The sequence below is a fragment of the Kitasatospora sp. NPDC034023 genome (assembly GCF_055575795.1).
This window is the reverse complement of sequence record NZ_JBVIRY010000007.1, coordinates 205,368-261,328: the sequence shown is the minus strand read 5'-3', so window position 1 is coordinate 261,328 and position 55,961 is coordinate 205,368. Positions and strand designations below refer to the sequence as shown.

The window sequence follows — 55,961 nt, the reverse complement described above, 5'->3', positions numbered from 1 at the left end:
AGAGGTCGATGTGGTCGGTCTGCAGGCGGCGCAGGCTGGCCTCGACGGCCTTGCGGATGGCGAGCGCGGAGAGCTTGCCGCCGTTGGGCCAGTCGCTCATGTCGGCGTAGGCCTTGGTGGCGAGGACGGTGCGCTCGCGGCGCCCACCGCCCTGGGCGAACCAGCGGCCGATGATCTCCTCGGTGCGACCCTTGAGGTTGCCCTCGCTGTCGCGGCCGTAGCTGTTGGCGGTGTCGAAGAAGTTGATGCCGCGGTCGTGGGCGGTGTCCATGAGACGGTGGGCGTCGGCCTCTTCGGTGTGCGGGCCGAAGTTCATGGTGCCGAGGCAGAGGCGGGAGACGGTCAGGCCGGTGCGGCCGAGGTGGGTGTACTCCATGGCGCCCCACCCAAGACCACGCCGACCCCCCTGTCCAGCACATTTCGCGGGCGCGCCGGAACCCCTGGTCACCGCCCGTGCGTGGCGAACTTCCGTACGGCGAGCGGCATGCAGAGCGCGAGCAGCACGGCGCTCCAGAGCAGCGCGGCGAGCGTGGCGTGCTGCGCCGGCCAGGCGGATCCGGGTGCCGAGGGGTTTCCGAAGAGCTCCCGGCAGGCCTGGACGACGGAGCTGATCGGGTTCCAGTCGGCGACGAAGCGCAGCCAGCCGGGCATGCCGACGGTCGGCACGTAGGCGTTGGTGATCATCGCCACCGGGAAGACCACGACGGAGAGTTGGCCGGCCGCCTCCTCCTTGCCGACGGTCAGGCCGAGCAGGGTGCCGACCCACGTCATCACGAACCGGAAGAGCAGCAGCAGTGCGAACGCCCCCGCGGTGTCGGCGAGTCCGTGCCGGGCCCGCCAGCCGGTGGCGAGCCCGACCAGTGCCAGCAGCGCCAGGACGACCGCGCTGACCAGCAGGTCGGCGAGGGTCTGTCCGAGCAGCAGACCGGTACGGGAGACCGGCATGGAGCGCAGCCGGTCGGTGACGCCGCGCCCGACGTCGCGGGCGGCGCCGACCATCGTGGGCATGATGCCGTTGGTGGCGACCATGGCGAACAGCCCGGGCATCAGGAACTCCCGGTAGTCGCCGCCGCCCGGCACCCGCATCGCGCTGCCGAAGACGTACCCGAAGACCACCACCATGATCACCGGGACGCCCAGCGAGGCGGCCAACAGGCCCGGTGAGTGGCGGTAGTTGAGCAGGATGCGGAGCATCGACGTCCAGGTGTCGGAGAGCAGCCGGCCGACGGTGGACGGTCGCGGGGCCGCGTACACGACGGTGGCCATCAGGCGGCCCTCCCGGCCTCGGCGGGCCCTCCGACCTCAGCGGGCTCGGCGGGCGCCCCGGCCTCGGCGGACTCGGCGGGCTCGGCGGGGGCCCCGCCCGACCGGCCGGTCAGCGCCAGGAAGACGTCGTCCAGCGACGGAGTCCGCACCGCGACGTCCTGCGCGACGACCCCAGCCCCGTCCAACTCCCGCACCAGCGAGGGCAACAGGACGGACACGCCGGGGGCCGTCAGCACCGTGACGGTCCGCTCGGCGACGTCCACCTGCGCGTCGCCGCCCGTCATCGCGGACAACACCACGGCGGTGGAGGCGAGCTGACCGGGCGTGGCCAGGGTGACGGAGACCTGACTGCCGATCGCCGCCTTGAGCCGGTCCGGTGGGCCGGTGGCGATGGCGGCGCCGTGGTCGACGACGACGATGTCGTCGGCGAGCCGGTCGGCCTCCTCCAGGTACTGGGTGGTGAGCAGGACGGTGGTGCCGCCGTCCGCCAACTCCTTGACGGTGTCCCAGATTTCCTGGCGGCTGCGCGGGTCGAGCCCGGTGGTCGGCTCGTCCAGGAAGAGTACGGGCGGGCTGGTGACCAGGCTGGCGATGAGGTCGAGGCGCCGGCGCATGCCGCCGGAGTAGGTGCGCACCAGCCGGTCGGCGGCCTCGGCGAGGCCGAAGCGGGTCAGCAGTTCGTCGGCGCGCGCCCGGGCCCGGCGGGCGCCCAGGCGGTGCAGCCGGCCGAGCAGGTGGAGGTTGTCGCGGCCGGTGATGCCCTCGTCGACGGCGGCGTGCTGCCCGGCGAGGCCGATGGAGCGTCGGACGTCCTCGGCGGCGCGGACGACGTCGTGTCCGGCGACCCTGGCGGTGCCGCGGTCGGGGGCGACCAGGGTGGCGAGGACGCGGACGGCGGTGGTCTTGCCGGCGCCGTTGGGGCCGAGGAGGCCACAGACGGTGCCGGCGGGGACGGTGAGGTCGAGGCCGCGCAGGGCCTGGGTGGCGCCGAAGCGTTTCGCCACGCCCGCCATCTCGATGGCGGGCCGGGTGGTGTCGGACATGGCTCTGCCCTTCTCTAAGTACAGCGTACGTAGAAGCGAATGCGGACGCAATCGTACTACGTACGACGTACGTATCTAAGGGGTCGATCCGGAAGCGTCTCTAAGATGGGAGAGCGAGGTGATCTTCCAGTGCCGTCCAGCAAGACCCCCACCGGCTCCGAGAGCCGAAAGAGCCCCGACGCTGCGCAGCAGCCGGGCAGGCCCACACCCCCCGAGGCCCCAGAACTGATCTGGCTGCGCCCCGAGCGCACCGGCCGCGGCCCGCGCCCGGCCCACAGTCGCGACTCGATCGCCGCCGCGGCCATCGGGATCGCCGACGCCGAGGGCCTGGACGCGGTCTCCATGCGCCGGGTCGCGGCGGCGCTCGGCGCGGGCACGATGTCGCTCTACAACTACGTTCCGAAGAAGGAGCACCTGCTCGACCTGATGCTCGACGCGGTCACCGGCGAGTACCGGCTGCCGCCCGCGCCGAGCGGCGACGTCCGGGCCGACCTCGCCGACCTCGCCCACCAGCAGCTCGACATCTCCCGCCGCCACCCCTGGCTGCCCGCGCTGCTGCTGGCCCGTCCCAGCCTCGGCCCCAACGCCCTGCGCTACACCGACCACTTCCTGGCCGTCACCGCCCCCACCGGCCTCGGCGGCGGAGCCCGGATGGAGGCGATGGCACTGTTCAACGGGTTCGTCACCCAGTTCGCGCAGTACGAGCAGACGGCGGCTGCGGGCGCCAAGTGGCAGGCGGAGCTGGTCGGTTACCTCAGCCAGGCGGCGATGAGCGGCGAATTCCCGCACCTGGCGCAGGCATTCGCCACCGCCGGCCCGCCCGCCGACCCGGACAGGGCCTTCGACCGCACGCTGGACCGGGTGATCTCCGCCATCCTGACACCCACCGGCGCCATCTGACGGATCGTCAGTTCGCGAAGGCCTCCCGCGGCAGCACCCCGGCCACCCGCCCGTCCACCAGCACCAGGACGGCCGGGTGGCCACCCCCGCCGGCCTGCCCGGCCTGCCCCACCTGCCCGGTCGGCCCCGCCAGGGCCGCCCGCGCCTCGGCCGGCGACTGCCCGACGCCCACCGTCGGCAGCGCCGACCCGAGCAGCGCGCCCAGCGGATCGCCCGGCTTGGCACCGCCGTCCGCGAGCGCCGCCGCCAGCACCTCCCGCGACACCGAGCCCACCACCTCCGTCGCGCTCACCCCGAACGGGCGCGCCGCCCGCGCCAGCACCGCCGGTGCCACGCCACCCGGCACGGCCCGCAGCGCCTCCACCGCCTCGCCTACGGTCGCGTCGGCGGGGACCGTCACCGGCGGGCCCGCCGCCTCCAGCGCCTCCCGCACCGCCGTCTCCCCCGGCTCCTCCAGGAAGCCCCATTCCCGCATCCACACGTCGCTGTGCACCTTGGACAGGTACGAGCGTCCCGAGTCCGGCAGCAGCACGACCACCAGGTCGTCCGGGCCCAGCCGCCGCGCCACCCGCAGCGCCGCCGCCACCGCCGTGCCCGAGGACGGGCCGGCCAGGATGCCCTCCTCCCGTGCGAGCCGGCGTGCCGTCAGCAGCGATTCGCGGTCCGGGATCCGTTCGAAGGAGTCGACCACCTCCGAGCGGTAGGCCTGCGGCCAGCGGTCCTCGATCGTCTCGGGGTGGAGGAAGTGCCCGATGCTCTCGACGAACCACGGGCTGCCGTCCCCGCCTCCGTACGAGGAGGACTCCGGGTCCGCGCCGACCACGGTCACCGCGCCGCCGGACACCTGCTGCAGGTACCCGCCGGTGCCGGTGACGGTTCCGCCGGTGCCGACGCCCGCGACGAAGTGGGTCACCCGGCCGCCGGTCTGCTCCCAGATCTCGGGACCGGTGGTCCGGACATGGGCATCGGGATTGGCCAGGTTGTCGTACTGGTTGGCGAGCCAGGCCCCGGGAATCTCCGCGGCGAGCCGCTGGACCACGTTGAACAGGTGCCGCGGATCCTCCCGCGGCACGGTGGTCGTGGCGCGCACCACCTCCGCGCCGTACGCCCGCAGGATGTCCGACTTCTCGGGCGCCGACTTCTCCGACACCCCGGCGATCACCCGGTACCCGCGCCGCCGCCCGACGATGGCCAGGCCGATGCCGGTGTTGCCGGAGGTCGCCTCGATGATCGTCCCGCCGGGCTTGAGCAGACCGTCCCGCTCGGCGGCCAGGACCATGGACAGCGCGGCGCGGTCCTTGACGCTGCCGCCGATGTTGAGGAACTCGGCCTTGGCGTAGATCGGCGCCGCGATGCCGGCACCGAGCCGGGCGAGCCGGATCAGCGGCGTCCCGCCGATCGCGTCGAGGACGGATTCGTGCACTGCGGTCATCCTGGGCTCTCCTTCATCCGGTGCGGCGCGTGGGGACGTCCCGACCGAGCCTTCCCACACCCGCGCCCCGCCAGCCATCCCACAGCCACACCGGCACCCGCACCCACACCCAGACCCCGCCGGTCGGCCGGCCGGCCGACCGCGAGTCGACCTCGGTCAGTACCCCTGCGGGTGCTTCGACAGCCACTCGCTGTGCCGCTCCTTCAGCCGGTCGCGCTCCTGCGTCGTGGTCAGGAAGACGTCCGCGCCGCCGTCGTACGGGTGGTAGACCCGCAGGAGTTCGGTGTCCGTGATGATCACACCGGCCACCTCGTCGTCGGCGACCCGTCGCAGCAGCCCGTCGAGGCAGCCGCGCCGCCACGGGCGCTGCTCGACGAAGGCGTGGCGGTGGATCCAGAATTCCGGGTCGGGGTCGTCCGTCTGCTGCCAGCTCCGCCAGTGGGTCGTTCCCGGGCGCGCGGCGGGGGCGGGCGGCTCCGACGTCCACTCCGGCGTGATCACGTACACCTCCGTGCCGGCGAACAGCTCGTCCAGCACGGTGTTGTAGCGCTCCAGCACGATCGCGTACTCGCGCTCGTCGTCGGGGTAGCGCTTGGACTCCGGCAGGCTGTGGAAGCGCACCCAGACGTCCCGCCCCTCCGCGTAGAGCCCGTTCCCTACGGGCTCGCAGCCCGGCCACCGCCGCTGCCAGAGCGCGGTCAACGCCTCCCGGTCCACCGGACCCCCTCCGTCGCTTCTCCTCCGGTTCTGCTCCGGATCGCCCGCGAGTCTGTCACACCCACCCCTCCAGCCCCGGCGTGGTGAAATCCCCTCGTCACGGCCGCCCGGCTCCCGTACCGTGGTCCGGTCGCTGATCTTGAGGGCAGAACGGGGCTCCACACCATGCAGCAGTACCAGGGCTGGGCCGACGAACGCTTCGGCGCCGTCGCGGATGCCTTCGCGCGCAACTTCGCCGAGTTCCCCGAGCTGGGCGCCGCCGTCACGGTGTTCGCCGGCGGCCACAAGGTGGTCGAACTGTGGGGCGGCACGGCCGACGAGCGCACCGGCCGGACCTGGACGCAGGACACCGTGGTGCCGGTCTTCTCGTGCGCCAAGGGCCCGGTGAGCATCTGCGCGCACCTGCTCGCCCAGCAGGGCCGGCTCGACCTGGACGCGCCGATCGCCCGCTACTGGCCCGAGTTCGCGCGGAACGGCAAGCAGTCGATCACCACCCGGATGATCCTCGGCCACCGCGCCGGCCTCCCGGCGCTGGACGCGGTGCTCTCCTTCGAGGAGATCGCCGCCTGGGAGCCGGTGATCCGGGCGATCGAGGCGCAGGAGCCGCTCTGGGAGCCGGGCACGGCCTACGAGTACCACGGCCATGTGTTCGGCTTCGCGGTCGGCGAGCTGATCCGCCGGATCACCGGTCTGACCCCCGGCGCGTTCCTGCGCAAGGAACTCGCCGAGCCGCTCGGCCTGCCGGTCTGGCTCGGCCTGCCCGAGGGCGAACTCCCCCGCCTGGCCCGACTGGTGGAGGCCGAGGGCCGCCGTCCGATGCCCGGCCCGGAGCACCTGCTCACCCGGATCGTGACGATGAACGGCGCCCTGGTCTTCCCCGGCCTGGACGTGCCGCACGGCTGGAACGACCCGGCCCTGCACGCGATCGAGCTGCCCGGCGCGGGCGCCGTCGCCTCCGCCACCGGCCTCGCCGGCCTGTACGCCGCGGCCGTCACCGGCCTGGACGGCGGCGAGCGGCTGCTCTCGCCCGACACGGTCACCGACGCGGTGCGCGAAGTCTCCTCCGGCACGGGCTTCCTGGGCTTCGACATGGGCGCCCGCTGGGGCTCCGGCGTACTGCTCGACTCCCCCGCCTTCCGCAGGCTGCTCGGCGGGCGCAGCTTCGGCAACGACGGCGCCGGCGGCCAGTTCGCCTTCGGTGACGACGAGTTCGGCATCGGCTTCGGCTACGTCGCCAACCGGATGATCGGCCACGGCGACGCCCGGGCGACCCGACTGATCGACGCGGTGCGCGGGTGCCTGGGATGACGGACTTCATGGCTGTCCTCACCGGCCTGGCCACCACCGGCAGCCTCGGCGAGCTGCGCTACGGCGCCTCGCTGCCCGAACTCGCCGCCCACTACGGCGATCCGTGGGACCAGGGCCGGATCCACCGCGAAAGCCGCTGGCCGCGCGCCTACCACTGGGGCGACGTGATGACGGTGTTCTGCCGCTGCCGCCGGCTCCACTCACTGTCCCTGTCGGCCTGGAATGACCAGCTCGAATTCCCCCGGCCGGGTGGCGAGTTGGTGACGCTCGACACCATCGTCACCGAGACCGAGCTGATGGCCGCGCTGACCGCCACCGGCCACACATGGCAGACGGTGACGTACGAGAACCTCACGGACCAGCGGAACCTGATCTTCGAGCCGGTCGAAGACGTCCACGTGGAGCTGGTCCTCAGCAACCGGCCCGACTACGACGAGCCGCCGCTGGAGGAGTTCAGGCTGTACAAGGTGATCCTGTGGGGCTACGAGCACGACGACTGCGCCGAGCCGGACCCCACCCAGCCCGCCGACGGCTGGGGTACGGGCGACCACTGAGCACCGCACGGCCGCACCGGTGGCGGGCCGTCCGGGAGACCCCGACCGGCGACGGGCCGTTCCCACCCCCGTGTGGAACGGCCCGTCGCCGGTCTTCCCCGAGTCCCCCGAGCTCGCGAGCCCCCTGACTGCCCCGAACTCCCCGGTCTCCCCTGCTACTTCAGCAGGAAGTCGTACACCGCCTGCCGCCCGGCCGGGTTCGCCGCCCGGGTCTGCACCGAGTGCGACGCCCCGGGGACGATCACGATCTGCGGGTCGTGCGTCGACGCGGCCTGTTGGTAGAGCCATTCGTACGGCGTGGACAGGTCACGGTCGCCGCCGAGCAGCAGCACCGGCACGTTGGGCAGCCTGCGGTGGGCCGGCGGCGTCGGCGGCACCTGCTCGCGCGGCCAGTCAAGGCAGACCAGCAGGCTGCCGAGCCCGGTCGCGGTCGCCGCGTCGTACGGCCAGGTCTGCTGGGTGGTCAGCTGCTGCCGGGTGCGCTCCAGCGCCGCCGCCCGGCCCTCGACCGGAGTGTCCGAGGTGCCCCACGGGTACCGCCCGTCCGCGCACAGGGTGGCGGCGTGCAGGCCCTGGCTGAGCCATTCGGCGGGGGCGGCGTCGCCCTGGTGGACGGCGTCGATGAAGGCCTGGAGTTTCGCCGGCTGCCCGGCGGCGGCCTCGTGCAGGGACTCCGGCACGCCGCCGTAGTTCGGGTCGACGAACTCGTAGCTGGTGAGGGCGTCCAGGATCTGCGCCCCGTTGCCGTACCGTCGGACGGTCTCGGCGAGGTCGGCGGCCGGGTCGGTGGTGCAGCCGGTGGCCTGGCAGGCGGCCCGCAGCACCCGGGCGGTGGCCGGCAGCGCGATCAGGTCGAGCGGGTCGTAGCCCTGTTGCGGGACCACCGAGTCGAGCACCAGCCGGGCCACGTGCGCCGGCTGGGCGAGGGCGTACCGTTCGGCGACGAAGGTGCCGTAGGAGACACCGTCGATGGTGAGGCGGTGGTCGCCGAGGTCCCGGCGCAGCAGGTCCATGTCGGCGACGGTGTCCGCGGTGCTGTAGAAGCGCGCGTTCGGGCCGAGCGTGGCCGCGCAGTCGGTGACGGACTGCTTGCGGGGCGGGGCGAGGTCGGAGGAGCCCATGTCCTCCTGCAGCCCGGGGCACTGCAGGGCCCGCTCACCGGTGCCGCGCTGGTCGAACATGACCAGGCGGTAGTCCTTGAGGACGGGCTCGATCTTGCTCGCGATCCGTTGGATCAGCGGCACGCCGGGCTGGCCGGGGCCGCCGGTGAGGAACAGCAGGTCACCCTTGGGGGCGTCGGTGTTCCCGGTCATCGCCACGTCGAGCTGGAGGGCGCCGGGGACGGCGCCGCTGTGGTCGAGCGGCACGGTGATGGTCCCGCAGGTGAATTCGGGCGCGCCCTGGCAGGGCGCCTGCCCGGTGATCCCTCCGCCGTGCCGGGCCGGTGCGTCCGGCGCCGCGACGGCAGGAGTGGCCACGGTGGTGCCGGCGACCACCGCGACGGCGCCCAGCAGGGCGGCGATGCGGCCGCGCGTGCTCGTCATGTTCGTCCTTCCGGTCGCGCCGCGTCCGTGCTGACGCGGTCACGGAGTCAGCTTGGGCCCGGGCGACTTCGAACGCGAGCATTCATGCCAGGATTCGACCAGTGTCGAATCGTCGCCTGCCGGAAGCCCGGCAAATCCGGCCGTGTCCGACGGCTCGACAGTCCGACGGCTCGACAGTTTCGACAGTCCGGCGACTCGACAGTTCGACAGTTCGACAGGGGGAAGGACACTGATCCGGCTCACGATCGACTCGACCGGGCTCGCCCGCACCCGTTTCGTGGTCTCGCCACTGCACGAGGCGGTCAACACCCTGATGGCCTCCTCGCTCAACTCCCGTACCGGGCCGTACGCCTGGGTGGGCCGCACCCGCCGGGTGCTGCGCCGGGAGAAGCTGGAGCTGCTGTCGGGGCTGGCCCTGGAACAGGACGGCGGCTACATCCCCGACTTCCTCTCCCCGCACCCCTCCGGGCCGGACCCGACGGTGGCGGAGCAGCTGGAGGCCGTCCGCCGCACCGACCCGAAACGGGTACGGGCGGAGCTGGAGACCGTCCGACACGGGCTGCCGGCCGCCAATCTGGCGGGCCGTCAGGTCCCTGATGTGGTGCTGCGCTCACTGGAGCGCGGCCCGCGCTACTTCGCCGAGCGGGTCGCCGACGAGCTGGGCCGGTACTGGGAGTCGGCCCTCGCGCCGTACTGGCCGGACGCCCGGGGCGTCCTGGACGCCGAGGTCGACCAACGTGGCCGCCACCTGGCCCGGTACGGCACCGGCTCCCTGTTCAACTCCCTCTCGCCGCAGCTCTCCTGGGCCGACGGGCTGATCCTGCTGGAGAGCCGTTTCGACGTGGCCCTGCCGGCCCGGATGGTCCTGCTGATGCCGACCCTGGTGAGCCGGAGGATCCACGTCATGCTGGACCCGGTGGACGGCTGCCACCGGGTGCCGACGCTGATGTACCCGGTCGGCAAGCCGCCGACCGTCCCGCAGACCCCCACCCCGGCGCTGGCGCAGCTGCTCGGACCGACCCGGGCGGACCTGCTGGCCGCGCTGGTCGACCCGATCACCACCGCCGACCTTGCCGCCCGGCACTTCCTGAGCGCGGGCACCGTCTCGTACCACCTGGGCGTGCTGCACCGCTCCGGCCTGGTCAGCCGGGTGCGCAGCGGGCGGGAGGTGCTGTACCGGCGGACGCCGCGCGGGGAGGAGATGCTGGCAACCCGGTAGCCCGCCGCGTTTCAGCCCCCGCCGGACTCAGCCACTGCCGGACTCAGCCCCCGCCGGTTTCAGGCCAGCGCGCGCGGGAGGACCACCCGCACCCACTCCTCCGGCTGCGACAGGTGCGGGGCGTGGCCGGCGCCGGTGTACAGGTGGCGCTCCGCCTTCGGCAGGGCGAGGTCGATCAGGTCCAGCACCTCGCCGAACATCGGCGCGCTGTCGTCGCTCTGCGTGAGCAGCGCCGGTTCGGGGTACCGGGCCAGCCCGGTGAGGTCGAGGTCGAGCGCGTCCGGGTCGCGCAGCTCGTCCAGGTAGGTGGGCGCGTTGCGGATGTACGTGTGCCGGATCGGGGCGGGCAGTTGCTCCCACGCGCCCGGCCCGAAGGCGAGGCTGTCCACGTAGAGTTCGGCGGCCGCGGCCGATTCGGCCTGTTCCAGCAGCTCCCGGACGGCGGCGATCCGGTCGGCGAAGGCGGTGCCGATCGGGCGCAGGTCCGGGTCGGCGAGCAGGATGCCGGTGCCGGGCGGCTCGTGCACGGCGATCCCCCGGAGCAGGTCGGGACGGGCGGCGGCGAGCCGGAGGGTGACCAGCGCGCCGTAGGAGTCGCCGTAGACGAAGGCAGGAGCGAGGCCGAGCCCCTGGATCAGCCCGGCCAGGTCGGCCGCGTCCTCGTACACCGAACCCTGGGTGAGCGGGTCCTCGCTGCGGCTGTGCCCCCGGCGGTCGTAGGAGACGACGGTGGCGGACTCCGCCAGGCCGGGCACCACCCGCGCCCAGGAGTCCCCGTCGCTCCACGAGCCGTGCACCAGGACGACGCCGGGGCCCTCACCGTGGGCCTCGTAGTGCAGCGCCACTCCGTTCACCCTGGTCTCGGCCATCACGAGCCTCCCGATCTCGGCGGTGCTCCCCCACCAGCCTGACACAACCGCCTGGAAGGCTCAGATCCGCCGGTCGCGGCGGATCTCCCCCGCGCCGGGGAGGTCCCCGGACGAAGATCATCCTCACGCGTGATCCCGGCCGCCCCACCACCGTGCCAGGCTCGGCGCATGCACTACGTCGTACGCCGGATCACCGCCGAGGACTGGCGGGAACTCCGCGAGATCACCCTGGAGGCGCTGCGGGACTCCCCCGACGCCTTCAACCTGTCCTACGCCGACACCGCCGCCCACCCCGACGGCTACTGGCAGCACCAGGCCGCCGCCGAGGCCACCACCGGGGAACGCGCCACCTTCACGGTCCGTGACGAAGACGGGAACTGGGTGGGCATCGCCGGGGTCGAACCCGTCCCCGACGTCCCCGACACCATGTGCGTCCGCTCCGTCTACGTCGCCCCGGCCCACCGCGGCGCCGCCGGCCCCGCCGCCGACCTCGTGAACGCGACCGTCCGCCACGCCCGGGACCACACCGACGCACGGTGGCTGACCCTCGGCGTCAACGAGAGCAACGGCCGCGCGCTGGCCTTCTACCGGCGACTCGGCTTCGAGGACACCGGCAAGGTGATCCCCTACGTCCGGAACCCGGCGGAGAAGGTCTTCATCCTGGGCTACCCGCAGTTCCGGGACGACTCCGGTAACCGGCGCGACTGCCGGTAACCAGAACCGCACCCGGTAACCGGAACCACGCCCGGTAACCCGGAACGGCACCCGGTAGCCGGAGCCACGCCCGGTAACCCGGAACCGCACCCGGTAGCCGGAACCACGCCTGTCGGCCGGTCCCGCGTCCCGTCCTCAGTTCATCCCGCGTACCGGCGGCTCGTCCCGCGTCCCGTCCTCCGCCACCACCGTGAACCGCTCGGGCCCCGACACCGACAGGTCGACCGGGTACAGCGACGCCGTGCCGTTCACGTCCAGTTCGGCGCTCTGCCGTCCCGTCGCGGTGTCCACCCGGGCGACCCGGTCGCGCGTCATCGCCCAGACCGACGTCCCGTCCACCGCCAGGCCGGTGACCTGGTCGTCCAGCCCCGCCGTCCAACGCTGCACCCCGTCGGCGAGCGAGTAGGCCACCAGCCGGCCCGTCGCGCTGCGGCTCGGGTGCTTGCCGCCGCTGATGCTGACGTCGCCGGGCTTCTCGCCCGGCACGATGAACAGGTCCCCGACGACCACCCCGCCGAACAGGGGCCGGGCGTCGAACTCGTCGAAGGCGTGCAGCCCTCCGAGCATCACGTCCAGGTCGTACTCGTCCCCCGAGACCGGGATCGACGCCCGCTGCCGCCCGGCCCGGTCGTAGCTGAGCACCGCGTGCGTCCCGCGCTCGCCCTGGGCGTCGACCCACACCGCGAGCGGCTCGACCGACACCACCGCGAGGTTCTTCAGCCCGCCCGACGCCGGCAGCGCGATCCGCGACTGCTCCCGCCCGTCCGGGGCCGCCAGCGACCGCAGGACGGGCGCCGCCGCGCCGCACTGCGCCACGGTCACCACGTCCGCCGTCCCACCCGCGACCTGCAGCGGAGTGCAACCGGCGTCGGCCGTGGCGCGCCACACCGCCCCGCCGTCGGTCAGCCGCACCGCCCGCCAGCCGCCCTTCTCCTGCAGGACGGCCTGCTGCCCGGAGACGGCGACCACGTCCGGTGTCGCCGAGTCCCCGTCCCGGGCGGGCGCGTCCACGGCGGTGGTCCAGCCCTCCTTGCCGTCGGCCAGGTCGAGCGCGGTCACCGCCGCGCACGGCTTGTCGTGCGGCGAGTGGCCGATCAGCCCGACGCCGCCCGGGCCGACGGCGCTCTGCCCGGCACCGCCCGGGCCGGCACCGCCCTGCCCGGCACCGCCCTGCCCGGCACCGCTCTGCCCGATACCGCCCCGGCCGATCCCGCGGCTCATCGCGCACACCGAGTCCTCCCCCGGCGGCGTCCAGCGCCACACGACGGCACCGGTGGCGCTGCGGTACGCGACCACCTGGTCGGGCCGGACCCGCACCACCAGGTCCCCGGTCGTCCAGCTGCCCACCGCGCGGGTGGTGGACGGCCGGTCGAGCGGCGCCGCCCAGGAGTCGTTGAGGCCGTCCCCGGCGAAGCAGACGAAGATCCCGAGGCCCAGCAGCGCCCCGAGGGCGGCGGACGGCAGCCCGTACCGGGGGTGGATCAGCGCCCAGACGAAGCCCGCGCCGCACGGCATCAGCCCGAGGATGCTGATGATGCCCATGTAGGCGAGGCTGTCGCCGCCGAACCCGTTCCCCGGCCCGAACAGCACCGCCAGCCCCATGCTCGCGAACATGGCCCCCAGCACCCCGCCGGAGACCACCATCCAGGTCTCCCTGCCCCAGGCGAACCTGGCACCCCACCCCGCCCGGACCACGCTGTCCTCGGGCCCAACGGCCATGCCGGTCTCTCCCCTGCGACGCCCCTGAGACGCGCCGCCCACCACGACAGGGCGACGATCATCGGATCGTCGCAGAGCCCGTCATGATCCGGAAACAAAGAGCAGGGAAAACCCCGGCCAGGGCGGGCCAATCTTGGCCCGCCATCCTCGACCCGACGTCACCTCACACCCCGCCCCGACGTCACCTCACGCTTTCTCCGGCGCACCCGGTTCCCCGCCCTGTACCCAGTTCCCGTGCAGCCCCAGCGGCACCCGCACCGGCAGGTGGACCCGGGCGACGGGCTCGCCGGTGAAGTCCTGGGCGGCGAGGATCACCAGGTCCGTCGCACCCCGCGCCGGGTCGAAGACGTACGCCATCACATACCCGTCGTCCTCCCCGGTCGGCGACTCAGCGGCGACGAACACCCCCTCCCCCACCGCGCCATCGCGCCCGAACTCGTGGGCCTCGACCGTTCCCCGGCGCAGATCGTGCTTGAGCAGGGCGTTGCTGAAGCCCTCATCCGGACGGTCGTCCGCGGGCCCGGCCGGCGGCGCGTAGAGCTCGACGGCGGCCGCGTAGCCGTAGCGGTAAGGACGCCCGGTGTAGCGGGAGTTGAGGCGCGGGAACTCCTGGACCCGGTCGTCCAGCCGCTCCTCCTTCACCGTCCCCGCCGCCAGGTCGACCGTCCAGCGGTCGAGCGTGGGCCGACTCGCGCCGAGGTTCCGCAGGTCGATGCCCGGCGGATGCCGGACGACGTCGACCACCAGCGAATCGGCCGTCCGCTCGTACGCGTTGAGCGTGTGCCCCACCAGGTGCGGCGCGAGTTCGAACCACCGCACCTCGCCGCCCTCGCGCGGCAGCACGCCGACCCGGGCCGCGCGCCGCTCGTCCCAGGTGAACGGGACGCCGGTCGCCAGGTGCGCCGCGCTGAACACCACCGGAGTGTCGTACAGCACCACGAACCGCTCGGTGAGCGCGAAATCGTGCATGTACGGGTTCCCGGGCACCGGGATCGTGGTGGCGCGCCGGACGGCACCGGCCGCGTCCATCACGATGTGCTGCACCTGGTCCGAGCCGTAGCGGAAGGCGAGCGAGTGCAGTTCGCCGGTGTGCGGGTCGAACACCGAGTGCGCGTTGGCGCTGTACCCCTCCGGTGTCGCACCCAGGCCGCAGGGGCCCACCGTGTCCAGCTCGTAGGTGAGTTCGTACGGGGGGATGCCGCCCTCGGTGAGCGCGAAGGTACGTCCGGCGAGGCCCGCGACCTGCACGTTCGGGGAGATGTCCAGCCGCTCGTCGACGGGTGTGCCGCGCCGCGGTTCGCCGAGCAGGTCGGCGACGGATCCCGAGCGGACCCAGCGGTTGCGGTACCACTCGGCGCGCCCGTCCCGGATCCGGACGCCGTGCACCATACCCGCGCCCAGAGTCCACTGGTGCGCGGCCGGGTCCTCGATGCCCAGCGGATTGGGGCCGTTGCGCAGGTATCGGCCGTCGAGGTGATCCGGGATCCGCCCGGTCACGGGCAGGTCGTAGGCGGTGACCTCCTCGGTCACGGGGGCGAAGTTCCCTGACAGGTAACGGTTCATGGGCGTGCGGCTCATCGTGTCGTCCTCTCGTCGGTCAGCGGATCACCGGTCAGCGCATCGCCGCCAGCGCATCGCCGGTCAGCGGATCGCCGGATCGCCGGTCAGTGGATCGCCGGATCATCGGCCGGCGGATCGCCGGCACCGAACGCCCGCCCCAGCGCAGCCATCAGCGCCTCGTAGCGCGGCCCGGCCTCGGCCGGGGCGAAGTGGCCGGCGAGCTCCAGGCTCACCGCGCCGTGCGTAGCCGCCCAGAAGATCTTGGAGACCTCGTGGGCGCCCCCGGGCCGGAAGACCCCGGCCGCCATGCACGCGTCCACGGCGACCACGGAGGCGCCGAACGCGCCCTCGGCCATGGCCAAGGCCTCGTCACTGGGCCGGAATTCGGGCACCGGCTGCTCGAACATCACCCGGTAGTAGGCGGGTTCGGCGATCGCACGCTCCCGGTAGGCCCGACCGAGTGCGGCCAGGTACGCCAACGGGTCGTCCCCGCGCGGGACTTGCTCCTGCGCGCGGCGCAGCCGTGCGAAGCCCTCGCGATACAGCGCGTCGAGCAGCCCCTCCTTCCCGCCGAACATCGTGTACAGCACCTTGGTCGAGGAGCCGATCTCGGCGGCGATCCGGCGCACGGTCAGCGCGGCGGGGCCTTCGGCGACGAGGAGGGCGATGGCGCGGTCGAGGATCACGGCGCGTACGGCGTCCTGGCCGGCCCGCTGCGCGTCCTGGTAGGGCGTGCTCATGAGCAACAACGTAACCCATCGGAAACAGTGTTACCACCCTTTCACGCCAACCGACTTGCCACTCCTTCCTCGCCCCTCGGCTGCACTGTCACGCTCCACCGCCGAGGGGAGTCACCGATGAGCAACTCCACCTGCCACGCCACCGACCAGACCCGACCCGACCGCATCGAAGCCCGCCACCCCCGGCCGACGCACACCGGCGGACCCGGAGCCGAGCGGCGCCGGAGCGCCCCCCAGCGTCGGCCCGACGATCCACCCGCCGCGTCAACCGCCGCCATCCACACGCAAGTTGCTGCCGTAGAAGGGTCGGCACCGCAGCACCCCCCCGCTCTTCACGTCTTCGCCACCACCCGCGCACAACGCCGCGCCGAGGCTCCCGTGGCCGTGATCGGGCGAGCAACAGCGGCGGTGATCTCCCTCGCGATCCTGCTCGTCCCGGCGGCGGTCACACCCGGCGGCGAACGGCCGCCCGAGGTCGGGGCGGGCTGGTGGGAGGTCTCGGCGAACGCCGCCAATGTCCGGATCGACCACGTCGGCGGCGACACCGTCATCGGACTCGCCCGCTCCGGCGACGTCGTGGAGATCGTGGACACCTGGACCTCACCGCTCGGTGCCCACTGGGCCAAGGTCATGGTCGTGCGCACCCGGATCACCGGCTGGGTCCTGTGGCCCCTGCTCACGCACCGCGACCCGCCACCGGAACCGTAGAATCCACCTGTACACATCAGGAAGGATCTCGCGTGTTCCGAGCGCACCACCCGCGCACCCCAGAACTGACCCCGCGACAGGGGAACGGGCCGGTCAACGGCGTCGCCCTGCTGCTGCCCGGCGGATTCATCCGAAGCCGACTCGGGCCACTGAAGGTCGCCGAGCTGGGTCTACGGGAACTCGCCACCGAACTCACCGACCGCGGCCGCCCGCACGGCCTCGCCGTCCACCTGCTGCGCTACCGCTACAGCGGCTGGAACGGCGACGCCGCCGACACCGCCGTCGACACCCGCTGGGCGCTCGACGAACTCGCCCGACGGTACGAGGGCGCGCCGGTTGTCCTGATCGGCAACTCGCTCGGCGGCCGCGCCGCCTTCCGGTGCGCCGGACACCCCTCCGTCGTCGGCGTCGCCGGGATCGCCCCCTGGCTGCCCAGCGGCGACCCGGTCGACCAACTCGCCGGCCGGCGGGTACTGATCGTCCACGGCACCGGCGACCACAGCGCGGCCAACGCCACCCAGTCCCTGGAGTACGCGCTGCGCGCCCGGCAGGTCGTCCCGGACCTCGCCCGCTACGAGATCCCCGGCGGCAACCACTACCTCCTCCGCGAGACCCGCGACATCAGCGCACTCACCACCGCCTTCACCCTCGCCACCCTGAACGCCGAACCCGCGGCGCTCGCCACCGGCGCCGTCCGCACCCGACTCCCGGCACGGATGTAGCACGCCCGAACTCCCCGGTCAGCGCGGCACCTTGTCCCCACCGACTGGTCCCCACCGACCGGACGTCGACGGCTGACGCCCCCGTCCGCGGCGAGGGCCACCTCAGCTACGACCTCTCCGCGCGGGCCGCCTTCACCTTCCGCTTCCTCGACGCGAGCGAGGCCGAGGAGGACATCCTGGCGGCCACCGAGCGGGCCGAGCAGACGGCGCAGAGCCGGCTGGCCGAGCGCGGCTACGGCTTCAAGAACCTCCGTTCCCAGTCCGAGGACCTCGGCCGCCTGTCCACCCTGCTCACCCGCCTCGGCGGCACCGCCCCCGGCCGACTCGGCTGAGCACCACCACCCCCGACGCCCGGCACCTCCGACACCCGGCACCCACGGTCCCCCGGCACCCATGCCCCGCCGGACCCAGCGCCCGACCCGCGCCCTAGGCTGAGCCCGCACCACCGCACGACCACCCCGCGAAGGGCAGCGCCATGACCCAGACCCCCGTCACCACCCCCGACCTCACCATCGACGGCACCGGTCTGCTCTGCGTCCAGCTCCTGCTCCGCCTGCGCGCCCGGATCGCGCACCTCCCGGCCGGCGCGGTGGTCCACATCCACACCACCGACCCCGCCGCCCCGCTCGACCTGCCCGCCTGGTGCCACCTGACCGGCCACGACTACCTCGGCCCGGTCCCGTACGAGGCCACCGACCGCGAGGTGTACGGGCTGCGCCTCACCTCCGCCCCGGTCCGAACCCGCCCCGACCGCCCCTGGCACCCGGCCCCCACCACCGACTGATTTACCGACCCGGCGCCCGCCCCTCCGCCGGAAGACCCCGCGCGCCCACCCCCACCTGGCAACGGGGCCGAGAACGGCTCACACCCGACTTCCCTCCGCCACCCGGTGTGCCACGATGAGGAATGCCGAACAGCCGAGAACCACAGGGAGGTTGACCATCATGGACCTGACCCTCCACTGCCACTGGCGTGACCAGGACGGCCAGTGGGCACTGACCGTCAGCCACAACGGCCGCGAGTGGGAGCTGTTCGCCGCCGGCCCCTTCGGGTCCGAGTCGCTCCCGTTCGCGAACCCGGACGAGGTCCGCCGGCTCGCCCAGGCCCTGCTGGACCTGCCCGCCGAACCGGAGCCCTACGAGTTCGAGTGGGAGCTCTCCCGGACCGAGGTCGCGCGGACGGGGCGGGAACACACCTGCTTCGCGACCTTCGCCGTCGGGCTCGACCCCAGCGACGACCACCGCCCGTACCTCGCCTTCCAGTCCTACTTCCACTGGGACCAGACGACCGCGCTCGGCATGGAAGTGATCTGCGAGGACCCGCCGGTCGACGACCTCCGCGCCCAGGCCCACGCCTTCCTCACCGGGTTCCCCGGCCCCGCGCACCGCCAGCCGTAGCCACCGCGCCCGCGCCACCCCTACCGCTTCAGGCCACGGCGCGCCGCACCCAGTCCACCTCAAACGCCCAACTCTCCGGCGCTGCCCACCCGTTGACCACCGTTACGGGAGATGCAAGCGGCCACTCGCGACGAGGCACGAGCGGCCGCCACGATCAGCCCGTCCGCCCGAGCTCCCGCCCGAGCCGTCCGTCCGATCCGCCTGTCCGAGCCCTCGCTCAGGCCGTCCGGCGCAGCAGCGCCAGGTACATCGCGTCCGTCCCGTGCAGGTGCGGCCAGAGCTGCACGTCCGGCCCGTCCCCGAGCGCCGGGACGCCGGGCAGCAGCGGGCGCGCGTCGATCCACTCGACCCGGCCGCCTTCGGTCCGCAGCACGTCGTCGACGACCGCCCGGGTCTCCGCCAGGTGCGGCGAGCAGGTCGCGTAGCCGATCACGCCACCGATCCGGGTGGCATCGATCGCCGAGCGCAGCAGGTCCCGCTGGAGCGGCCTGAACGCGGCCACATCGGCGGGCCGGCGCCGCCAGCGTGCCTCCGGGCGGCGCCGCAGCGCACCGAGGCCTGAGCACGGCACGTCGACCAGCACCCGGTCGAAGCTGTCCGCCTGCCAGGCCGGACGGGTCCCGTCCGCCGCGATCACCGTGTACGGACCGGGGTTGCCCTGCAGTGCCCGCGCCACCAGCCGGGCCCGGTGCGGCTGCTTCTCGCTCGCGACCAGCGCCGCCCCGCGTTCGGCGGCCAGTGCGCCGAGCAGCGCGGCCTTGCCGCCGGGGCCCGCGCAGCCGTCCAGCCAGATCCGGTCGGGGCCGTCGAGCGGGGCGGCGGCGAGGGCGAGCGCGACCAGCTGGCTGCCCTCGTCCTGGACGCCCGCCCGGTTGTCCTGCACCGCCTCGACCGAGCCGGGGTCGCCGCCCTCGGCGAGCCGCAGCGCGAACGGCGACCAGCGCCCCGGCTCGGCTTCGGGCAGGGCCTCGGCCAGCTCGCCGACGGTGGCCCGGCCGGGGCGGGCGACCAGGGTGACCTCGGGCCGCTCGTTGTCGGCCCGCAGGAGCTCTTCGATCGCGCCGCGCCCGGAGGCGTCCGGCTGCCAGCGGCCGAGCGAGTCCCAGAGCGCGGAGACCACCCAGCGCGGGTGCGAGTGGACGACCGCCAGGTGGTCCTCGGCGTCCTTGTCGTACGGCGGGGCGACCTTCTCGATCCAGGTGTCCAGGTCGTGGGCGCTGATCCGGCGCAGCACGGCGTTGACGAACTTCGCCTTGCCGTCGCCGAGCACCACCCGGGCGAGCTCGACGGTCGCCGAGACGGCCGCGTGGCTGGGGATCCGGGTGGTGAGCAGCTGGTGGGCGCCGAGCGAGAGCACGTCCAGCACCGGCGGGTCGACCTTGCTGAGCGGCCGGTCGATGCAGGCGGCGATGACCGCGTCGTAGGTGCCCTGCAGGCGCAGGGTGCCGTAGACGAGTTCGGTGGCCAGGGCGGCGTCGCGCCGGTCCATGCCCTTCTGCTCGGCTTCGCGGAGCAGGGAGGGCAGGATCAGGTTGGCGTACGCGTCGCGCTCGTCGACGGCGCGCAGCGCGCGGAACGCGACGATCCGGGCCGGGTCCTTCTTCGGGCGACGGTGCGGGCGGGGGGCGCGCTTGGCGCTGGGGGTGGTCACAAGTGCCTCAAAGTGCTGCGGTGGTTATCACGCCAACGATATCCCTCCTGGGAGGGCCCGATCGAACGCCAGGTGCGAACGCCAGGGCCCGGTGCCCGGAACCAGACCGGCTCCGGGCGCCGAGCCCCTTCCCGGACGGCTCGTCACGCGCTCTCGCAGAGCGCGAACGCCGTCGCCCCGCCGGCTCCGGTCGCCTCGGCCAGCCAGGTGTCGGCATCGCTGGTCGAGGGGGCGTTGAGCGTCACGAGCACCGGTAGGGGCGTGTTCGTGGCGGGGTCGATCGGGACGCTCCCCAGGTCGAAGCCGCCACCGATCAGATGGGTGCCCTGAGGGCAGGTCGCGTGGGACTGCGAGCCGGCGGCGGCCTGGTCGCCTTGGACCACCGTGGTGGTCACGGCGCCGACCGGAGGAGCGGTCGCGAGTCCGTAGGTCGCGGTCACCAGCAGTGCACCGGCCACGGCGGTCCAGGTGCGCGGGCTCGTCCAGGTGAGTCGGGCCATGGGATCAGCCTTCCTGGTGAGGGATCCCCCACTCGGACCAAGGTAGGCCCACCCGCAGCGGCTCGCGCGGCGAGCCGACCCGCTCCCGGACCGTCCCGAACGCTCGGCCCGCCGAGCCCGTCGGCCCTCGGAGCCTGTCAGCTCTCGGAGCCCGTCGGCCCTCGGAGCCCGTCAGCCCCCGGAGCCCGTCAGCTCTCGGAGCCGCCGGACGGGAGGCCGAACCGCTCCCCCGCCTCCAGCCGGGCGCCGCGGGCCCAGTCCGCCGCCCGCATCTCCTTCTTGCCCTGCGGACGGACCTCTCCCAGCTCGACGTCGTGACTGCCGGTCCCGACCCGCACGCTGTTCTTGCCGACCATCGCCACCTGACCGGGCGCCAGTTCGGCCGACTCCGGCAGCAGCTTCACCGGTCCGGTGACCTTCAGCCGCTCGCCGCGGAACTCGGTCCACGCTCCCGGCGCCGGCGCGCAGCCGCGCACCACGCGGTCGACGCGCAGCGCGGGGTGGTTCCAGTCGATCCGCGCGTCCTCGACGCTGATCTTCGGCGCGAGCGTGATGCCTTCGCCCGGCTGCGGCACGGCGTGCAGGGAGCCGTCCTCGATGCCGTCCATGGTGGCCGCGAGCAGTCGCGCGCCGGAGTGCGAGAGCCGGGTGAGCAGTTCGCCGCTGGTGTCGGCCGGGCGGATCTCCTCGGTGATCACGCCGTAGACCGGGCCGGAGTCCAGGCCCTGCTCGATCAGGAAGGTGGACGCGCCGGTGACCTCGTCGCCGGCCAGCACCGCGTGCTGGACCGGGGCCGCGCCGCGCCAGGCGGGCAGCAGCGAGAAGTGCAGGTTGACCCAGCCGTGCTTGGGGATCTCCAGGGTGCCGGGGCGCAGCAACGCGCCGTAGGCGACCACCGGGCAGCAGTCGGGGGCGAGTTCGGTGAGCCGGGCGACGAACTCCGGGTCGCTGGGCTTCGCCGGCTTGAGGACCTCGATCCCGGCCTCCTCGGCGCGCTGGGCGACGGGGCTGGCGACCAGCTTGCGCCCGCGCCCGGCGGGGGCGTCGGGGCGGGTGACCACCGCGACGACCTCGTGCCGGCCGGAGGCGAGCAGGGCGTCCAGGGCGGGAACGGCGACCTCGGGGGTGCCGGCGAAGACGAGACGCATCAAGTGCCTTTCTGCAAAAGGGAGTTCGGGACGCCAGGGTGGTTCAGATCGCCGGGGTGGCTGAGGACCCCAGGATGGCTCAGGACCCCGGGGTGGCTCAGCGCGCCGCGCCGAAGGTGCTGTGCGGCGAGACCTTGACGACCGGCGCCGGCCCGCTGCCCCAGTCCGCCTCCCGGATCGCCTTCAGCGCGGCCTTGCGCTGCTCGCGGTCGAGTCGGTCGATGAAGATGATGCCGTCCAGGTGGTCGGTCTCGTGCTGGATGCACCGGGCTAGCAGTTGGGTGCCCTCCACCGTCACCGGGTCGCCGTACATGTTGAAGCCCTTGGCGACCACGCCGTACGCGCGCTTGGTGTCGTAGCGCAGGCCGGGCAGCGAGAGGCAGCCCTCTGGACCCTCCTGCTCGTCCTCGCTCAGCGACAGGTCCGGGTTGATCAGGTGCCCGGTGACACCGTCCACGTGGTACGTGAACACCCGCAGGGAGACGCCGAGTTGGGGCGCGGCGAGACCGGCGCCGGGGGCGTTCAGCATGGTTTCGGTGAGGTCGCCGACCAGGTTGCGCAGTTCCTTGTCGAACACGGTCACCGGCTTGGCGGTGGCCCGCAGGACAGGGTCTCCGAAGAGACGGATCGGCTGGATCGACACGGGGTACGGGCTCCTGTCCGTCGGGGTGTCGGAAGTCGGGGAGGGACTGCGGTCAACGGCTGTTCCCGCCAAGTCTATGCAACGCGCCTGCGCCGTCCCCCATGCCCTCGGAGCCGCCGGAACCGTCCTGGCATATCCCGACTCCGCCGACGGCGTTACCCCGGCCCCCGCTTCGGCGTTGGTCAAGAGAGATTGACCGGGGCCGGGCGCACGGGACACCGCGCCCCGGCCGAGCCGAACCGTACGGAAGGTGGCACGTAAGCCATGGCCGAGCAGATCAACCACGACGCCCGGGCGCGGGCGAGCCTTCACCTGCTGGTGCGGGACATCGAGCGGGTGAGGCGCCAGGTCGACGCGCTGCGGACGCTCACCGCCCAGCTGGGCAACGTCTACCGACCGCGCCGCCCCAGCACCTCGGCCGGCTTCGTGGTGTACGGGCGGGCGCCGGCACCGACCGTGCGCCTGGCCCAGGAGCTGCGGGAGAGCGTCGAGACCCTGGTGGCGGCGGCGGTGGAGTTCGACCGGGCGCTGGGCTTCTCCTGGGACTCGGTGGGCTCCGCCCTCGGGGTCACCAAGCAGGCCGTGCACCGCCGCTACGGCATGCGCCGCCCGACCAGCGAGCTGCTCGCCGCCAGCGGCGCCGTCCCGGGCCCCGGCCGCCCGGACCGCTCCGAGGACCTGCCCGCCGCCTCCACCGGCGGCCTGGCCGCGACCGTCCCGGCGGCCCGCCAGGGCGGCCTGGACCGCAGCAGCCTGGAACGCGCCGCCCTGGACCGCGGCGCGATGGACCGCGGCGCCCTCGACCGCACCTCCCTCGACCGCGCCCCCCTGGACCGCACCTCCCTCGACCGCAGCACCCTCGACCGTCCCCAGCCCGACCGCAGCCCGATCGACCGCAGCACCCCCGTCGACCGCACCGGCATCCCCCTGCGCGGCTGACCGCACACCACCCGAACGCCCGGCCACCCCGGGGCGGGGTGGCCCACTCACCCCGCCCCCAGCAGCCCCCTCTCCACCTGCCACGCCCCACCGACCCCTCAGCCGATGTCCGTCGGATCCACCCGCACCCGCACCGGCTCCGCCGTCCGCAGCGCGATCCGCGCGATCTGCGCCGCCTTGAGCGCCGCGGCCAGCGCCGACCCCTGCCCGGGCGACACCCGCAGCAGCGCGCGCTCCTGCTCCTCCCCCCGCAGTGCGGGCACCGGTACCGGCCCGAGCACGTCGGCCCCCTCCGGCAGCCTGATCAGCCCGAGCAGGTCGGCGACCGCCGCCGGGGTCCCGCTGATCGAGGCCATCCGCGACACCGGCGGGAAGTGCAGCTGCGCCCGTTCGTCCCGCTCCAGCCCGGCGTGGCCGAGCGGGTCCCAGCGCACCAGTGCCTGCACCGGACGGGCCGACGGCTCGGCGACCACGACGACCGTGCCGCCCTCCGTCGAGGAGCGCACCAGCGCGGCGGCCGCCAGCCAGAGCCGCAGGGTCTCCTCCCCCGCGCGCAGGTCGGGCCGGCTCAGCAGGGCCCACCCGTCCAGCAGCAGCGCCGCCCCGTACCCGCCGCCGCCCTCCACCACAGGCTCCGCGCCCGGTGTGGAGATCACCAGTGAGGGCTCGTCCGGCACGGTGACCAGCACCGAGTCCCGCCCGGAGGTGCGCACCGGGATCCGCGGGAAGGCCTTGCCCAGTTCCTCCGCGGTCCGCCGGGCGCCGATCACCTGGGCCCGGAGCCGGAACGACCCGCACTCGGGGCAGTGCCAGTCGTTCTCCGCCACCCCGCACCATCCGCAGCACAGCGGGGCGTCCGCCGAGGGCGCCTCCAACGGCCCTTCGCACCGCCGGCACCGCGCCGGGGTCCGGCAGCGCCCGCAGGCCAGCCGGGGCACGTAGCCGCGCCGGGGCACCTGGATGAGCACCGGGTGTCCGGCCGCCAGCGCCTCCCGGGCGGCTTCCCAGGCCACCGAGGGCAGCCGGGCGGCCTGCGCGGCCGCGTCGCGGTGCTGGTCCTGGTCGGTGACGGTGCGCACCCTCGGCGCGACCTGCCGCACCGTCTCCCGGTCGGCGACGAGCGGGCGCGCCCAGCCGGTGCTCACCAGCTGCGCGCCCTCGACGGTGACCGCGTGCCCGCCGAGCAGCACCGCCGCGCCCTCCTCGGCGGCGCGCAGCAGCGCCACCTCCCGGACGTGCGGGTGCGGGGCGCGCGGGTCGCTGTGGCTGCCGTCCCCGTCCGACCAGACGACGACCAGCCCGAGGTCGCGCACCGGCGCGAACATGGTGGCGCGGGTCCCGATGACGGCGTGTACCGAGCCGCGGCTCACCGCGAGCCAGCGCGTGTAGCGCTCGCGCGGGCCGAGGTCGGCTTCCAGGGCCACGTGCATCCCGGGGCCGAGCAGTTCGGTCAGCGCCTGGTCGACCCGGGCCACCGAGCGCCCGTCCGGCAGCACGACCAGCGCACCGCGCCCGCCGGCCAGCGTCGCCGCCACCGCCCGCGCGATCTCGTACGGCCAGCCGGGCCCGGGCAGGGCCGCCCACACCGCGCGCGGCGCGCCGCCGCTGGCCAGCGCGGCGAGGAGGTCGGGCCCGGCCGGGTAGCGCTGCCAGCCGCCGGGGGCCGGGGCCGCCGGGCGCGGCAGCGGCGGCGGCGAGGGCTCGGCCTCGGCCTTGGCGTGCCGGGGCGGGACGGCCAGCTGCAGCACGTCGGCGAGCGTCCCGGCGTACCGGTCGGCGACGGTCCGGCACAGCCGGAGCAACTGCGGGGTGAGCACGGGCTCGGGCGACAGCACCTGGGCGAGCGGGGCGAGCGGCCCGGGGAAGTCGCTCTTCTCCAGGCGGGCGACGATGAACCCGTCGTGCAGTTCCCCGCCCTCGCGCTGCCCCTTGACCACGCGTGCCCCGAACCGCACTCGCACCCGGACGCCCGGCTGGGCCTCCTCGGCCATGGCGGCAGGCACCTCGTAGTCGAAGAACTTGTCGATGGTGAGCACGCCCTTGTCCACCACGACCCGGGCCACCGGCAGGTGCTCGGCCCGCTTGGCCCCGCGCCAGCTGCGCGGCTTGGCCCGCTTGACCGTCTCCCGGATGAACGCCAGCTGCTCCGGCTCGGCGGCCCCGTTCTCCCCTGTGCTGCTCATCGCCACCAAGTACTACCAGGTCACACCGACACTGCGCACACCTCGGCAACGCGCACACACCGGCAGCGGGCACGAAAGCGGCGCCCGTCCCCCGTCGGGGGCGGGCGCCGCTTCGAGCGCTACGGACGTCAGTCCTGGACGGCGGCCTTCAGGGCGTCCACCCGGTCGGTGCGCTCCCAGGTGAAGTCCGGCAGCTCACGGCCGAAGTGGCCGTACGCGGCGGTCTGGGAGTAGATCGGGCGCAGCAGGTCCAGGTCGCGGATGATCGCGGCCGGACGCAGGTCGAAGACCTCGGAGACAGCCTTCTGGATGCTGAGGACCGGCACGGCCTCGGTGCCGAAGGTCTCCACGAAGAGGCCGACCGGCTCGGCCTTGCCGATCGCGTACGCGACCTGCACCTCGGCGCGGCGGGCGAGGCCGGCGGCGACGATGTTCTTCGCCACCCAGCGCATCGCGTACGCGGCCGAGCGGTCCACCTTGGACGGGTCCTTGCCGGAGAAGGCGCCGCCACCGTGGCGGGCCATGCCGCCGTAGGTGTCGATGATGATCTTGCGGCCGGTGAGGCCGGCGTCGCCCATCGGGCCGCCGATCTCGAAGCGTCCGGTCGGGTTGACCAGCAGGCGGTAGCCCTCGGTGGTCAGCTTGATGCCCTGCTCGGCCAGCGCCTTCAGCTCCGGCTCGACCACGAACTCGCGGATGTCCGGGGTGAGCAGCGACTCCAGGTCGATGTCGCTGGCGTGCTGGGTGGAGACGACCACGGTGTCGAGGCGGACGGCCTTGTCGCCGTCGTACTCGATGGTGACCTGGGTCTTGCCGTCGGGACGCAGGTACGGGATGGTCCCGTTCTTGCGGACATCGGTCAGCCGGCGCGAGAGGCGGTGGGCCAGGGTGATCGGCAGCGGCATGAGCTCGGGCGTCTCGTCGGACGCGTAGCCGAACATCAGGCCCTGGTCGCCGGCGCCCTGCTTGTCCAGGTCGTCCTCGTCACCCTCGACCCGAGCCTCGTACGCGGTGTCGACACCCTGCGCGATGTCGGGCGACTGGGCACCGATGGACACCGAGACGCCGCAGGAGGCGCCGTCGAAGCCCTTCTTGGAGCTGTCGTAGCCGATCTCCAGGATCTTGTCCCGGACGAGCTGGGCGATCGGCGCGTACGCCTTGGTGGTCACCTCGCCGGCCACGTGCACCTGGCCGGTGGTGATGAGCGTCTCCACGGCGACCCGGGAAGTCGGGTCCTCGCGCAGGAGAGCGTCAAGGATGGTGTCGCTGATCTGGTCAGCGATCTTGTCGGGGTGTCCCTCGGTGACGGACTCCGAGGTGAACAGGCGGCGAGACACAGCGCTCCCTGGGGTTGCAGCGGCTGCTGACTGAAGTTCCCGGGCGACCCGGGAACTCCGGAAAGACTTGATTCCTGGAGTCTAACCGTCTGCCTCCGTCGAACGTCACCCGCTCCAGGAATTCTCGAGCGTTCTGCAGCCTCTTCCGATCAGCTGCCGCTCGTTTCCAGCCTCTTTGCGACCAGGTCCCAGATCACGTCCGCGAGCGCTTCCTTCGGACCCACCGGAACGGGCGTCTCACTGCCGTCCGAGCCCAGGACGACGGCCTCGTTGACGTCCGTGCCGAAGGCCTTGCCGTTGCCCACCTCGTTGACGACGAGCAGGTCGCAGCCCTTGCGGGCGAGCTTGGCGCGGCCGTTGGCGAGCACGTCGTCGGTCTCCGCCGCGAAACCCACCACCAGTTGACCCGAACGGGGCCGGTGGGCCGACAGCTCGGCCAGGATGTCGGGGTTGCGGATCAGCGCGACCGGCGCCGGCTCGACCCCCTCGACCTTCTTGATCTTGCCGGTCGCGTACTCGGCGGGCCGGAAGTCCGCCACCGCCGCGGCCATCACCACGGCGTCCGCGTCCGCGACCGCCTTGAGCGCCGCCTCGCGCAGCTCGAGCGCGGTCGACACGTGCACCACGTCCACTCCGGCCGGGTCCGGCAGCTCGGCATTGGCCGAAAGCAGGGTCACCCGGGCCCCACGCGCCGCGGCCGTCACGGCCAGCGCGTAGCCCTGCTTGCCGGAGGAGCGGTTGCCCAGGTAGCGCACCGGGTCGAGCGGCTCCCGGGTGCCGCCGGCCGAGACCACCACGTGTCGGCCCGCGAGGTCGGTCGGCACCGCCCCGCCGCGGCGCAGCACGGCCCGGCAGGCGTCGAAGATCGCCGACGGCTCGGGCAGGCGTCCCTTGCCGGTGTCCTTGCCGGTGAGCCGGCCGACAGCCGGCTCCAGCACGATCACGCCCCGGCGGCGCAGCGTGGCGACGTTGTCCCGGGTGGCCGGGTGCTCCCACATCTCGGTGTGCATGGCGGGCGCCACGACGACCGGACAGCGGGCGGTGAGCAGCGTGTTGGTCAGCAGGTCGTCGGCGAGGCCGTGGGCGGCCTTGGCGATCAGGTCGGCGGTGGCCGGGGCGACCACGACCAGGTCGGCCTGCTGCCCGATCCGCACGTGCGGCACCTCGTGCACGCGCTCCCAGGTCTCGGTGGCGGCCGGGCGGCCGGACAGCGCGGCCCAGGTCGCCTCGCCGACGAAGTGCAGCGCCGCCTCGGTGGGCACCACGGTGACCTGGTGACCGGACTCGGTGAACCGGCGCAGCAGCTCGCACGCCTTGTACGCGGCGATCCCGCCGCTCACACCGAGGACCACACGGGGGGCGTCCGCACCAGCGTTCATTTACCCGGCCTTTCTCCGCATCGGGACCCGCCCACCCTACGGCCCCTCAGCTGCCGCCCGCGCAGTGCCCCACCCCCTGCGGCACGACCGACGGGCCCGCCGACACGACAGGAGGTTCCGCCGACACAAGCCGACACGACAGGAGGGCCCGCCGACACAAACGGGAGGGCCCGGCGGAAACGATTCCGCCGGGCCCTCCCGAAATCACCGACCGCCTCAGGCAGCCTCGACCGCCTCGGCGGTCAGCATGCCCGCGTTGATCTCGCGCAGCGCGATCGACAGCGGCTTCTCGTGCACGTGGGTGTCGACCAGCGGGCCGACGTACTCCAGCAGGCCCTCACCGAGCTGGGAGTAGTACGCGTTGATCTGGCGCGCGCGCTTGGCGGCGTAGATCACGAGGCTGTACTTCGAGTCGGTAGCCTCGAGCAGCTCGTCGATCGGCGGGTTGATGATGCCCTCGGGCGCGGTCATGGAAGAGGACACGCGAAAACCTTCCGAAAGGGTGGAAAAGACAGACAGGTCAGGCTACACCGAGCAAGGCTAGCAGTTCGGCCGCTACCTGCTCGACGGAGGTGTTGACAAGGGTCGTGTCGAACTCGGTCTCGGCCGCGAGCTCGACCTTGGCGGCGTCGAGCCGCTTCGCGATCACGTCCTGCGACTCGGTGCCCCGGCCGGTCAGCCGGCGGACCAGCTCGTCCCAGCTCGGCGGGGCCAGGAAGACGAGCTGCGCCTCGGGCATCGACTCGCGCACCTGCCGGGCGCCCTGCAGGTCGATCTCCAGCAGCACGGGCTCGCCGCGCTCCAGCTTCTCCAGCACGGCCGCGCGCGGGGTGCCGTAGCGGTTCCCGGCGAACTCGGCCCATTCCAGCAGCTCGCCGTTGGCGATCAGCTTGTCGAACTCGTCGTTGTCGACGAAGTGGTACTGGACCCCGTTCTTCTCGCCGGGCCTCGGGTGCCGGGTCGTCGCCGACACCGAGAGCCAGACCTCGGGGTGCATCTTCCTCATATGAGCGACGACCGTGCTCTTGCCGACCCCCGAGGGGCCGGAGAGCACGGTCAGCCGCGGACGCTCACTCATGCACCGATTATCCCGGATCGCGGACGATGACGGGACCACCGGGGCACGGTCAGGCGGCACCCCCGCCGAACTCCCGCTCCAGGGAGGCGATCTGGTTCGTGCCGAGACCCCGGACACGCCGGCTCTCGCTGATGCCGAGGCGCTCCATGATCTGCTTTGCACGGACCTTGCCGACGCCCGGAAGCGACTCCAGCAGGGCCGAGACCTTCATCTTGCCGATGACGTCGTTGTCGGCCTTGCCGGCCTTGATCACCTCGTGCAGGGAGGCGCCGGAGTGCTTGAGTCGGTTCTTGACCTCGGCGCGCTCCCGGCGAGCCTCGGCGGCCTTGGCGAGCGCGGCGGTGCGCTGTTCAGGGGTAAGGGGCGGAAGAGCCACGCCATTCACCTCAGGTGTGGATGGAAGGAATTGAGCTAGGACTGGTTTGGTACCCAGGAGACCGTCCGCAAGGGGAACCACAAGGCCCTGACCTGCGGGAGCCGCGAAAATCACGGCTCGCCGATGACCTATCGCCGGACACTACCCGTATTGCGGCGCCACGTCAGGAAAAGAACACGAAAAGTCCTGGTCAGCCAAGGCCGACCAGGACTTTCCAGGGCAAAATGACCGCGATTGCGAGACTTTGACAGTCCCGATGTGACGGCGCTCACGTCAACTCCGCGGCGCCGTCGCCACCCTGCGGACACTCCACAGGGTCACCGGGCGGCTACTTGACCGCGTCCGCGAACTCGCCGACGAAGCGGTCCGCCGCCTCCCGCAGCGCCGGCACCGAGGGCCCGTGCTTGAGCACGTCCCGGCTCACGCTGGGCACCACGTTGATCACCGACGCACCGAACACCCGCGGCAGGTCCGCCATGGTCGCCCCCTGGGCGCCGATCCCCGGGGCCAGCAGCGGGCCGTTGATGGCCAGCTCGACGCCCGCGTCGGCCAGCGTCGCGCCGACCACCGCGCCGAAGGAGCCCAGCGGCGCGGCGCCCGCGTTCTCGGCCGCCAGCTGCCGCAGCACCGAGGCCGCGACCGACTCGCCGTCCGCGCCCACCGCGCGCTGCACCTCGGCACCCTCCGGGTTGGAGGTGAGCGCCAGCGCGAACACGCCGCAGCCCTGCTCCCGGGCCAGGTCCAGGGCCGGGCGCAGCGAGCCGAAGCCCAGGTACGGGCTGACCGTCACGGCGTCCGAGAACAGCGGGCTGGCGGGCGACAGGAAGGCCTCCGCGTAGGCGGCCATGGTGGAGCCGATGTCGCCGCGCTTGGCGTCCATCAGGACCAGCGCGCCGGCCGCCCGGGCCTCCTCGACGGTCTTCTCCAGCACCGCGACGCCCTTGCTGCCGAAGCGCTCGAAGAAGGCGGCCTGCGGCTTGAGGACGGCCACCCGGTCGGCCAGCGCCTCGACCACGGTGCGGCTGAAGGTCTCCAGCCCGGCGAGGTCGTCGCCGAGCCCCCAGGCGGCGAGCAGGGAGGCGTGCGGGTCGATGCCGACGCAGAGCTGGCCGCGGGTGTCGAGGGCCTGGCGCAGCCGGGCGCCGAACGGGGCGAGGGTCATGTCGTCCTTTCCGAATGGTCCGAGGGTCGTACGGGTCGTCGGGTCGTGCCGGGAGCCGGGTCGCTCACGAACTGCGCACGGCGCTGCCGACCGCCGAGGCGAGGTCGCGGAAGCCCGCGGCCCGGAGCCGGGCGGACAGGCCCCGGTGGATCTTCCGGCACCAGAGCGGGCCCTCGTAGATGAAGGCGCTGTAGCCCTGGACCAGGTCGGCGCCGTGGACGATCCGCTGCCAGGCGTCCTCGGCGGTCTCGATGCCGCCGACCGAGACCAGGGTCAGCCGCCCCTCGGTCCGGGCGCGCAGCCGCTGCAGGACCTCCAGGGCGCGGGCCTTGAGCGGGGCGCCGGACAGGCCGCCCATGCCGATCTCCTCGACCCGCCCGGCGTCGGTGCGCAGGCCCTCGCGGCCGATCGTGGTGTTGGTGGCGATGATGCCGTCCAGGCCCAGCTCCAGGGCGAGGTCGGCGACCGCGTCGACGTCCTCGTCGGCCAGGTCGGGGGCGATCTTGACCAGCAGCGGCACGTGGTGCGCGGTGGTGCGGTCGGCGGCCTCGCGGACGGCGGTGAGCAGCGGGCGCAGGTGGTCGACGGCCTGCAGGTTGCGCAGCCCGGGGGTGTTCGGCGAGCTGACGTTGACCACCAGGTAGTCGGCGTACTTGGCCAGCCGCTCGGTGGACTTGACGTAGTCGGCGACCGCGTCGGCCTCCTCGACGACCTTGGTCTTGCCGATGTTGACGCCGATCACCGGGGTGGAGCTGGTGTGCGGGCGGGCCGCCAGGCGGGCGGCGACCCGGGCCGAGCCCTGGTTGTTGAAGCCCATCCGGTTGATCAGCGCGCGGTCCTCGACCAGGCGGAACAGCCGGGGCGCGGGGTTGCCGGGCTGGGGCTCGCCGGTGATGGTGCCGATCTCGACGTAGTCGAAGCCGAGCATGGCCAGGCCGTCGATGCCGACGCCGTTCTTGTCGAAGCCGGCCGCGAGGCCGAACGGGCCGGGCAGGTCGAGGCCGAGGGCGCCGGTGCGCAGGGCGCGGTCGCGCGGGGCGAGCACCAGCCGCACGAGGGTGCGCAGGCCGGGCACCGAGGAGGCGAGCCGGATCCAGAAGAAGGCCAGGTGGTGGGCCTTCTCGGGGTCCATCTTCTTGAAGACCAGGTCGAACAGAAGCTTGTACAAGGGTGGTTCAACTCCCGCAGCGAAAAACGGATTCGGGCACAAGAGTGGGGGGCACCCGACTGGCTTCGGTGCCCCCCACTACGGTGGTGCTACTTGCGGCCGGCGTTGATCAGCTCGGCGTGCTCCTGGAGCGACATCACCCCGACCTCGTCGCGCAGCAGCCGGTCGATGCCCTGGACGGCCGCGCCCATCGCCTGGACGGTGGTCAGGCAGGGCACCGCGCGGGCCACGGCCGCGGTGCGGATCTCGTAGCCGTCGAGGCGGCCACCGGTGCCGTACGGCGTGTTGATGATGAGGTCGACCTCACCGTCGTGGATCAGCTGGACGATGGTCTTCTCGCCGTTGGGACCCTCGCCCTCGCTGTGCTTGCGCACCAGCGTGGACGGGATGCCGCCGCGCTGCAGCACCTCGGCGGTGCCGGCGGTGGCGAGCACCTCGAAGCCGAGGCTGACGAGCGCACGGGCCGGGAAGACCAGGTTGCGCTTGTCGCGGTTGGCGACCGAGACGAAGACCTTGCCCTTGGTCGGCAGCGCGCCGTAGGCGCCGGCCTGGGCCTTCGCGTAGGCGGTGCCGAAGACCTTGTCGATGCCCATGACCTCACCGGTCGAGCGCATCTCCGGGCCGAGCACGGTGTCCACGCCGCGGCCGTGCACGTCGCGGAAGCGGCTCCACGGCATCACGGCCTCCTTGACCGCGATCGGCGCGTCGGCGGGCAGGGTGCCGCCGTCGCCCTCGGCCGGGAGCAGGCCCTCGGCGCGCAGCTCGGCGATGGTGGCGCCGAGCGAGACCCGGGCGGCGGCCTTGGCCAGCGGCACGGCGGTCGCCTTGGAGGTGAACGGGACGGTCCGGGAGGCGCGCGGGTTGGCCTCCAGGACGTACAGGATGTCGCCGGAGAGGGCGAACTGGATGTTGATCAGACCGCGCACCCCGACGCCGCGCGCGATGGCCTCGGTGGAGGCGCGCAGGCGCTTGATGTCGTGGCCGCCGAGGGTGATCGGGGGCAGCGCGCAGGCGGAGTCGCCGGAGTGGATGCCGGCCTCCTCGATGTGCTCCATGACGCCGCCGAGGTAGAGCTCGGTGCCGTCGTAGAGCGCGTCGACGTCGATCTCCACCGCGTCGTCCAGGAAGCGGTCGATGAGCACCGGGTGCTCGGAGATCAGACCGGCGTGCCGCTCCAGGTAGGAGGCGAGCGAGGCCTCGTCGTAGACGATCTCCATGCCGCGGCCGCCGAGCACGTAGGACGGGCGGGCGAGGACCGGGTAGCCGATCTCGTCCGCGATCGCCTTGGCCTCCTCGAAGGAGAAGGCGGTGCCGTGCTTGGGCGCGGGCAGGCCGGCGTCGCGCAGGACGCGGCCGAAGGCGCCGCGCTCCTCGGCGAGGTCGATCGCCTCGGGCTGGGTGCCGACGATCGGCACGCCGTTGTCCTTGAGCGCCTGGGCCAGGCCCAGCGGGGTCTGGCCGCCGAGCTGGACGATCACACCGGCGAGCGGGCCTGCCTGCTGCTCGGCGTGGACGATCTCCAGCACGTCCTCCAGGGTGAGCGGCTCGAAGTAGAGCCGGTCGGAGGTGTCGTAGTCGGTGGAGACGGTCTCCGGGTTGCAGTTGACCATGACGGTCTCGTACCCGGCATCGGCGAGCGCGAAGGAGGCGTGCACGCAGGAGTAGTCGAACTCGATGCCCTGGCCGATGCGGTTCGGGCCGGAGCCCAGGATGATCACGGCGGGCTTGGTGCGCGGGGCGACCTCGTTCTCCTCGTCGTAGGACGAGTAGAAGTACGGGGTCTTGGCGGCGAACTCGGCGGCGCAGGTGTCGACGGTCTTGAACACCGGGCGGATGCCGAGGGCGTGGCGCACCTCGCGGACCACGTCCGGCTTCAGGCCGCGGATCTCGCCGACCTGCTGGTCGGAGAAGCCGTGGCGCTTGGCGTGGCGCAGCAGGTCGGGGGTGAGCTCGGCGGCGTCGGCCAGCTCGCCGGCGATCTCGTCCAGCAGGAAGAGCTGGTCGACGAACCACGGGTCGATCTTGGTGGCCTCGAACACCTCCTCCGGGGTGGCGCCGGCCCGGATCGCCTCCATCACGGTGTTGATCCGGCCGTCGGTCGGCACGCCGGCCTTGGTCAGCAGCGCGGCCTTCTCGCCCACCGGGCCGGTCCAGGAGAACTGGGAGCCCTTCTTCTCCAGCGAGCGCAGCGCCTTCTGCAGCGCCTCGGGGAAGTTGCGGCCCATGGCCATGGCCTCGCCGACCGACTTCATGGTGGTGGTCAGCGTCGCGTCGGCGCTCGGGAACTTCTCGAACGCGAACCGCGGCACCTTGACCACGACGTAGTCGAGGGTCGGCTCGAAGGAGGCCGGGGTCTCCTCGGTGATGTCGTTGGGGATCTCGTCCAGGGTGTAGCCGACGGCCAGCTTGGCGGCGATCTTGGCGATCGGGAAGCCGGTGGCCTTGGAGGCGAGCGCCGAGGAGCGGGACACCCGCGGGTTCATCTCGATGACGATGACCCGGCCGTCTTCGGGGTTGACGGCGAACTGGATGTTGCAGCCGCCGGTGTCGACGCCGACCTCGCGGATGACGGCGATGCCGACGTCGCGCAGGATCTGGTACTCACGGTCGGTGAGGGTCATCGCCGGGGCGACGGTGATCGAGTCACCGGTGTGCACGCCCATCGGGTCGAAGTTCTCGATGGAGCAGACGACCACGACGTTGTCCTGCTTGTCGCGCATCAGCTCCAGCTCGTACTCCTTCCAGCCGAGGATGGACTCCTCCAGGAGCACCTCGGTGGTCGGCGAGAGGGTCAGGCCCTGGCCGGCGATGCGGCGCAGGTCCTCCTCGTCGTGGGCGAAGCCGGAGCCGGCGCCGCCCATGGTGAAGGAGGGGCGCACGACGACCGGGTAGCCGCCGAGCGTGTCGACGCCGGCCAGCACCTCGTCCATGGTGTGGCAGATGACCGAGCGGGCGGACTCGCCGTGGCCGATCTTGGCGTTGACGGCCTCGACGACGCCCTTGAAGAGCTCACGGTCCTCGCCCTTGTGGATCGACTCGACCTTGGCGCCGATCAGCTCGACGTTGTACTTGGCGAGCACGCCGTTGGCGTCCAGCGAGATCGCGGTGTTGAGCGCGGTCTGGCCGCCGAGGGTCGGCAGGAGGGCGTCGGGGCGCTCCTTGGCGATGATCTTCTCGACGAACTCCGGGGTGATCGGCTCGACGTAGGTGGCGTCGGCGATCTCCGGGTCGGTCATGATCGTGGCCGGGTTGGAGTTGACCAGGATGACCCGCAGGCCCTCGGCCTTGAGCACCCGGCACGCCTGCGTACCCGAGTAGTCGAACTCGGCGGCCTGGCCGATCACGATCGGGCCGGAGCCGATCACCAGGACGGACTTGATGTCAGTGCGCTTAGGCACGCTGGCCCTCCAGAAGCTTCACGAAGCGGTCGAACAGGTAGGCGGCGTCGTGCGGACCGGCGGCCGCTTCGGGGTGGTACTGCACGCTGAAGGCGGGGACGTCGAGCGCCTGCAGGCCCTCGACCACGTCGTCGTTCAGGCAGACGTGGGAGACCTCGACCCGCCCGTACGGGGTGTCGCTCACCTTGTCCAGCGGGGCGTTCACGGCGAAGCCGTGGTTGTGGGCGGTCACCTCGACCTTGCCGGTGGTGCGGTCCTGCACCGGCTGGTTGATGCCGCGGTGGCCGTACTTGAGCTTGTAGGTGCCGAAGCCCAGGGCGCGGCCGAGGATCTGGTTGCCGAAGCAGATCCCGAAGAACGGGGTCTTGCGCTCCAGCACGCCCTGCGCCACGGCGACCTGGTGGTCGGCGGTGGCCGGGTCGCCCGGGCCGTTGGAGAAGAAGACGCCGTCCGGGTTGACCGCGTAGACGTCCTCCAGGGTGGAGTTCGCGGGCAGCACGTGCACCTCGATGCCGCGCTCGGCCATCCGCTGCGGGGTCATCGCCTTGATGCCGAGGTCCAGCGCAGCGACGGTGAACTTCTTCTCACCGATGGCGGGCACCACGTACGGCTCGGTGGTGGCGACCTCGGCGCACAGGTCGGCGCCCTTCATCTCGGGCGACTGCTGCACCCGGGCGAGCAGGGTGGCCGGGTCGGCCAGCGTCTCGCCGGAGAAGATGCCGCAGCGCATCGCGCCGCGCTCGCGCAGGTGGCGGGTCAGCGCGCGGGTGTCGATGCCGCTGATGCCGACGACGCCCTGGCGGACCAGTTCCTCGTCGAGCGAGCGGCGCGAGCGCCAGTTGGAGGCGATCCGGGCGGGGTCGCGCACGACGTAGCCGGCGACCCAGATCTGCCGGGACTCGTCGTCCTCGTCGTTCCAGCCGGTGTTGCCGATCTGCGGGGCGGTCATCACGACCACCTGGCGGTGGTACGACGGGTCGGTCAGGGTCTCCTGGTAGCCGGACATGCCGGTGTTGAAGACCGCCTCGCCGAAGGTCTCGCCGATCGCGCCGTAGGCCTGGCCGCGGAAGGTCCGGCCGTCCTCCAGGACGAGCACGGCGGCGACACGCTCCCGCCGTCGGCGCTGCGTGGTGGGGGCAGGTGCGGTCATTGCGCGGCCTCTTCCGTCATCTTCATCTGCGTACGTGTGGCAAGGTGAGCGATCGCCTCGACCCAGGCGGCGTGCTCGTCGGGGTGGTCGGCCCGGAAGCCGGAGTCCAGCTCAATGGTGCCCATGGGGGTCCCCCCGGCCGAAGGCTGGGGGAGCGTCCAGGTGACGACGAGCAGCCCGGACGGGACGACCTTGCCGGCGATCCCGGAGTCCGTGCGGGCACCGGCCAGGTTCGCGGCCGGGATCCAGAGGTCGACGTCGCCGGGGCGGCGGACCAGCAGGCCGTCCTCGCCGAGGGTGAGGTCGGCCCGGCTGCGGGTGCCCAGGCCGTGCGCGACGACCCGGTCGAGCCAGTTCCCGGCGGTGGTCGTGCCGTGGTACCGGCCGCTGGTCTCCAGGATGGTGCGCCCGGCCCGGTCGGGCACGGCGGGCAGCGGCGGGATCCCGGACTGCAGGGTGCGCCGCCAGTTCCAGCCCTGGCGCATCAGCCAGTAGACGAGGCCGATCAGGATCAGCAGGCCGACGGACCAGCCGATGTACCCGGGCCAGTTGGTGACCTTCGCCTGTTCCTTGGCGAGGGTGGCGTAGTCCATCACTGCGCGCCGTCCCGCTCGGCCGGCTCGCCGGCCAGCACGGTGGCGCGCCCGCGCAGGAAGGTGGCGTGCACCCGTCCGGGCAGGTCCAGGCCCTTGTAGGGGGTGTTACGGCTGCGGGTGGCGAAGCTGTCCGGGTTCACGGCACCACGGTACGCGGGATCGAACAGCACCAGGTTGGCAGGCTCGCCCACCGAGATCGGCCGGCCGTGCCCGGTGAGACGGCCGATCCGGGCCGGGCGGTGCGACATCCGGTCGGCGACGCCCGCCCAGTTCAGCAGGCCGGTATCGACCATGGTCTGCTGGACGACCGACAGCGCGGTCTCCAGGCCGACCATGCCCATCGCGGCGACGGCCCACTCGCAGTCCTTGTCCTCGGCCGGGTGCGGCGCGTGGTCGGTGGCGACGGCGTCGATGGTGCCGTCGGCGAGCGCCTTGCGCAGCGCCTGGACGTCCTCGGCGGTGCGCAGCGGCGGGTTCACCTTGTACACCGGGTCGTAGGAGCGGACCAGTTCGTCGGTGAGTAGCAGGTGGTGCGGGGTCACCTCGGCGGTGACGTCCCAGCCCTTGGCCTTGGCCCAGCGGATGATCTCGACCGAGCCGGCCGTGGAGACGTGGCAGACGTGCAGCCGGGAGCCGACGTGCGCGGCGAGCAGCACATCGCGGGCGATGATCGACTCCTCGGCGACGGCCGGCCAGCCGCCGAGCCCGAGCTCGCCGGAGACCTGGCCCTCGTTCATCTGGGCGCCCTCGGTCAGCCGCGGCTCCTGGGCGTGCTGGGCGACGACGCCGTCGAAGGCCTTGACGTACTCCAGGGCGCGGCGCATCAGCACCGCGTCGTCCACGCACTTGCCGTCGTCGGAGAAGACCCGGACGTTGGCGGCGGACTCGTGCATCGCGCCGAGCTCGGCGAGCTTCTTGCCCTCCAGGCCGACGGTGACGGCGCCGACCGGCTGCACGTCGCAGTAGCCGGCCTCCTGGCCGAGCCGCCAGACCTGCTCGACGACGCCGGCGGTGTCGGCCACCGGGGTGGTGTTGGCCATCGCGTGCACGGCGGTGAAGCCGCCCATCGCGGCGGCCCGGGTGCCGGTGAGCACGGTCTCGGCGTCCTCGCGGCCGGGCTCGCGCAGGTGGGTGTGCAGGTCGACCAGGCCGGGGAGCGCGACCAGCCCGGTGGCGTCGATCTCGATGTCCGCCTCGGCCGTCAGGCCGGTACCGATCTCCTTGATCACGCCGTCGGCGAGGAGGAGGTCCTGGGGGGCGCCGCCGAGGATCTGGGCGTTGCGGATCAGGTAGGTGGTCACTGAGCGGTCTCCACGGTCTCGGTGCGGGGGGCGTCGGCGGGGGCGTCGGCGAGGGTGGCTCCGCCGAGCAGCAGGTAGAGCACGGCCATCCGGACGGAGACGCCGTTGGCGACCTGCTCGACCGCGGTGCAGCGCGGCGAGTCGGCGACCTCGGCGGTGATCTCCATGCCGCGGACCATCGGGCCGGGGTGCATCACGATCGCGTGCTCCGGCAGCTGGGCCAGCCGCAGGCCGTTCATGCCGTAGCGGCGGCTGTACTCGCGCTCGGTCGGGAAGAACGCGGCGTTCATCCGCTCGCGCTGCACCCGCAGCATCATCAGCGCGTCCGTCTTGGGGAGCACGGTGTCCAGGTCGTAGCTGACCTCGCAGGGCCAGTTCCGGATGCCGATCGGCAGCAGCGTCGGCGGGGCGACGAAGGTGACCTGGGCACCGAGGGTGTTCAGCAGGTGGACGTTGGAGCGGGCGACCCGGCTGTGCAGGACGTCGCCGACGATCGTCACCCGGCGGCCCGCGAGATCGTGGCCGGCGCCCGGGTTGAGGTGGCGACGCATGGTGAAGGCGTCGAGCAGTGCCTGGGTGGGGTGCTCGTGGGTGCCGTCACCGGCGTTGATCACACTGCCGTGCAGCCAGTCGGACTGGGCCAGCCGGGCCGGCGCGCCCGAGGCGTGGTGGCGGATGACCACCGCGTCGGCGCCCATGGCCTGCAGGGTCAGCGCGGTGTCCTTGAGGCTCTCGCCCTTGGAGACCGAGGAGCCCTTGGCGGAGAAGTTGATGACGTCGGCCGAGAGGCGCTTCTCGGCGACCTCGAAGGAGGTCTTCGTCCGGGTGGAGTCCTCGAAGAAGAGGTTGACGACGGTACGGCCGCGCAGCGTGGGCAGCTTCTTGACGGCCCGGCCGGAGAGCTGGGCCAGCTCCTCGGCGGTGTCCAGGATCAGCAGCGCGTCGTCGCGGCTGAGATCGGCGGCGGAGACGAGGTGGCGCTTCACGCGGGTTACTCCGGGAGGTGCGGTTCGGACGGCTTGGCGGCCATGGCCTGCGAGGAGCGTGACGCGAAGTCGCGGTCCCCGACCAGGACGGCGTCCACGCCGTCGCTGTCGGAGAGGCGCACCTGCACGGCCTCGCGCAGCGAGGTGGGGAGGTTCTTGCCCACGTAGTCCGCGCGGATCGGCAGCTCGCGGTGGCCGCGGTCGACCAGGACGGCGAGCTGGACGGCGCGCGGCCGGCCGATGTCGTTCAGCGCGTCGAGTGCGGCGCGGATGGTGCGGCCGGAGAAGAGCACGTCGTCGACCAGGACGACGAGTTTGCCGTCGATGCCGCCGGGCGGGATCTCGGTGTGCTCCAGGGCCCGGGCGGGCTTCAGCCGCAGGTCGTCCCGGTACATGGTGATGTCCAGGGTGCCCAGCGGGATCTCGCGCCCGGTGATCTGGGCCAGCCGGCCGTGCAGGCGGCGGGCGAGGTGGACGCCCCTGGTGTGGATGCCGAGCAGCACGACGTCCTCCGCGCCCTTGGCGCGCTCGACGATCTCGTGTGCTATCCGGGTGATGACCCGGGCGATGTCCGTGCCGTCCAGCACCTGGTGCGGCGGCCGCGGCGTCGGTTCCTGCAGCGTGGATTCTCGGTGTGCGGTCATGCCGAAGCGGACCTCCTTCCCCGCCTCACTGGACGGGCCTTAAAGGATGTCTGGGATCGCCCCCGCCGGGTCGGCGTGGGCTTCGGGTCATCCTAGCAGCGCCCGGGACGGCAAACAGAAGTCCACCATTCCGCTTCCGGGGGTTAACACCCCGGACGCGCCGACGATGCGGGCCATTCGCACGACTGCCCCATTCGGCTTGACGCAACTACCTTACTCTACGTAACCTCACAGTGAGTTACGAGACGGAGTTCGAACCCACCGGTAACGGCGTCGACAATCGCCCGTGACCCACCACTGAACGCGAAGCAATCTCGTCCGGGGAGATCAATGTCCAGCGACTACGCGAAGCAACTCGGAGGCAAGCTCCGAGCGATCCGCACTCAGCAGGGTCTCTCCCTGCATGGTGTCGAGGAGAAGTCCCAGGGGCGCTGGAAGGCAGTCGTCGTCGGCTCGTACGAGCGCGGCGACCGTGCGGTCACCGTGCAGCGGCTGGCCGAACTGGCGGAGTTCTACGGCGTCCCGGTGCAGGAGCTGCTGCCCGGCGGCACCCCCGGCGGCGCGGCCGAGCCGCCGCCGCGCCTGGTCCTCGACCTGGAGAGACTGACCCAGGTCCCCTCCGAGAAGGCCGGCCCGCTGCAGCGCTACGCGGCGACCATCCAGAGCCAGCGCGGCGACTACAACGGCAAGGTGCTGTCGATCCGCCAGGACGACCTGCGCACCCTGGCGGTCATCTACGACCAGTCGCCGTCGATCCTCACCGAGCAGCTCATCTCCTGGGGCGTGCTGAACCCCGACGCGCGCCGTGCGGTGCGCGAGGAGGACGCGAGCTGAGGCTCACCGCACCGGCTCCCGCCAGCGGATCCTTGCAGCTTCCAGCATGCTTTTCACCCGTGCTGGGAAGCAGAAACGTCACGGCGCGGCACCCCGAACGGGGGGGCCGCGCCGCGGCGTGTCCGGGCGCGGCGGGTCACTCGTCAGCAGACGCTGCCCAGGCTGTAGCCGGGCTGCGCCGCCACCCCGTCCAGCCGGACCGGCCGGTCCGCCGGCGCCCAGTCCTGCCCGCCGCTCGACCACGCCCAGGAGGCCGGCAGGTACTCCCCGCAGGAGGCGGCCGAGCCCTGCGAGCCGTGCAGCACCGCGACGCCCGGCAGCTCCAGGGCCAGCCCGGCGCACAGCACCGCACAGACCAGCTCCAGGTCCTCGTCGTTGATCCGCACCACGCCGTCCTCCCACTGCAGCACCCGCGCCGCCGCGGTCAGCTTCCCGCCGGGCGCGTCCACCCGCAGGCGCAGCTCGTACACCCCGGCGCCCGCGCCGACCAGCATCCGGCGGAACACCTCGCTCCCGCGCTGGTGGGCGGCGCGCACCCAGCCCGCGTGCTCCTCGTCCTGCTCGCCCGCGCCCCCGTACAGGGCCCCGTCGAGCAGCAGGTCGACGTGGCAGAGCGTCAGCCCGTTCTCCCGGGCCCGGACCAGGCGCGGCACGAAGTCCCCGGCCAGCTCCTCGCCCTGATAGGCCAGCAGCTGGGACTGCAGCGGCGGGTTCACCAGGTAGCGGTCCCGGGCGGCGGGCTCGGCCGGGTCCAGCCCGTTGAGCAGGCAGAACTCCTCGAAGTCCTGCGGGTGGAACATCCGGGCCCGGACGGTCTCGAAACGCTCCAGCGCGTCGGCCAGCAGCTCGGCGGTGTCGGCCAGGTAGCGCTCGAAGTCGGGGGCGTCGGAGATCCCCCAGGCGCGGGCCCGGGCGAAGTCCGCCGCGTCGGCCAGCACCCCGATGACGAACGCCTGGTCGGCCCCCTCGGCCCGCTGCGGCCGGTGCGGCGCCCGCACCACGGGCCGCGAGCCGCCGGCGGTGCAGTCGGAGTTACGGCGGGCGCGACCCTTATGACTCATCGGTGGCTCCTGGCTTCGGCGGTGACGGTCGGCGGCGGGCTCGCCGCTGACCGCCTTCCTCCCCACCCCCCGCACGCCGCACACGTACGGCGTGTCACAGGAATGTAACCACCGGTAATAGCATCGGCGTCGGGAGCTACCGCGGCACCCGGGCCAGCTGGCGGGACTGCGCGACCAGGCGGCCGGACTCGTCCCAGACCTCGGCGTCCTCCTCGAAGTACCCGCCGGCCAGGTTGCGGGTCGCGTGGGTGACGCGCAGCCAGCCCGGGGCGGGCTTGGCCCGCAGGTGGACGGTCAGTTCGATGGTCGGGGCCCAGCCCGGCATGCCGAGGTCGAAGGTGACCGGCGGCAGCGCGTCGGCGACCAGCAGGAGCAGCAGCGGGTCGGGCTCGCGGCCGTCGGCGAGCCGGAACCAGCCCTGGATCCGCCCGTTGCCGGAGGGCTGTCCGAGCGCCCAGCCGACGGTCGCCGGGTCCAGCCGCAGGTCGAAGCGCTCCAGCAGGGCGGCCTGGGCGATCAGCTCCTTGGGCGCGTGCTCCACGCCGATGCACTGGTCCGGCGGCGGCAGCTGCGGAGGCTGCGCGCTGGTGCGCACCTCGCCGTCGGCGGTGGAGAGGTCGCCGTGGCTGGCCACCACGCGCAGCCGCTCGACGCCGTCCTGGCTGAGCGAGGCGGTGCCGGTGGAGAGCCCGCGCCCGGCGCGCAGCACCTCGGTGCGGACGGTGGCCGGCCCGGGGGTGGAGGCGGACAGGTAGTAACCGCTGATCGACACCGGGTCCGGGTGCGTGCCGTGCTCCAGCGACAGCGCGTGTCCGGCCACGGCGAGCAGCAGCCCGCCGTTCACCCCGCCACCGATCTGCCAGCCGGCGCCCAGCTCGGCCTCGTAGCGGCCGGCCTCCTCGGGGTGTCTGGTCAGGGCGATGCCCTGGTCGAACTCGCTGCGGGTCGCGGTGGTCATGTGGGGGGGACCTGCCCTTCGCACGTGGTTCCGAACGCCAAGTTACTGACGAGTAGGTTCCCACCTTACGCCGAGCGGGTGAAACGCGCGACGGCCGCCGGACCCGAAATTTCGGGTCCGGCGGCCGTCTGCGGGGCATCGTCCGGTTATCGGCGGATGCTCGGCTTCAGCTCCAGGAAGCGGGCGAGCAGGCCGTTGACGAAGGCCGGGGAGTCGTCCGTGGAGAACTCCTTGGCGATCTCGACGGCCTCGTCCAGGACGACCGCGTCCGGGACACCGTCCTCCCAGATCAGCTCGTAAGCACCGAGTCGCAGGACGTTGCGGTCCACGATCGGCATCCGGTCGAGCGTCCAACCCACCGCGTACTGCGAGATCAGGTCGTCGATCCGGCGAGCGTGCTGGACGTACCCCTCGATCAGCTCCATGGTGTACTCGCCGATCTGCGGGGTGCCCTCGTCAGGCTTCGGCTCGCGGGCGCGGGCCACCCAGTCGGCGAGGACCTGCTGCGGGTCGACCCCGCGATGGTCGGCCTCGAAGAGGATCTGGAAGGCCCGGGTACGGGCCTTGCTACGTGCGGCCGACACGGACTTACTTCACCCGGCCGAGGTAGCTGCCGTCGCGGGTGTCGACCTTGACCTTCTCACCGGTGGTGACGAAGAGCGGCACCTGGATCTCGGCGCCGGTCTCCAGGGTCGCCGGCTTGGTGCCACCGGTCGAGCGGTCACCCTGGACGCCCGGCTCGGTCTCGGCGATGGTCAGCTCGACGGAGGTCGGGAGCTCGATGTACAGCACCGCGCCCTCGTTGGTGGCGACCAGGGCCTCGAAGCCCTCCAGCAGGTACTTGGCGGCGTCGCCGACGACGGCCTTCTCGATGGTCAGCTGGTCGTAGGTGTCCATGTCCATGAACACGAAGTTCTCGCCGTCCATGTACGAGAACTGCATGCCGCGCTTGTCGACGTTGGCGGTCTCGACCTTGGTGCCCGCGTTGAAGGTCTTGTCGACGACCTTGCCGGTCAGGACCTCCTTGAGCTTGGTACGCACGAAGGCCGGGCCCTTGCCGGGCTTCACGTGCTGGAACTCGACGACAGACCAGAGCTTGCCGCCGTCCAGCTTGAGGACCATGCCGTTCTTGAGATCGTTCGTGGAAGCCACGGGCGCACTTACTCCTGGATATAGCTGTCAAGGAACCAAGGGATTGCGTCCTGCCGCCCACGGCCGTCGAGCGGCCGCGGTCACAGGGCGAGGAGCTCCTTGGTGGTGATGGTGAGCAACTCGGGCCCGCCCTCTTCGAGGGGGCGGACGACGAGCGTGTCCTCGATCCGGACACCACCCTTGCCCGGGAGATGAACCCCTGGGCCGACGGTGACCGGCACGCGGCTGTCCAGTTTACCCATGTCCGACGGACCGAGGCGCGGCGCCTCCCGGATCTCCAACCCGATGCCGTGGCCCACCGGGTGCGGCGAGGCCTCGCTGTGGCCCGCCGCCTCCAGGACCTGCCGGGCGGCCCGGTCGGGTACGCACTGCTCCACGCCCGGTCCGAGCGCCTCCCGGCCGGCCCGCTGGGCCCGGAAGACCAGCCGGTGCAGCTCCACCTGCCAGGGCGCGGGCGCGGCCCCGATCACGAAGGTGCGGGCGGTGGAAACGCCGTAACCGCGGTACTGCGCGCCCATCACGACGGTCAGGAAGTCACCCTCCTCCACCCGGCGGTCGGTCGGCTGGTGGGCGGCCTGGCCGGAGTGGCTGCCGGTGCCGACCGACACCGGGAAGGCGGCCCGGTCCGCGCCGTGGTCGATCATCCGGCGCTCCAGCTCCATCGCCAGGTGCCGCTCGGTGCGGCCGACCAGGATCGACTCCAGCAGCTCGCCGAGCGCCTGGTCGGCGATCTCGGCGGCGATCCGCAGATCGGCGATCTCGTGCTCGTCCTTGACCACCCGCAGCCGCTCGACCACCTGCCCCAGGTCGACCAACCGGGCCCGCTCGGCCAGGCCCGCCACCGCCCGGTGGCGGCTGACGGTCAGGTCGTGCTCCTCCACCGCCAGAGCCGCCACCCCGAAGCTCGCCGCGGCGGCCGCGGCGGCCAGCGCGGTGTCCGCCCCGGCCGCCACCGGCAGCTGGGGGACGTCCGGGGCGATCAGGTGCTCCCCGGAGTCGTCCGGCGGCAGGTCGTCCGGCAGCGCGAGCAACACCCGCTCCCTGGTCAGCAGCAAGGTCGCTCCACAGGGCGCGCAGCCCGTCAGATACCGCACGTTCGCCGCCCGGGTGATCAGCGCCGCATCGGCCCCGGCCGCACTGCAGTGCTCCCTCACCCGCTCCCGCCGACCCGCGTACGCATCCGCCATGCGTCGAGCCTACGAACCCCCGGGCCGAACCGCCCGCCGAGCACTCCCGACGGAACCCCGGGACACCTCGGGCAGGCGCCGTTCGGCGCGCGAGGACAGGGGTCAGCGCGGCGGCCGGGCGGAGACCACCATGGTCAGCGCCGGCATCCGCCGCCCCGGGTTGCGGCAGACGTGCGGGTAGGAGGCGCCGAAGAAGACCGTGCTGCCGACCGGCACCGGGTGTCCGCGCTCGTCGTGCACCAGGGCCGGCTCGCCCTCGTCGACCCGGATGATCTCCACCGTTCCGGCCGGGTGCTGCTCGCGGCCGCATGAGTGACGCTCATGGCGCTGCCGCATGAGCTGTCCTCATGGGGCGGCCGCATGAGTGACGCTCATGGCGCTGCCGCATGAGCTGTCCTCATGGGGCGGCCGCATGAGTCGAGCTCATGGCGCTGCCGCATGAGCGCGGCTCATGCCCCGGCCCCATGAGCCACTCTCATGCCCTCCGGCTCACGACCCCTCGGGTGCCCAGCGCTTCTCGACCCGGGCGAGCTTCCAGTACCCGATCGCCACCGCCCAGACCACCACGAACAGCCCGGCGATCGCGTAGCCGACGTTGTCCAGCGAGATGTCCGCGATCCAGCCGGTCACCGGGTCGGTCAGGTCGAGCTTCTCGTGCAGCACGCCGATCAGTTCGATGGTGCCGATGATGAAGGCCACCGCGATCGACAGCCCAGTGATGGTCAGGTTGTAGTACACCTTGCGAACCGGGTTGGCGAAGGCCCACTGGTACGCGAAGTTCATGAACGTCCCGTCCAGGGTGTCGAACAGGCTCATCCCGGCCGCGAACAGCAGCGCCAGGCAGACGATCGCGTACCAGGGCAGCCCGGAGGCCGCGCCCGAGCCCGCCATCACCATCAGGGTGACCTCGGTCGCGGTGTCGAAGCCCAGGCCCAGCACCATGCCGACCGGGAACATCTGCCCGGGCCGGGTGATCGAGCGGGTCGCCCGGTTCAGCACCCGGGCCATGAAGCCGCGCGAGTCGAGGTGCGCCTCCAGCTCCGCCTCGTCGTACTGCCCGGCCCGCATCGCCCGGAACACCTTGATGATGCCGAGCAGCGCCGCCAGGTTGAGCGCGCCGATCAGGTAGAGGAACACGCCGGAGGTGGTCGTCCCGATCATGCCGAGCCACTTGTGGGTGGCCGAGTCGTCGTCCATCAGCGTGCTCGCCAGCTGCGCGCCGCCCGCCACCAGGGCGGACATGAGGACCACCATCGAGGAGTGCCCGAGGGCGAACCAGAAGCCCACCGAGACCGGCCGCTTGCCGTCCGCCATGAGCTTGCGGGTGGTGTTGTCGATCACCGCGATGTGGTCGGCGTCGAAGGCGTGCCGCATGCCGAGGGTGTACGCGGTGATACCCAGGCCCACCCCGAAGACCTGGGTACCGACCGCGTACCGTTCGGGTGCGACCAGGAAGATGAGCGTCCCGAAGGCCACCACGTGCATGGCCAGGATCACCCCCATCAGCCCGGCCGTACGGACGGTGTCCTCGCGCTTCCACCGGAAGGTGGGCAGCACGGACGGGACCGTTCTCACGCCCGCTTTCACGTCTGCGGCGGCGGTTTCGGGCAGGGTCATCTTCGGATCACGCTCCAGCACCTCGTGGAATCACTTCGTGAGATGCCGTGGCCGGTCTCCTGGCTTACGGGACGTCCGTACCCGCCTTCCCAGGTGCGCGAGGCACCCAGTGGCGTCGTGGGTACGGACGACACTCCTCCGGGGACGGAGGAGTGACCCGATCACAGTGGCGAGGGCCGCTCCGGAATCCGGACCCCTGAGGGTCCGTCACCGGTCTTCCCGAGCACCACGGCGGGCTACACCGTAGGGGCCACGCCCCGACCCATGCAAGGCTGCGCACCTGCGCAGGTGTCCAGGATCACAGCACGCCGCCTGCAAGAATGTCCGCATGCATCTCGTACCGGCCGACCGCGCGGGCCACCGCACCATCGACGGACACCGGGTCTGCGAGGCCATCGCCGCGATCGGCGACGCCGCGCACGTCCGGTCCTGGTCCGAGCGGTTCTCCCTGCTCGCCGACCCCGGACGGCTCGCCCTGCTGCTCGCCCTCCACCGGGCCGGCCCGCTCGCCGTCACCGATCTCGCGGTCGCCACCGGCATGCGCGACACCGCCGTGTCCCAGGCCCTGCGGCTGCTCCGCACGGCCGGCGTGGTCACCGGCGACAAGGACGGACGTGTGGTGCGCTACCGGCTCGTGGACGAGGACATGCGCCCCCTCCTCGACGCGTGCGCCGCCGCCGAGCATCACGAGCCCACCGCAGCGGCGGGCTGACCGACACTCGGGAAACAGCACCCGGCGCGCCACCCCGGATGAGTACGATCATGGTGTGCCGTCCCACCCCCACGTCTGGCCCGCCGACCGCTGGAACACCCGACCGGTCAAGGCCCGCGTGCTGGCGGTCGCCCGCACCCTCACCTCGGCCACCCGGGTCCTGGACGTCCTCACCCTGCTGAACCCCGACGGCATCGCCCGGTACTTCACCGTCAACCCCGGCTCCGCCTTCGCCGACCGCGCCCTCGACGAGTACCTGCACGGCCTGCCCGGCTTCACCGTGCTGGACTGGGAGGACGCCGTCCGGCACCGCTTCGACCTGGCCGTCGCCTGCGCCGTCCACTCCTCCATGCACCGCCTGGACGCCCGGCTCGTCGTCCTCCCCCACGGCGCCGGCTACAACCGCCTGGTGACCGAGTCCACCGGCGACACGGTCAGCGCCGCCGGCCTGTCCCGCAACGAACTCACCCACCGCGGGCGGGTGTTCGTGGACGTCCTCGGCCTCTCCCACCCCGAGCAACTGGACCGCCTGCGGGACTCCTGCCCCGAGGCACTGGACGTCGCCCACGTGGTCGGCGACCCGTGCTTCGACCGGATGCTGCACAGCCGACGCTCCCGCGACACCTACCGCGCCGCACTCGGCGCCGTCGACGGCCGACGGCTCGTCGTCGTCAACTCCACCTGGAGCGAGCACTCGTTATTCGGCCGCCGCCCCGACCTGCCCCAGCGCCTGGTCCGCCGGCTGCCCGCCGACGAGTACACCGTGGCCGTCGTCCTGCACCCCAACATCTGGAGTCGGCACGACCCGGAGTCCCTGCTCGACGCCGCCCGCCGGATGGGCCTGCGCCTGATCCCGCCGCACCAGGGCTGGCAGGCCGCCCTGGTCGCCGCCGACGTCTTGATCGGCGACCACGGCTCGGTCTCCTTCTACGGCGCCGCCCTGGAACGCCCCACCATGCTCGTCGCCACCGGCGCCGCCGAGCTCGACCCGCGCTCCCCCAGCTACGCCTTCGGCCAGGCCGCACCCGTGCTCGACCCCGACGGAGACCTCCCCGCCCAGGTCGAGAAGGCTCTGGCCCGGGACCCCGCCGACCTGCGCGAGATCACCGACCGCTCACTCGCCCGCCGCGGCGAATCCGCCCGGGTGCTGCGCCCGCTGCTCTACTCCTTCCTGGAGCAACTGGACGAACCAGGGGACGAACCGGCCCTGCCGCCCTACCCCAAGCCCGTCCTCGGCCCCGGAGCCGCCGACCGGCCCACCGCCTACGACGTCGAGGGCGCGAGCGAGGGGACGGAGGTCAGCCTGCGGCGCTACCCCTTCGACCCGAAGGACCACAGCCCACGGGGCTTCCACGCCCTCACCGACGAGCACCCCGGCGACGCCCTGCGCTACACGGCCGAGGTCCTCGCCCGGACCGAGGTGCACGCCGAGCGCCCCGCCGAACGCTGGCTCGCCGACTCCGCCGCCGAACTCCCCGGCCTCGCCGTCGCGGTGGCCGCCCTCGGCCCGGACCGTCACCTGCTCCGGCTGCGCACCGGCCTGCTGCTGGCGGCCTGCGCCGAACCGGACTGGACGGGCACCGCCCCCAGCGTCGATCCGCTGCTGCTCGGCTCCGCCGTCGCCTGCTGGCTCGCCGACGGCGGCGACCCGGCCGCCCTCCCCGAGCACGGGCTCACCATCCGCACCGGCGAGCGCCGCACCCGGGTGTCCTTCCGTACCGGACCGTAGGGCCCAGACCATAGAGCCCGGACCGTAAGGCCTAGCTCGACAGTTGGCGCAGCCGCTCGCGGCTGCGTTCCGCCAGTTCCTCGTCGCCCTGCTCCTCGGCGAGGGTGAGCAGCAGGGTGTGGGCCTGCGCCTCCTTCGCGTACTGGCTGCGCTGCCCGGCCTGCCGGGCGCAGTCCTCGGCCTGGGCGACGGCGAGGTCCAGCTGTCCGAGCGCCCGGTGGGCCCGGGCGCGCACCAGCGGCAGCTTCATCAGCATGTCGTTGTCGTGCGACTCCTCGGCCTGGGCCGTGGCCTCGGCCAGGACGGCCAGCGCCTCCTCCGGCCGGCCGTCGGCGATCAACGCCTGCGCCAGGTGGTAGGCCTGGACGATCTCGCCGTGGTCGTCGCCCCGGTTCTCCGCCAGGGCCAGGGTGAACCGTTCCACCGCGTCGCCCGGGCGGCCGTCGGCCAGACACAGCAGGCCGTCCATCTCGTAGAGCACGCCGACGACCTGGCGGTTGGTGACCAGCGGCGCCTGCTCCGTGGCGAGCGCGAACTGTTCGGCGGCGAGCGGGTACTCCTTGCGGTCGAGGTAGGCGCGGGCCAGTTGGTTGCGCATCCGCACCACGGCGTCCGGCTGGTTGTCCCACTGTGCCGACTCGATGCCGAGCCGGTGGGTGGCGATCCAGTCCTGGAAGAGCTTCCGGTCGTGGTAGAGCAGCCAGAGCGACTCGCAGAGCCGCCACACCTCGCCGTGCCAGCCCTGCTCGGCCGCCGCCTCCACGACCGCGCGGAAGTTCGCCCGTTCGGCGTACAGCCACTCCAGGGCCGCGGTCTCGGAGGCGAAGCGCGGCAGGTCGTCGCCGCTCGGGTCCTGCAACCGGAGTCGCTGCTTGGCCATCGCACGGTCGGCGAGCGAGGCCCGGCCGCGGTAGTACGCCACGACGCCGGCGAGGAGTTCCTCGTGGTCGGGCAGCTCGCGCGCCCGGGCGTAGGCGTGCAGCCGCACCACGTCGTGGGCCCGGAAGCGGGCCTCGCGGTCGTCGTCCAGCACCTCGTCCACCAGGTGGACGGCCCGCAGCTGCTTGATCGCCTGCCCGGCCCGCGCCACGCCGACCGCATGCGCCAGTTCGGCCGACACGAAGGGGCCGGGGTGCACGCCGATCAGGTGGTAGAGCGCCCGGGCCTCCGGCGACAGCCGCTCGTAGACCAGGTCGTACGTCGCGCCGAGATCACTGTCCTCGTCTTCCAGCATCGCCAACCTGCCCTCCCGGTCGTGCAGTTCGGCCACCACCCGGTCGACCGGCAGGTGGTCCTGGTCCAGCAGCTGGCTCCCGACCGCGTTCAGCGCGAGCGGCAGCCCGCCGCACAGCTCGACCAGTTCCGCCAGCTCCGCGTCGGTGCCCCGCCCGGAGCCCAGCCAGGCCCGCACCAGGTCGGTGCCGGCCGTCGCGCTCAGTGGCCCGAGCTGCCGCACCTCCGCGCCGTCCGTCCGCAGCGCGGGCAGCCGCCGCCGACTCGCGACCACCACCAGCCCGCTGGAGGGAAGCAGTGCCCGGACCTCGGCCGCGTGCTCGACGTTGTCCAGGAAGAACAGACAGCGGCGCTCGGCGGTCACGGTTCGGAAGGTGGTGAACCGCTCCGCCTCCGCCGCCGGGGGCTCGGTGCCGAGGGCCCGCAGGAAGCCGGCCAGCAGCTCGGGGAGGTCCACCCCGCCCTGGTGCCGGTAGGCCAGGAGGTCCGCGTAGAGGTCGCCGTCCGGGAAGCTCGCCCGGTGCTCCTCGGTGAACTTGGCGATCAGCTCGGTCTTCCCGACCCCACCCAGGCCGGTGAACACCACGAGCCCGAGTCCGCCTGCCTCGACCCGACCCAACGCCGTCATCAGGGCGCCGAGTTCCGGCTCACGGTTGACGAACGGGCCGTGCGGCTCACGTACCTGACGAGGCCTCGGCACCGGCTTCGGATCGGCACCGGCCGGGTGGATGTGCAGCGACCCGATGTCCCGGGCCTGCACCACATGGCCGCCCACCGTGGCACCTGACACGGTGTTGGCCACCTCGTGACGCTCCATCCACCCGCTCCCTCCGCCCGGTCGGCCGGCCCCAGCCTACGGGCTGGGCACCGGACCGGAAGGCGGATCGGCGAGCCGGAGTGCGGATCGGCGGCCCACCGGATCAGTGGCCCGCCGGATCAACGGCCCACCGGGTCAGGGCTTCAGGCCGCCTGGCAGGTCGGGCACCAGAAGAGGTTGCGCGCGGCGTGCGCCTCCGTGCGGACGTCCGTGCCGCAGACCAGGCAGGGCATGGCCGCCCGCCGGTAGACGTACACCTCGCCGCCGTGGTCGTCCACGCGGGGCGGGCGGCCCATCGCCTCGGGGGTGTGCTCGGGACGGACGGTGTCGATCCGGCCGACCGCGGCGCCTTCGCGCATCAGCGCCACCAGGTCGGCCCAGATCGCGTCCCATTCCTTCCGAGTGAGGTCGCGCCCGGCCCGGTGCGGGTCGATGCCGTGGCGGAACAGCACCTCGGCCCGGTAGACGTTGCCCACCCCGGCCAGCACCTTCTGGTCCATCAGCAGCGCGGCGACCGTCGTCCGGCTGCCCGCTATCCGGCGCCAGGCGGCCTCCGGGTCGGCGTCGGCGCGCAGCGGGTCGGGGCCGAGGCGGGCCGCGACGGCGGCCTTCTGGGCGTCGGTGACGAGCGCGCAGGTATTGGGACCGCGCAGGTCGGCGTAGCCGTCCTCGCTCTCCAGCCGCAGCCGGACCAGGCCGACCGGCGCGGGCGCCGGGCCGGTGCCGAAGGCGAAGCCGCCGTAGAGCCCGAGGTGGATGTGCACCCAGGCGCCCTCCTCGAAGCCGAGGAAGAGGTGCTTGCCGGTGGCCTCGGCACCGGTGAGCAGTTGCCCGTCGATCACCTTGGCCTCGTCGGCGAACCGGCCCTGCGGGCTGGAGACCCGGACCGGGCGCCCGCCGAAGGCCTTCCGGTTCTCGGCGGCGAGGCGGTGGATGATGTGGCCTTCCGGCACGGGCGTCAGCTCCCCCGGGTCGTTGGACAGGACGGGCCGCTGGGCGGGCCCGAGGACATGTCCATCATCGCAGCCGGCTCCGACACCACCGCGGCCCCTCGGATCAACGGATCGACAGATCAGCGGATCGGCGAGGTGCGCAGGTCAGCGGACCGGCATGCCCATCAGCCGGGCCAGGATGACGCGGTCCAGCTCGGCGGCCGTCCCGGCCACGTCCAGGTAGGAGTTGTCGATGATCGGCAGCCCGGAGTTGTACCAGCCGGCCATCCGCCCGTGGATGCGTGCCACTTCCTCGTCCCCGAGGCGCCGGTTGCCGCTGCGCCGGGCGTTGCGGCGCAGCACGGAGTCCAGGCTGGGCAGCAGGACGACCGGGATCATGCCGGGGCCGATGTGCCGCTTCCAGCCGCCGAGGCCGATCGCCGGGCGGTCCGGGAAGACGGCGTCGTCGATGATGCAGGAGATGCCGTTGGCCAGGTAGTTGCGGCAGGCGAAGCCGCAGGTGCGGCGGGCCAGCCGGTACTGCGCCTCGGAGGCGTTGTTCCAGCCGGACTGCGGGTTGGCGAAGCCGGACTGCACCCATTCCCGTACGTCGTCCAGGCTGATGTGCGCGGTCGGGGTGGGCCGACGCTCGGCCCAGTACCGGGCGACGGTGGTCTTGCCGGCCCCGGCCGGACCGATCAGCAGGACGGCGATCGGCCCGGTGGGCGCGTGCTGCTGCGGCGGGTGGGCGGGCAGCTGGACCGGCGTCCCGGACGGCAGCACGAAGTGCCCGGTGCCTCCTGCGGGAACCGGCGCGCTGGGCATCGGAGCGGGCGCCGGGACCGCGGCGGGGGCCGGAGCCGGGCCGGCGGCCGGCACGGGAGCCTGCCCGGGGGCCGGCGGAGCAACGGGTGCCTGCGAACGAGTCGGCGCGGGCCGAACCGGCGCGGGCTGAACCGGCGGCGGAGGCGGCGGTGCGACCGGCGCTCCCGAGGGGTTCACCCCCGTACCGCCCCCCGGCGGCACCGGCGGAGCGGCGGGACGCGGCGGGACCTGCCCACCTCCGGCGTACTGCGTCACGGCACCCTCCCGACACCTCTCAGCGGGGACACTACACGGCGGCCCGGCGGCGGGCCCAGTCCGCCGCCGGGCCCCGGCCGTGCGGCCGGTCCGACCCCACCTGCGGGAGTCGGACCGGGCCGCCCCCTCAGCGCGTGGTGAGCTGCTCGGCCAGCGCGCGCAGCGCCAGCTCGTACGAGCCCAGCCCGAAACCGGCGATGGTGCCCGACGCCACCGCGGCGATCACCGAGGTGTGCCGGAAGGTCTCCCGGGCGTACGGGTTGGAGATGTGCACCTCGATCAGCGGCGCGGTGCGCTGCGCGGCGGCGTCCCGCATCGCGTACGAGTAGTGCGTGAACGCGCCCGGGTTGATCACCACGGGCACCTGCCCGTCGGCCGCCTCGTGCAGCCACTCCACCATCTGCTGCTCGGAGTTGGTCTCGTGCACCTCGACCTCGAAGCCGAACTCCTTGCCGAGCTCGGTGCAGCGCTCGACCAGACCGGCGTACGAGGTGGCGCCGTAGACGTCCGGCTCGCGGCTGCCGAGCCGGCCGAGGTTGGGGCCGTTGAGCACCATCACCCGGGTCACGCCGAGACCTCCGCGTAGGCGGCGACCAGCAGGGACGGGTCGGGGCCCTCCAGCACGGAGGTCTTGCCGAGGCCGTCCAGGACGATGAAGCGGATCAGGTCGCCGCGCGACTTCTTGTCGATCTTCATCGCGTCCAGCAGCTTCGGCCAGGCGTCCGCGCGGTAGCTCAGCGGGAGGCCGACCGAGGCCAGCACGGTGCGGTGCCGGTCGGCCGTCTCGTCGTCCAACCGGCCGGCCAGGCGGCCGAGTTCGGCGGCGTAGACCATACCGATGGAGATCGCGGCGCCGTGCCGCCACTTGTACCGCTCGTTGCGCTCGATGGCGTGGCCGAGGGTGTGGCCGTAGTTGAGGATCTCGCGCCGCCCGGCTTCCTTGAGGTCCCCGGAGACCACGTCGGCCTTGACCTGGATGGCGCGGCGGATCAGCTCGACGGTGTGCGCCCCGGCCGGGGTCTTGGCGCCCTCGGGGTCGGCCTCGATCAGGTCGAGGATGGCCGGGTCGGCGATGAAGCCGCACTTGATGACCTCGGCGAGGCCGGAGACGTAGTCGTGCTTGGGCACGGTCTCCAGGGTGCCGAGGTCGGCCAGCACGCCCACCGGCGGGTGGAAGGCGCCGACCATGTTCTTGCCTTCGGCGATGTTGATGCCGGTCTTGCCGCCGACGGCCGCGTCGACCATGCCGAGCAGCGTGGTGGGCATGGCGATCCAGCGCACCCCGCGCAGCCAGGTGGCGGCGACGAAGCCGGCCAGGTCGGTGGTGGCGCCGCCACCGAGGCCGACGATGACGTCGCTGCGGGTGAACCCGGTCTGTCCGAGCACCGACCAGCAGTACGCGGCGACCTCGGCGCTCTTGGCGTCCTCGGCGTTGGGCACCTGCAGCGCGATCGCCTCGTAGCCCTCGCCGAGCAGGTCCTCGCGGATGGCGTCGGCGGTGGCCTCCAGCGCCTCCGGGTGGATGATCGCGACCCGCTTGGCCCGGGTGCCGATCAGCGGCGCCAGCTCGCCGAGCAGCTGGTGCCCGATCAGCACGTCGTACGGGTCGTGGCCGGCGCTGCCGCCGACGTGGATCCTGACGGTGGTGTCAGTCATGGGGGGTTTTCAGCTCCAGTGCTTCCAGTACGGCGTCCGCGACCTGCTCGGGGGTGCGCCCGGCGGTGTCGACGACGGCGGTGGCCACCTCCAGGTAGAGGGGGCGGCGGGCGTCCATCAGCTCGCGCCAGCGGGCCCGCGGGTTGACGGCCAGCAGCGGGCGCGGGGCGTCCAGGCCGACCCGCTTGACCGCGTCGGCCAGGGGGACCTCGAGGAGGACCACCGGCAGCTCGCGCAGCAGCTCACGGGTGGCCTCGGCCATCACCGCGCCGCCGCCGAGCGCCAGCACCCCGTCGTGTCCGGTGGCGGCGGCGCGCACGGCCGCGACCTCCAGCGCGCGGAAGTGCGGCTCGCCCTCGTCGATGAAGATCTCCGGGATGGGCTTGCCGGCCGTCGCCTCGATGTCGGCGTCGGTGTCCCGGAAGCCGAGGCCCAGGCGCTCGGCCAGGGCCCGCCCGACGGTGGACTTGCCACTGCCGGGCGGGCCGACCAGCACCACAACAGGAGAGGTCATCGGATGATCAGGTGGTCGAGGTAGCCCTGCACGTTGCGGCGGGTCTCGGTGACGTTGTCGCCGCCGAACTTCTCGTTGACGGCGTCGGCCAGCACCAGGGCGACCATCGCCTCGGCGACGATGCCCGCGGCCGGCACGGCGCAGACGTCCGAGCGTTGGTGGTGCGCCTTGGCCGGCTCGCCGGTGCGCACGTCCAGGGTCTGCAGCGCCCGCGGCACGGTGGCGATCGGCTTCATCGCGGCGCGCACCCGCAGCACCTCGCCGGTGGACAGGCCGCCCTCGGTGCCGCCGGAGCGGTCGGAGGTGCGCTTGACGCCCTCGGGGGTCGGGACGATCTCGTCGTGCGCCTTGGAGCCCGGCACCCGGGCCAGGTCGAAGCCGTCGCCGACCTCGACGCCCTTGATCGCCTGGATGCCCATCAGCGCGGC

General features: G+C 72.9%; 55 protein-coding genes, 1 pseudogene and 1 riboswitch (2 of these 57 cut by a window edge). Of the genes and pseudogenes, 14 read left to right on the top strand and 42 right to left on the bottom strand.

Features of this window, described 5'->3' with window-relative positions; translation table 11 throughout:
* The 3 genes from ACZ52R_RS13965 to ACZ52R_RS13955 all read right to left on the bottom strand — a co-directional run.
* A protein-coding gene (locus tag ACZ52R_RS13965) for an aldo/keto reductase (protein ID WP_465617158.1) crosses the window boundary here: on the bottom strand, positions 1-376 show its 5' portion. The gene continues 611 nt to the left of window position 1, outside the view; 376 of the gene's 987 nt are visible here — the first part of the coding sequence; it begins with the start codon at positions 374-376; the stop codon falls past the left edge of the window.
* A 68-nt stretch (positions 377-444) separates the two neighbouring features.
* On the bottom strand, positions 445-1,266 hold the full coding sequence (locus ACZ52R_RS13960) for an ABC transporter permease (RefSeq protein ID WP_465617156.1): 822 nt from the start codon (positions 1,264-1,266) through the stop codon (positions 445-447).
* Positions 1,266-2,309 carry an ATP-binding cassette domain-containing protein gene (locus tag ACZ52R_RS13955; protein ID WP_465661879.1) on the bottom strand — a complete coding sequence of 348 codons (1,044 nt, stop codon included), beginning with the start codon at positions 2,307-2,309 and terminating at the stop codon, positions 1,266-1,268. The genes ACZ52R_RS13960 and ACZ52R_RS13955 overlap by 1 nt, the downstream gene beginning before the upstream one ends.
* Before the next feature lie 225 nt (positions 2,310-2,534).
* On the opposite strand from ACZ52R_RS13955, the gene ACZ52R_RS13950 reads away from it, so the two are divergent.
* The gene (locus tag ACZ52R_RS13950; protein WP_465662031.1) at positions 2,535-3,209 is read left to right on the top strand and encodes a TetR/AcrR family transcriptional regulator; all 675 of its coding nucleotides are present in this window, start codon (positions 2,535-2,537) and stop codon (positions 3,207-3,209) included.
* A 7-nt stretch (positions 3,210-3,216) separates the two neighbouring features.
* On the opposite strand, the gene ACZ52R_RS13945 is transcribed toward ACZ52R_RS13950, so the two are convergent.
* Complete coding sequence (locus ACZ52R_RS13945) at positions 3,217-4,641, bottom strand: pyridoxal-phosphate dependent enzyme (RefSeq protein ID WP_465753503.1); 1,425 nt, start codon at positions 4,639-4,641, stop codon at positions 3,217-3,219.
* Positions 4,642-4,797: 156 nt separating this feature from the next.
* Positions 4,798-5,358, bottom strand: a complete 561-nt coding sequence (locus tag ACZ52R_RS13940; protein ID WP_465661875.1) for a DUF3885 domain-containing protein — start codon at positions 5,356-5,358, stop codon at positions 4,798-4,800.
* A 165-nt stretch (positions 5,359-5,523) separates the two neighbouring features.
* Here ACZ52R_RS13940 and ACZ52R_RS13935 point away from each other — a divergent pair, with 165 nt between their 5' ends.
* Positions 5,524-6,666 carry a serine hydrolase domain-containing protein gene (locus ACZ52R_RS13935; protein WP_465753502.1) on the top strand — a complete coding sequence of 381 codons (1,143 nt, stop codon included), beginning with the start codon at positions 5,524-5,526 and terminating at the stop codon, positions 6,664-6,666.
* Positions 6,663-7,220, top strand: a complete 558-nt coding sequence (locus ACZ52R_RS13930; protein WP_465617144.1) for a hypothetical protein — start codon at positions 6,663-6,665, stop codon at positions 7,218-7,220. Before ACZ52R_RS13935 ends, ACZ52R_RS13930 begins: the two co-directional genes overlap by 4 nt.
* Before the next feature lie 155 nt (positions 7,221-7,375).
* Here ACZ52R_RS13930 and ACZ52R_RS13925 read toward each other — a convergent pair whose 3' ends face one another.
* Entirely contained in the window at positions 7,376-8,764 is a 1,389-nt protein-coding gene (locus tag ACZ52R_RS13925) for an alpha/beta fold hydrolase (protein WP_465617142.1), read from the bottom strand.
* A 277-nt stretch (positions 8,765-9,041) separates the two neighbouring features.
* Here ACZ52R_RS13925 and ACZ52R_RS13920 point away from each other — a divergent pair, with 277 nt between their 5' ends.
* The gene (locus ACZ52R_RS13920; protein ID WP_465753501.1) at positions 9,042-9,983 is read left to right on the top strand and encodes an ArsR/SmtB family transcription factor; all 942 of its coding nucleotides are present in this window, start codon (positions 9,042-9,044) and stop codon (positions 9,981-9,983) included.
* 59 nt (positions 9,984-10,042) lie between these two features.
* Here the strand turns inward: ACZ52R_RS13920 and ACZ52R_RS13915 are convergent, their stop codons facing one another.
* Entirely contained in the window at positions 10,043-10,852 is an 810-nt protein-coding gene (locus ACZ52R_RS13915) for an alpha/beta fold hydrolase (RefSeq protein ID WP_360507467.1), read from the bottom strand.
* Between the two features lie 168 nt (positions 10,853-11,020).
* On the opposite strand from ACZ52R_RS13915, the gene ACZ52R_RS13910 reads away from it, so the two are divergent.
* A complete protein-coding gene (locus tag ACZ52R_RS13910; protein WP_465753500.1) occupies positions 11,021-11,566 on the top strand; it encodes a GNAT family N-acetyltransferase in 546 nt (181 codons plus the stop codon).
* 135 nt (positions 11,567-11,701) lie between these two features.
* On the opposite strand, the gene ACZ52R_RS13905 is transcribed toward ACZ52R_RS13910, so the two are convergent.
* The 3 genes from ACZ52R_RS13905 to ACZ52R_RS13895 form a co-directional block, all read right to left on the bottom strand.
* Complete coding sequence (locus tag ACZ52R_RS13905; RefSeq protein WP_465753499.1) at positions 11,702-13,285, bottom strand: outer membrane protein assembly factor BamB family protein; 1,584 nt, start codon at positions 13,283-13,285, stop codon at positions 11,702-11,704.
* A gap of 186 nt (positions 13,286-13,471) precedes the next feature.
* Entirely contained in the window at positions 13,472-14,863 is a 1,392-nt protein-coding gene (locus ACZ52R_RS13900; protein ID WP_465753498.1) for a carotenoid oxygenase family protein, read from the bottom strand.
* 86 nt (positions 14,864-14,949) lie between these two features.
* Complete coding sequence (locus ACZ52R_RS13895) at positions 14,950-15,585, bottom strand: TetR/AcrR family transcriptional regulator (protein ID WP_465661861.1); 636 nt, start codon at positions 15,583-15,585, stop codon at positions 14,950-14,952.
* A gap of 408 nt (positions 15,586-15,993) precedes the next feature.
* Between ACZ52R_RS13895 and ACZ52R_RS13890 the strand changes: the two genes are divergently transcribed.
* The 5 genes and pseudogenes from ACZ52R_RS13890 to ACZ52R_RS13870 all read left to right on the top strand — a co-directional run bounded on the left by ACZ52R_RS13890 (position 15,994) and on the right by ACZ52R_RS13870 (position 18,412).
* Entirely contained in the window at positions 15,994-16,293 is a 300-nt protein-coding gene (locus tag ACZ52R_RS13890; protein WP_465617132.1) for a hypothetical protein, read from the top strand.
* A gap of 32 nt (positions 16,294-16,325) precedes the next feature.
* Positions 16,326-17,015 carry an alpha/beta hydrolase gene (locus ACZ52R_RS13885; RefSeq protein WP_360507484.1) on the top strand — a complete coding sequence of 230 codons (690 nt, stop codon included), beginning with the start codon at positions 16,326-16,328 and terminating at the stop codon, positions 17,013-17,015.
* 92 nt (positions 17,016-17,107) lie between these two features.
* Positions 17,108-17,347 (top strand): annotated as a pseudogene (locus ACZ52R_RS13880) (DUF6204 family protein); the annotation flags it as partial.
* 143 nt (positions 17,348-17,490) lie between these two features.
* Positions 17,491-17,799 (top strand): sulfurtransferase TusA family protein, encoded by a 309-nt coding sequence (locus ACZ52R_RS13875; RefSeq protein ID WP_360507492.1) that lies wholly within the window; start codon positions 17,491-17,493, stop codon positions 17,797-17,799.
* A 160-nt stretch (positions 17,800-17,959) separates the two neighbouring features.
* The gene (locus ACZ52R_RS13870; RefSeq protein ID WP_360507494.1) at positions 17,960-18,412 is read left to right on the top strand and encodes a hypothetical protein; all 453 of its coding nucleotides are present in this window, start codon (positions 17,960-17,962) and stop codon (positions 18,410-18,412) included.
* Between the two features lie 217 nt (positions 18,413-18,629).
* On the opposite strand, the gene ACZ52R_RS13865 is transcribed toward ACZ52R_RS13870, so the two are convergent.
* From ACZ52R_RS13865 to def, 4 genes are all read right to left on the bottom strand, one after another.
* Positions 18,630-20,063, bottom strand: coding sequence for an RsmB/NOP family class I SAM-dependent RNA methyltransferase (locus ACZ52R_RS13865; protein ID WP_465753497.1), 1,434 nt, complete (start codon positions 20,061-20,063; stop codon positions 18,630-18,632).
* A gap of 143 nt (positions 20,064-20,206) precedes the next feature.
* Positions 20,207-20,563, bottom strand: a complete 357-nt coding sequence (locus ACZ52R_RS13860; RefSeq protein ID WP_465617127.1) for a hypothetical protein — start codon at positions 20,561-20,563, stop codon at positions 20,207-20,209.
* Positions 20,564-20,751: 188 nt separating this feature from the next.
* Positions 20,752-21,711: a methionyl-tRNA formyltransferase gene (fmt, locus tag ACZ52R_RS13855; protein ID WP_465617125.1), complete on the bottom strand. Its 960-nt coding sequence runs from the start codon at positions 21,709-21,711 to the stop codon at positions 20,752-20,754.
* A 97-nt stretch (positions 21,712-21,808) separates the two neighbouring features.
* Positions 21,809-22,354 (bottom strand): peptide deformylase, encoded by a 546-nt coding sequence (gene def, locus ACZ52R_RS13850; protein WP_465617124.1) that lies wholly within the window; start codon positions 22,352-22,354, stop codon positions 21,809-21,811.
* Between the two features lie 264 nt (positions 22,355-22,618).
* Here def and ACZ52R_RS13845 point away from each other — a divergent pair, with 264 nt between their 5' ends.
* Positions 22,619-23,293 (top strand): hypothetical protein, encoded by a 675-nt coding sequence (locus ACZ52R_RS13845; protein WP_465753496.1) that lies wholly within the window; start codon positions 22,619-22,621, stop codon positions 23,291-23,293.
* Between the two features lie 98 nt (positions 23,294-23,391).
* On the opposite strand, the gene ACZ52R_RS13840 is transcribed toward ACZ52R_RS13845, so the two are convergent.
* From ACZ52R_RS13840 to pyrR, 14 genes are all read right to left on the bottom strand, one after another.
* Positions 23,392-25,476: a primosomal protein N' gene (locus ACZ52R_RS13840; RefSeq protein ID WP_465753495.1), complete on the bottom strand. Its 2,085-nt coding sequence runs from the start codon at positions 25,474-25,476 to the stop codon at positions 23,392-23,394.
* Between the two features lie 128 nt (positions 25,477-25,604).
* The gene (metK, locus tag ACZ52R_RS13835; protein WP_360507516.1) at positions 25,605-26,813 is read right to left on the bottom strand and encodes a methionine adenosyltransferase; all 1,209 of its coding nucleotides are present in this window, start codon (positions 26,811-26,813) and stop codon (positions 25,605-25,607) included.
* Between the two features lie 149 nt (positions 26,814-26,962).
* The gene (coaBC, locus tag ACZ52R_RS13830) at positions 26,963-28,192 is read right to left on the bottom strand and encodes a bifunctional phosphopantothenoylcysteine decarboxylase/phosphopantothenate--cysteine ligase CoaBC (protein WP_465753494.1); all 1,230 of its coding nucleotides are present in this window, start codon (positions 28,190-28,192) and stop codon (positions 26,963-26,965) included.
* Between the two features lie 216 nt (positions 28,193-28,408).
* On the bottom strand, positions 28,409-28,675 hold the full coding sequence (gene rpoZ, locus ACZ52R_RS13825) for a DNA-directed RNA polymerase subunit omega (RefSeq protein WP_030056185.1): 267 nt from the start codon (positions 28,673-28,675) through the stop codon (positions 28,409-28,411).
* Positions 28,676-28,712: 37 nt separating this feature from the next.
* Positions 28,713-29,270 (bottom strand): guanylate kinase, encoded by a 558-nt coding sequence (gene gmk, locus ACZ52R_RS13820; protein ID WP_360507522.1) that lies wholly within the window; start codon positions 29,268-29,270, stop codon positions 28,713-28,715.
* A 49-nt stretch (positions 29,271-29,319) separates the two neighbouring features.
* Entirely contained in the window at positions 29,320-29,646 is a 327-nt protein-coding gene (gene mihF, locus ACZ52R_RS13815) for an integration host factor, actinobacterial type (protein WP_030056187.1), read from the bottom strand.
* Positions 29,647-29,974: 328 nt separating this feature from the next.
* On the bottom strand, positions 29,975-30,808 hold the full coding sequence (gene pyrF, locus ACZ52R_RS13810) for an orotidine-5'-phosphate decarboxylase (RefSeq protein ID WP_465617115.1): 834 nt from the start codon (positions 30,806-30,808) through the stop codon (positions 29,975-29,977).
* Between the two features lie 64 nt (positions 30,809-30,872).
* Positions 30,873-31,976, bottom strand: coding sequence for a quinone-dependent dihydroorotate dehydrogenase (locus tag ACZ52R_RS13805; protein WP_465617113.1), 1,104 nt, complete (start codon positions 31,974-31,976; stop codon positions 30,873-30,875).
* An 89-nt stretch (positions 31,977-32,065) separates the two neighbouring features.
* Positions 32,066-35,374, bottom strand: a complete 3,309-nt coding sequence (gene carB, locus ACZ52R_RS13800; protein ID WP_465617111.1) for a carbamoyl-phosphate synthase large subunit — start codon at positions 35,372-35,374, stop codon at positions 32,066-32,068.
* Complete coding sequence (carA, locus tag ACZ52R_RS13795) at positions 35,367-36,524, bottom strand: glutamine-hydrolyzing carbamoyl-phosphate synthase small subunit (protein ID WP_360507536.1); 1,158 nt, start codon at positions 36,522-36,524, stop codon at positions 35,367-35,369. The genes carB and carA overlap by 8 nt, the downstream gene beginning before the upstream one ends.
* Complete coding sequence (locus tag ACZ52R_RS13790; protein ID WP_465753493.1) at positions 36,521-37,117, bottom strand: PH-like domain-containing protein; 597 nt, start codon at positions 37,115-37,117, stop codon at positions 36,521-36,523. Before ACZ52R_RS13790 ends, carA begins: the two co-directional genes overlap by 4 nt.
* Complete coding sequence (locus ACZ52R_RS13785; protein ID WP_360507542.1) at positions 37,117-38,421, bottom strand: dihydroorotase; 1,305 nt, start codon at positions 38,419-38,421, stop codon at positions 37,117-37,119. The genes ACZ52R_RS13790 and ACZ52R_RS13785 overlap by 1 nt, the downstream gene beginning before the upstream one ends.
* The gene (locus ACZ52R_RS13780; protein WP_465753492.1) at positions 38,418-39,407 is read right to left on the bottom strand and encodes an aspartate carbamoyltransferase catalytic subunit; all 990 of its coding nucleotides are present in this window, start codon (positions 39,405-39,407) and stop codon (positions 38,418-38,420) included. The genes ACZ52R_RS13785 and ACZ52R_RS13780 overlap by 4 nt, the downstream gene beginning before the upstream one ends.
* A 5-nt stretch (positions 39,408-39,412) precedes the next feature.
* A complete protein-coding gene (pyrR, locus tag ACZ52R_RS13775) occupies positions 39,413-40,051 on the bottom strand; it encodes a bifunctional pyr operon transcriptional regulator/uracil phosphoribosyltransferase PyrR (protein ID WP_360507547.1) in 639 nt (212 codons plus the stop codon).
* A gap of 330 nt (positions 40,052-40,381) precedes the next feature.
* Here pyrR and bldD point away from each other — a divergent pair, with 330 nt between their 5' ends.
* Complete coding sequence (gene bldD / locus ACZ52R_RS13770; RefSeq protein WP_030056198.1) at positions 40,382-40,885, top strand: transcriptional regulator BldD; 504 nt, start codon at positions 40,382-40,384, stop codon at positions 40,883-40,885.
* Positions 40,886-41,028: 143 nt separating this feature from the next.
* Here bldD and ACZ52R_RS13765 read toward each other — a convergent pair whose 3' ends face one another.
* The 7 genes from ACZ52R_RS13765 to nicT form a co-directional block, all read right to left on the bottom strand.
* Positions 41,029-41,946 (bottom strand): hypothetical protein, encoded by a 918-nt coding sequence (locus ACZ52R_RS13765; protein ID WP_465753491.1) that lies wholly within the window; start codon positions 41,944-41,946, stop codon positions 41,029-41,031.
* A gap of 136 nt (positions 41,947-42,082) precedes the next feature.
* The gene (locus ACZ52R_RS13760; RefSeq protein ID WP_360507553.1) at positions 42,083-42,904 is read right to left on the bottom strand and encodes a thioesterase family protein; all 822 of its coding nucleotides are present in this window, start codon (positions 42,902-42,904) and stop codon (positions 42,083-42,085) included.
* 146 nt (positions 42,905-43,050) lie between these two features.
* Positions 43,051-43,488: a transcription antitermination factor NusB gene (nusB, locus tag ACZ52R_RS13755; protein ID WP_360507556.1), complete on the bottom strand. Its 438-nt coding sequence runs from the start codon at positions 43,486-43,488 to the stop codon at positions 43,051-43,053.
* A 4-nt stretch (positions 43,489-43,492) separates the two neighbouring features.
* Complete coding sequence (gene efp, locus ACZ52R_RS13750; protein WP_360507559.1) at positions 43,493-44,056, bottom strand: elongation factor P; 564 nt, start codon at positions 44,054-44,056, stop codon at positions 43,493-43,495.
* Between the two features lie 80 nt (positions 44,057-44,136).
* The gene (locus ACZ52R_RS13745; RefSeq protein WP_360507562.1) at positions 44,137-45,243 is read right to left on the bottom strand and encodes a M24 family metallopeptidase; all 1,107 of its coding nucleotides are present in this window, start codon (positions 45,241-45,243) and stop codon (positions 44,137-44,139) included.
* Positions 45,244-45,345: 102 nt separating this feature from the next.
* Complete coding sequence (locus tag ACZ52R_RS13740) at positions 45,346-45,579, bottom strand: cupin domain-containing protein (protein WP_465617102.1); 234 nt, start codon at positions 45,577-45,579, stop codon at positions 45,346-45,348.
* A gap of 153 nt (positions 45,580-45,732) precedes the next feature.
* Positions 45,733-46,860, bottom strand: coding sequence for a Nickel transporter NicT (gene nicT, locus ACZ52R_RS13735; RefSeq protein ID WP_465753490.1), 1,128 nt, complete (start codon positions 46,858-46,860; stop codon positions 45,733-45,735).
* A 32-nt stretch (positions 46,861-46,892) separates the two neighbouring features.
* Positions 46,893-47,106, bottom strand: a riboswitch (cobalamin riboswitch).
* Positions 47,107-47,188: 82 nt separating this feature from the next.
* Here nicT and ACZ52R_RS13730 point away from each other — a divergent pair.
* Both ACZ52R_RS13730 and ACZ52R_RS13725 read left to right on the top strand, forming a co-directional pair.
* On the top strand, positions 47,189-47,572 hold the full coding sequence (locus ACZ52R_RS13730; protein WP_465617098.1) for an ArsR/SmtB family transcription factor: 384 nt from the start codon (positions 47,189-47,191) through the stop codon (positions 47,570-47,572).
* A 55-nt stretch (positions 47,573-47,627) separates the two neighbouring features.
* Positions 47,628-49,301 (top strand): hypothetical protein, encoded by a 1,674-nt coding sequence (locus ACZ52R_RS13725; RefSeq protein WP_465617096.1) that lies wholly within the window; start codon positions 47,628-47,630, stop codon positions 49,299-49,301.
* Positions 49,302-49,332: 31 nt separating this feature from the next.
* Here ACZ52R_RS13725 and ACZ52R_RS13720 read toward each other — a convergent pair whose 3' ends face one another.
* The 7 genes from ACZ52R_RS13720 to aroC form a co-directional block, all read right to left on the bottom strand.
* Positions 49,333-51,351, bottom strand: a complete 2,019-nt coding sequence (locus ACZ52R_RS13720) for an AAA family ATPase (protein WP_465753489.1) — start codon at positions 51,349-51,351, stop codon at positions 49,333-49,335.
* Between the two features lie 143 nt (positions 51,352-51,494).
* Positions 51,495-52,304 (bottom strand): Fpg/Nei family DNA glycosylase, encoded by an 810-nt coding sequence (locus tag ACZ52R_RS13715; protein ID WP_465753488.1) that lies wholly within the window; start codon positions 52,302-52,304, stop codon positions 51,495-51,497.
* A gap of 144 nt (positions 52,305-52,448) precedes the next feature.
* Positions 52,449-53,363: an AAA family ATPase gene (locus ACZ52R_RS13710; RefSeq protein ID WP_465753487.1), complete on the bottom strand. Its 915-nt coding sequence runs from the start codon at positions 53,361-53,363 to the stop codon at positions 52,449-52,451.
* A 127-nt stretch (positions 53,364-53,490) separates the two neighbouring features.
* Complete coding sequence (aroQ, locus tag ACZ52R_RS13705) at positions 53,491-53,919, bottom strand: type II 3-dehydroquinate dehydratase (RefSeq protein ID WP_360498551.1); 429 nt, start codon at positions 53,917-53,919, stop codon at positions 53,491-53,493.
* Positions 53,920-53,927: 8 nt separating this feature from the next.
* Positions 53,928-55,019 (bottom strand): 3-dehydroquinate synthase, encoded by a 1,092-nt coding sequence (gene aroB, locus ACZ52R_RS13700; protein WP_360498517.1) that lies wholly within the window; start codon positions 55,017-55,019, stop codon positions 53,928-53,930.
* Positions 55,012-55,533: a shikimate kinase gene (locus ACZ52R_RS13695; RefSeq protein ID WP_360498515.1), complete on the bottom strand. Its 522-nt coding sequence runs from the start codon at positions 55,531-55,533 to the stop codon at positions 55,012-55,014. Before ACZ52R_RS13695 ends, aroB begins: the two co-directional genes overlap by 8 nt.
* Positions 55,530-55,961, bottom strand: partial view of a chorismate synthase gene (aroC, locus tag ACZ52R_RS13690; RefSeq protein WP_360498513.1) — the final stretch only. The gene runs 753 nt beyond the window's last position; the window shows 432 of its 1,185 coding nt (coding positions 754-1,185); its start codon lies off the right edge, out of view; its stop codon occupies positions 55,530-55,532. The genes ACZ52R_RS13695 and aroC overlap by 4 nt, the downstream gene beginning before the upstream one ends.

Coding starts and splice junctions, on each gene's coding strand:
- ACZ52R_RS13960 (WP_465617156.1), bottom strand. CDS start 1,266: ATGGCCACCGTCGTGTACGCGGCCCCGCGACCGTCCACCGTCGGCCGG.
- ACZ52R_RS13955 (WP_465661879.1), bottom strand. CDS start 2,309: ATGTCCGACACCACCCGGCCCGCCATCGAGATGGCGGGCGTGGCGAAA.
- ACZ52R_RS13945 (WP_465753503.1), bottom strand. CDS start 4,641: ATGACCGCAGTGCACGAATCCGTCCTCGACGCGATCGGCGGGACGCCG.
- ACZ52R_RS13935 (WP_465753502.1), top strand. CDS start 5,524: ATGCAGCAGTACCAGGGCTGGGCCGACGAACGCTTCGGCGCCGTCGCG.
- ACZ52R_RS13930 (WP_465617144.1), top strand. CDS start 6,663: ATGACGGACTTCATGGCTGTCCTCACCGGCCTGGCCACCACCGGCAGC.
- ACZ52R_RS13925 (WP_465617142.1), bottom strand. CDS start 8,764: ATGACGAGCACGCGCGGCCGCATCGCCGCCCTGCTGGGCGCCGTCGCG.
- ACZ52R_RS13915 (WP_360507467.1), bottom strand. CDS start 10,852: ATGGCCGAGACCAGGGTGAACGGAGTGGCGCTGCACTACGAGGCCCAC.
- ACZ52R_RS13910 (WP_465753500.1), top strand. CDS start 11,021: ATGCACTACGTCGTACGCCGGATCACCGCCGAGGACTGGCGGGAACTC.
- ACZ52R_RS13905 (WP_465753499.1), bottom strand. CDS start 13,285: ATGGCCGTTGGGCCCGAGGACAGCGTGGTCCGGGCGGGGTGGGGTGCC.
- ACZ52R_RS13900 (WP_465753498.1), bottom strand. CDS start 14,863: ATGAGCCGCACGCCCATGAACCGTTACCTGTCAGGGAACTTCGCCCCC.
- ACZ52R_RS13895 (WP_465661861.1), bottom strand. CDS start 15,585: ATGAGCACGCCCTACCAGGACGCGCAGCGGGCCGGCCAGGACGCCGTA.
- ACZ52R_RS13875 (WP_360507492.1), top strand. CDS start 17,491: ATGACCCAGACCCCCGTCACCACCCCCGACCTCACCATCGACGGCACC.
- ACZ52R_RS13870 (WP_360507494.1), top strand. CDS start 17,960: ATGGACCTGACCCTCCACTGCCACTGGCGTGACCAGGACGGCCAGTGG.
- ACZ52R_RS13860 (WP_465617127.1), bottom strand. CDS start 20,563: ATGGCCCGACTCACCTGGACGAGCCCGCGCACCTGGACCGCCGTGGCC.
- fmt (WP_465617125.1), bottom strand. CDS start 21,711: ATGCGTCTCGTCTTCGCCGGCACCCCCGAGGTCGCCGTTCCCGCCCTG.
- ACZ52R_RS13845 (WP_465753496.1), top strand. CDS start 22,619: ATGGCCGAGCAGATCAACCACGACGCCCGGGCGCGGGCGAGCCTTCAC.
- ACZ52R_RS13840 (WP_465753495.1), bottom strand. CDS start 25,476: ATGAGCAGCACAGGGGAGAACGGGGCCGCCGAGCCGGAGCAGCTGGCG.
- coaBC (WP_465753494.1), bottom strand. CDS start 28,192: ATGAACGCTGGTGCGGACGCCCCCCGTGTGGTCCTCGGTGTGAGCGGC.
- gmk (WP_360507522.1), bottom strand. CDS start 29,270: ATGAGTGAGCGTCCGCGGCTGACCGTGCTCTCCGGCCCCTCGGGGGTC.
- pyrF (WP_465617115.1), bottom strand. CDS start 30,808: ATGACCCTCGCCCCGTTCGGCGCCCGGCTGCGCCAGGCCCTCGACACC.
- carA (WP_360507536.1), bottom strand. CDS start 36,524: ATGACCGCACCTGCCCCCACCACGCAGCGCCGACGGCGGGAGCGTGTC.
- ACZ52R_RS13790 (WP_465753493.1), bottom strand. CDS start 37,117: ATGGACTACGCCACCCTCGCCAAGGAACAGGCGAAGGTCACCAACTGG.
- pyrR (WP_360507547.1), bottom strand. CDS start 40,051: ATGACCGCACACCGAGAATCCACGCTGCAGGAACCGACGCCGCGGCCG.
- bldD (WP_030056198.1), top strand. CDS start 40,382: ATGTCCAGCGACTACGCGAAGCAACTCGGAGGCAAGCTCCGAGCGATC.
- ACZ52R_RS13765 (WP_465753491.1), bottom strand. CDS start 41,946: ATGAGTCATAAGGGTCGCGCCCGCCGTAACTCCGACTGCACCGCCGGC.
- ACZ52R_RS13760 (WP_360507553.1), bottom strand. CDS start 42,904: ATGACCACCGCGACCCGCAGCGAGTTCGACCAGGGCATCGCCCTGACC.
- ACZ52R_RS13745 (WP_360507562.1), bottom strand. CDS start 45,243: ATGGCGGATGCGTACGCGGGTCGGCGGGAGCGGGTGAGGGAGCACTGC.
- ACZ52R_RS13740 (WP_465617102.1), bottom strand. CDS start 45,579: ATGCGGCAGCGCCATGAGCGTCACTCATGCGGCCGCGAGCAGCACCCG.
- nicT (WP_465753490.1), bottom strand. CDS start 46,860: ATGACCCTGCCCGAAACCGCCGCCGCAGACGTGAAAGCGGGCGTGAGA.
- ACZ52R_RS13730 (WP_465617098.1), top strand. CDS start 47,189: ATGCATCTCGTACCGGCCGACCGCGCGGGCCACCGCACCATCGACGGA.
- ACZ52R_RS13720 (WP_465753489.1), bottom strand. CDS start 51,351: ATGGAGCGTCACGAGGTGGCCAACACCGTGTCAGGTGCCACGGTGGGC.
- aroQ (WP_360498551.1), bottom strand. CDS start 53,919: ATGGTGCTCAACGGCCCCAACCTCGGCCGGCTCGGCAGCCGCGAGCCG.
- aroB (WP_360498517.1), bottom strand. CDS start 55,019: ATGACTGACACCACCGTCAGGATCCACGTCGGCGGCAGCGCCGGCCAC.
- ACZ52R_RS13695 (WP_360498515.1), bottom strand. CDS start 55,533: ATGACCTCTCCTGTTGTGGTGCTGGTCGGCCCGCCCGGCAGTGGCAAG.